Here is a 56,133-nt window from a genome sequence, read left to right as displayed (position 1 = left end):
GAGACCCTGGCGGCCGGCTCATGCAAGCTGTTGCGTGAGCTGCGCGGCTCCCACCCGCGCGGCCTCACCGCGCTGCTGAAGTTGCCCGGACTCGGCCCGCGCCGTGCCCAACGGCTGCACGACGAACTGGGCATCGGCTCGGTCGGCGGACTGCTGCGCGCCGCCCGCGCCGGACGCATCCGGACGCTCAAGGGTTTCGGCAAGGACACCGAGCACAAGTTGCTGGAGGCGGCCGAGCTGTCCCTCGGCACCACGCCGCGCTGGAAGATCGTCGCCGCCCTGCAGCAGGCCGAGGCGATGGCGGCCTACCTCGGGGCCGCGCAGGAGCCGGCGCAGGTGCTGCTGGCCGGCAGCCTGCGCCGCTGGCGCGAGACGGTCGGCGACATCGACGTGCTGGTCGCGACCGGCAAAGGCCTTGCACTGACCCGGCGCTTCCTTGCCTATCCGCTGGTGCAGCACGTGCTGGCGCAGGGCGCCACCCGCTCAAGCGTCGTGCTGCGCAGCGGACTGCAGGTGGACCTGCGCGTGGTGAGGCCCGCGAGCGTGGGCGCCGCGCTGGTCTACTTTACCGGCTCGAAGGCGCACAACCTCGCCCTGCGCGGCCTCGCGCGCAAGCGCGGTTTGAAGATCAACGAGTACGGTGTCTACCGCGGCGCCCGGCGCGTCGCCGGGCTCACCGAGGCCTCGGTGTACGCCTGCGTCGGCCTGCCGCTCATCCCGCCGGAGTTGCGCGAGGATGCCGGGGAGATCGAAGCCGCCGCCGCCGGCAGCTTGCCCGCGCTGATCGAACTGAAGGACCTGCGCGGGGATCTGCACAGCCACACCGACGCCAGCGACGGCCGCGCCGACCTGGAAACCATGGCGCGCGCCGCCGCCGCCGCCGGGCTGGCATACCTGGCGATCACCGACCACTCGCACGGCCTGGCCGTCACCGGCGGCCTGGACCGACGCCGGCTGCTGGCGCAGGCGGAGGCCATCGACCGCTTCAACCAGACCCATGCCGGCCCCGTACTGCTCAAGGGCATCGAGGTCGACATCCTGGAGGACGGCCGCCTGGATCTACCCGATGACCTGCTGGGCCGCCTGGACCTGGTCGTCGGTGCCGTGCACAGCCATTTCAACCTCTCGCGCGAGCGCCAGACCACGCGGCTGCTGCGCGCCATGGACCATCGCTGCTTCAGCATCCTGGCGCACCCGACCGGGCGCCTGATCGGGGAACGCACCGGCTACGCCGTGGACCTCGAGCGCGTCGTGCGCCACGCGCGGGAACGCGGCTGCTTCCTGGAGGCCAACGCGCATCCGGACCGGCTGGACCTGGACGACGTGCACTGCCGCCTGGCCAAGGCCGCCGGCGTGCCGCTGGCGATCGGCAGCGACGCGCACGATGCCGCCGGCTTCGCCGCGCTGCGCTTCGGTGTGGGCCAGGCGCGCCGCGGCTGGATCGAGGCGAAGGACGTCGTCAATACGCTGCCGCTGGCCGCCTTGAAGGCGCGCCTGGCGAGCACCATGCGCGGCTAGCGGCCTCGCGCGTCCGGCATATCCGGACGCTCGCCGCCGGCGTCAGGCTCGCCGCAATGCTCCAGGATGGGCTTGCGGGCCTCGGCGGCAAGCCACAGCGCTTCGGTCCACGCGTCGGTGGTCGTGCGGGGATGTATCGCGGCGGCGAACGTGACCACGATGGCGCCCGGATGCGGCAGCCATTCGTCGTCGCGCAGCACGGCGCGCGTCCCCCGCAAGGCAACGGGTATCACCGGCATGCCGGCCTCGGCTGCCGCGACGAAGGCTCCAAGGCGGAAGTGCACCAGGCCCGGCATGCTGCGGAAGGTGCCCTCCGGAAAGAAGAGCACGTCGCCCGTGCCGTGGCTGACCCGCTGCAGGGCTTGCGCGTGCGTGTGCGGGTCGGAGCGCGCCACGAACACCGCGCCGAGCCGGCGCAGCATCCAGCCCACCAGCGGCAGCGTCGCGAGCTCCTGCTTGGCGACGAACGCCACCGGCCTGGGAAGCGCGCAGACCAGCGCCAGCGCATCGGCGTAACTGGCATGGTTGCTGACGAAGATGCACGGTTCCTCGGGCAAGGCTTCCGCCATGCCGACCTGGAGCCGGATGCCAGTCGCCGTCGCTACCATCCCCAGCAGCCGGCGTGCGGCCCACCACCGCGCCGCCAAAGGCAGGGGCAAGGCGAGCCACACCAGCAAGGGGAGCGCGGCCAGACCCAACAGTAGCCATGCGTATCCCGCGTAGGCAAGCAAGCCGGCGTGGCGCTCCAACCGTCGCAAGCGGTCCCACTGGGAACGCGCCACCACGGCCAGCAGACGCCAGCGGTCCGGCGTATCCACGTGACCGCCTTCGAACGCGGCCCGGCACGCCGACCGCCGCAACTTGCCACTGGAGGTTTTCAATATCGCCCCCGGCGCGGCGAGGACGACCTCATCGGCGGGCGCGCCGGCACAAGCCTGCACGGCCGCGTTGACGGCGCGTTGCACGCCCTGGCGCTGCAACGCGTCCGTCACCCGCGTTTCGGCGACGACGACCAGGCGTTCCGTCCCTTGCCGCTGCGTGCCGAACGCGGCCACGCGGCCACGGCGTATGCCGGGCACCTCGCCAACCGCCTGCTCGATGACCTGCGGATGCAGGTGCTGCCCGGCGCGGATGACCAGGTCCTTGGCCCGGCCGGTGAGGTACAGCTCGCCCTGCCGCACGAAGCCCAGATCACCGGTGTCCAGCCAGGCGCCGTGGAACAGGTCGCGGGTCAGTTGCGGCTGGCGGTAGTAGCCGGCGGTCGCACAAGGACCCCGGAACTGGATGCGTCCTTGCCGTCCTTCAGGCAGTTCATGGCCGTAGTCATCGACGATGCGCACCTCGTGCCCGGGCAGGGGTACGCCGCAGGAGACGAACCGCAGCGACGGCATTGCGGGATCGTCGGTGGCGACCACCTCGCCATCGCGAAGGAAGCGATCCTGCTCAACGCGAAGGACGCCCATGCCCCGCCCGACCGGCGGAAAGGTCAGGCCCAGGCTGTTTTCCGCAAGCCCATAGACGGGAAGCAGGGCCCCGGGCGACAGCCCGGTGCGGGCAAAGCGTGCGGTGAAGCGCTCCAGGGTGTCGGGAAACACCGGCTCGGCGCCGCAGAAACAGAGGCGCAGGCGGTGGAGATCCAGCTCATCGAGCGCCTTGTCCTCGACCCGGTGCAGGCACAGCTCGTAGGCGAAGTTGGGGGCCGCCGACAGGGTGGCGCCGAAGCGGTCCATGCTGCGCAACCACTGCTCCGGATGCAGCAGGAACGCCTGCGGCGGCATCAGCACCAGGGGAATGCCGAAATACAGGCTGCCCAGCCAAGCGCCGATCAGGCCATGTCGTGGTAGAGCGGCAGCCAGCTGACGAAGACGTCCCTGGCCGAGGCACCTACCTGGCGGCCCATGAGGCGGATGTTGGCGAGCAGGTTGTCGTGGCTGAGCATCACGCCCTTGGGATCGGCCGTGCTGCCCGAGGTGTATTGCAGCATGGCGAGATGGTCTGCGCGCCGCGGCGCCGGCCCCGACAGCTCTCCGTGCCCGCGCAGCGAGCCGACCGTGAGCAACCGTTCGACGCCTCCGGCCAGTGCCCCGATCGTATGGCGATGCGCGAAAATAGCCGGCGCCACGAGCAGGTATCGCGCGCCGCAATTGCGCAGGATGCCCGTCTGGCGGCCCCAGTAGTCGGCAAGCTCACCGGGTCGCAGCGGTGGGTACAGCGGCACGGGTACGCCGCCGGCGAACATGACCGCGAAGAAGGCGACCAGCAAGTCCGGGTGGGTCGGAAACATCAGCGCCACCGGTTCGCCCTCGTGCAGGCCTTCCCGCTGCAGGCCGGCTGCGACCTCGCCGGCTGCGGCATAGAGCCCCGCATACGTCAGTTGCACGCCATCGGCGTCGCCGCCGGCGAAGCGAACGTGCATCCTGTCCGGATGCTGCCGCGCATGCCAGGCCAGCACCTCCGGCAGCGTCCGGGCGTCCTCGGGTGTCGCCAGCGCGACCGGGCTCGCCAATGCCTCGGCAGGGCCGACGTCCGTGACCGCCCGCGGCGAGGAGGCCGCCAGGACGCGCAGCAGTTCGGCTGGCGTGCGTGCCTCGACGGCGAGTGTTTCCGCAATGGAGACGTGCAACCGCTTCTCCAGCCGCATCAGCAGCTCCATCCGCGAAAGACTGTCCAGGCCGAGGTCGCGGTCCAGTTGTGCGCCCATCCATACGGCTGGTGTCTGCGTGTCCCTTGGGTGCAGCTCACGCAGCAGCCTGCCGATCTCCTCGAGCAGGATGTCGCTACCGGGTACAGATGAGTCGTTCATCGGCTGCCCATCCTCACGATGGCCACGGCAAGGTCGCAGGCCTTCCTTGCGTCAGGTCGGAGCGCATCCGGCTCCATGCCGCTCACCAGCGCTCGCGAGTCGGAGTGTTTTCCAGAGTGGCACCGTCGTTGGCGTCGATGTCCACCCGGCGCTTCTCAGCCCGGCTGTTCCTGATGACGAAGGAGTAGCGCAGCCCACTGCCGCCGGGCTTGCTCTCGATGCGCTCGTAGACGATCCGGCCGTCGAATGCCCTGAGCGCCAGCGTCCTGGCCTGCTCGGGCTGGATCCTGGCCTGCTTGAGGTACTTCTTTCCCTTCAGCTCCTCGTCAAGGGATTTCATGCGGTGGCTGGTCTGCGCCCCGGTCTGCGTCGCGCCCTGCACCGCTCCCCAGGCAAGGCCACCCCCTGGGCACAAGGCCAGCAGGATTCCGGCGGCGGCCCATGTCGACCTGGTAACCATTGCATCCTCGCTCGGCGCAAGCGGCCCATCCGAGTGGCGTCATCGCCAACTTGCGGTAACGCCAGGAACTCCACCACACATGCGGTTCCGGTCCCGTTGCCTGCTTTACTCCGTAGCGGAGATTGCGAATTGACACCGCTCAACTGGCGTCGCGATGCAGGCTGCCGCGCCGCCCTCGACGGTGATTGACCGAGGTCAACTCGTATCCTCGCTCGTCGGCGGACGCTCCTTTCCCGCAGGGAGAGGAGCCGGCCATGCAAGTCCACGACATATGCACGCACCAGGTCGTTTCGATCAGCCCCGCCGCGTCGGTGACCGAAGCGGCGGGAGTCATGCGCAAGCAGCACGTCGGCATGCTTGTGGTCGTCGAGCAGCCCAATGGCGAGCGCATTCCCGTCGGGGTACTGACCGACCGCGACATCGTCGTGGAGGTCGTCGCGCCCGGGGCGCCCTGCGCGCAGTTGCGGGTCGACGAAGTGATGAGCCGCGATCCGGCCGTCTGCTCGCACGACGAGCAGCTGCTCGACGCCGTGGCGCGCATGCGCCTGCGCGGCATCCGCCGCCTGCCGGTGCTCAACGACAAGGGCGGCCTGTGCGGGCTGCTGAGCCTGGACGACATCTACGGCGCGCTGGGCGTCTACCTGCAGGAGATGAGCCGCGCGCTGACCCGCAGTCAGGCGCGCGAAATGGAATCGCGCACGTGACTCCCGCCCCCGCGGATGGGGCGGTTCCGTTTGCGCCCGCGGACGTTGCGGCCATCGGGCCTTACCTGCCGCGCACGCATATCGCGTATTTCTCGATGGAGATCGCGCTGGAGCCGCGGATGCATACCTACGCCGGCGGACTGGGCGTGCTCGCGGGCGACACGGCACGGGCCGCCGCGGACCTGGAACTGCCGATGGTGTTCGTCACCCTGATGTCGCGGGATGGCTACCTGCGCCAGACGCTGGATGCCCAGGGCCCGCTCGATTCGGCCGACCCGTGGACACCCGAAGACTTCGTCCATCCCCTGCGCGCCAAGGTGGCCGTCCTGATCGAGTGCAGGGAGGTCTGGGTGCGGCCCTGGCTCTACCGCCTGCAGGGCCGCCTCGGTCAGGTAGCCCCCGTGTTGCTGCTGGATACCGAGCTGCCCGAGAACGACCCGGAAGACCGCGAGATCACCGGCGTGCTGTACGGCGGCGACTCCACCTATCGCCTGAAGCAGGAGATCGTGCTGGGCATCGCCGGCGTGCGGGTCCTGCACGCGCTCGGTTTCGAAATCAGCACCTATCACCTGAACGAGGGGCACGCGGCGCTGCTTGGACTGGAGCTGCTGCGCCGCTATTCGTTGCCGCCGGATACGGTGGGCGCCGGCGAGCTGGGCTTCGATGCCGGGCCGGTGCGGAGGTCATGCGTCTTCACCACGCATACGCCGGTGGAGGCGGGGCACGATCGCTTCCCGTATGCCCTGTACGAACGCCTGCTCCCGGGCTATCTCGCAAGCGCCCAGGTGCGCCTCCTGGCCGGCGCCGACATGCTCAACCTGACCCAGCTGGCGCTCAACCTGGCGGGCTTCGTCAACGGTGTGGCCGTGCGCCACGCGGAGGTGACAACGCACCTGTTCCCGGGCTACGACGTGCGCGCGGTGACCAACGGCGTCTATCTGCCGGACTGGGTGCACCCGGCATTCGCCGCCCTCTTCCACCGTTGCTCCAACTGCTGGGTGCACGATCCGGAGACCCTGGCACGGTTCGACCAGATGCCCGATGCCGACGTGTGGCAGGCCCATACGCAGGCGCGCGACGAGCTGATCGCATTTGTTGCAGACCGCACCGGAGTGAGGCTGGATGCACGGTTGCCGATCCTGGGCTTCGCCCGCCGCATGACGGCCTACAAGCGGCCCACGCTGCTGTTTGCGGATACGGCACGGCTGCTTGCGATCCAGGCGAAGTCGCCCTTCCAGGTCATCATGGCCGGCAAGGCGCATCCGCGCGATGAGGAAGGCAAGCAACTGGTGCGGCAATTGCTTGCGCTTGCCCGGGACCTGGCGCCCCGGCTCGGTCTGGTGTTCCTGCCCGACTACGACCTGGACGCCGCCCGGGCCCTGGTGGCCGGCTGCGATGTCTGGCTCAACACACCGCTGCCGCCGCTGGAGGCCTCGGGCACCAGCGGCATGAAGGCCGCCGCCAACGGCGTGCTCAACCTGAGCGTGCTCGACGGATGGTGGGTCGAGGGCTGCATCGATGGCGTCACCGGATGGTCGCTGGGCGCCGAGCAGGACGAAGCAGCCGCGAGCCGCAAACTCTACGATTGCCTGGAGCAGATCGTGCTGCCGCTGTACCACCGCAACCGCGCCGGCTGGATCGGCATGATGAAGCAATCGGTAAGCAAGCTCGCCAGCTACTTCAACGCGCACCGGATGATGCGCCGATACGCCGCGGAGGCGTACCTCCAGCATCGATGGTCGGCCATCCGGAGCGAATCCGGCCATCCGGCCGGGTAGTGGCCGCCTCCCGCCCGCCGGCTTGATCTGCATCAAATGCGGCATGCGGCAGGCGGGCATAAACGACGCATGGACACTCCGCGGCGCCTCTCCCTCTGGTACTTCCTCGTGCCGCTGGGCGTTCTGCTCGCGCTGCAGCTGTCGCTGCCCCGACCCCGGCAGGAAGCCGTTCCCTACAGCCAGTTTCGCGCAGCGTTGGCTGCCGGACAGATCCAGAGCGTGCGGGTCGGCCAGAATGAAATCAGCGGGACGTTCAAGCCCGCGAATCCGGGAGCGGCACCGCGCCCGTTCACCACGGTTCCGGTCGAGCCGGGGCTTGCCGACGCACTCGCCGCAGCCAAGGTGGAGTTCAGCGGGGAGCCGCCTTCCAGTCCCTCCTTCCAGGTGTTCGCCTGGCTGGCTGCCGGCCTGCTCCTTTCCCTCCTGTGGCTGGGGCTGATGCGCAGGGCGACCGATGGCGGCCCCGCGTCCGGCCTGATGAGCGTGGGCAAGAGCAAGGCCAAGATGTACGTGGAGCGGGACATCCACGTCACGTTTGCCGATGTGGCCGGGGAGGACGAAGCGAAGGACGAACTAAGGGAGGTCATCAGCTTCCTGCGCAACCCCAAGCAATACGGGCGGCTGGGGGCGCGCATGCCCAAGGGCATCCTGCTGGTGGGGCCACCAGGAACCGGCAAGACGCTGCTGGCCCGCGCGGTGGCCGGCGAGGCGGGCGTTCCGTTCTACTCGATAAGCGGGTCCGAATTCGTCGAGCTGTTCGTCGGCGTCGGCGCGGCGCGCGTGCGCGACCTTTTCGAGAACGCGCGTGCGCAGGCGCCGTGCATCATCTTCATCGACGAACTGGACGCGGTCGGCCGCGCGCGGGGTGCCTCCCTGCCGACCAGCGGGCATGACGAAAAGGAGCAGACGCTCAATCAGTTGCTCAAGGAAATGGACGGTTTCGACCCCAGCAGTGGCGTGGTGCTGCTCGCCGCGACCAACCGCCCGGAGATCCTGGACCCTGCCCTGCTGCGGGCAGGTCGTTTCGATCGCCAGATCCTGGTCGATCGCCCGGACAAGCAGGAGCGCGTTGCCATCCTGCGTGTTCACTTGGCCAAGCTGGTGCTCGGCAGGGACGTCAACGTCGAGGAAATCGCCGCCCTCACCACCGGCTTCAGCGGCGCGGACCTGGCCAACCTCGCCAACGAGGCCGCGCTGCTGGCCACGCGAAGGGGCGCCTCGGAGGTGGGGATGGACGACCTGGCCAACGCGCTGGAGCGCGTGGTCGCCGGCCTGGAGAAGCGCAGCCGGGTGCTCAGCGCACGGGAGCGCCGTATCGTCGCCTTCCACGAGGTCGGGCATGCGCTGGTCGCCCTCGAGCTGTCGGGCGACACCAAAGTGCAGAAGCTCTCCATCGTGCCGCGCGGCATCGGTGCGCTCGGCTACACGATCGAGCGTCCGACCGAAGACCGCTTCCTGATGCAGCGGCAGGAAATGATGCAGCGCCTGGCGATGCTGCTGGGCGGACGCGCCGCCGAGCTTATGGTCTTCGGTGAGGCCTCCACCGGCGCCGCGGACGACCTGGTCAAGGCGACGGCCCTCGCGCGCGGCATGGCGACGCATCACGGGATGATCGGCGAGCTCGGTACCGTCAGCTACGAAACCGACGTGGCGCCCCTGCTCGGTACCGCCGGCGACGCCTGGCAGCCGCGTCGCTATGCCGAGGTCACCGCGGCGGCCATCGACCGTTCCGTCCGCCAGTTGCTCGACCAGGCCCTGCTCTCGGCGACCGACGTGCTGCGGCGCCACCGGACTGGACTGGACGCGGCGGCGACGCAACTGCTCCTGCACGAAACGCTCAGCGGCGACGACCTGAAGGCGATCGTGCAGCAGGCCGATCGCCCGGCCCAGGTGCAGGCGCAAGCAACGGCCAGCCCCGCGCAGCGCCTGGCGGACCGCGCCTGAGGCAAAAAAAGGGCGTCCACGCGGGACGCCCCCAGACACCCGATTTCCGTATCAGCCGACCTTGATGCGCCGCTGCTGGCCGTTTTCCTTCTTGGGCAGGTGCAGCCTCAGCACGCCGTTCTCGTAGCGGGCCTGTGCCTTGGCGTCGTCCACGTCGGTGGGCAGGCTGAACGAGCGGAACACCTGCCCGTAGTAGCGCTCCGTGCGCACTTCGCGGCTGCCGTCTTTCTTCTCCGACTCACGTCGGGCCTCGGCGGTGATGGAGACCAGGCTGCCGTCGATCGTGACGTCGATGTCTTCCTTGCGCACGCCGGGTACGTCGGCTTCGATCTCGTAGGCACCGTCGTTCTCGGTTATATCGACGCGGATCTCGGGCGCCACTTCCAGGTCCCGCAACATCGGGCGCAGACCGAAACCGCGGAAGAAGTCGTCGAAATCGTTGGGGTCTGCGCGAGAAAGGGACCTTGCGGGGTTCCAGCGGGTGAGCATGTTCATGATGCAAGCCTCCATTGAGATGGGGGGAAGTCCCCGCGCTCGACATCCGGCAGGGACCGGCTCGGACGCTACGCCGCACGGCCGAACGAGGATTGATCGACATCAAGCCGCCGCATCGCATCCCTGCAGAACCCACTCCTTGACGTGCATCAAGGGCACCCGCCGATGGCGCCCTATGCTTCGGGCGAAACGGTTCGGCGTGCTTCGGATGGCCCCGCTTCCGCGGAGCCACGCGAATGCCAGACGATGCACTCCCCGCCAAACCGGCCATCGCCCCCGTCGCTTCACCGCGTCCGGCACGCCGCCGTCACGTCCTGGCATGGCTCGTAAGCATCGCGCTCGGCCTCGGGCTGGTCGCGCTGGTGAGCTGGCGGATGCTGCCGCCGCAGGTTGCGGTCGTGCAGCCGCATCGAGGCCAGGCGATCGAAGCGGTTTACGCCACCGGCACGGTGGAGTCCACCATCATGCTGCCGATCGCCGCGCGCATCACCGCGCGCCTGGTCGAACTGGACGTCGACGAAGGCGACCGCGTGAGCGCCGGCCAGCAACTGGCCCGGCTGGAGGACACCGACCTGGCCAGCAGCCTGGCGCAGCTGCGCTCGCAGGCGGCGTTCGCGCAGGCCTCGTACAAGCGCTATGCGGCCCTGCTCCCGCGCGGCGTCATCGCACGCGTGCAGTACGACCAGGCGCGCGCCGACTGGCTCTCGGCACGATCGGCCGCCGACCGCGCGGCGGCGGAACTGCGCTATGCCCGGCTGCTGGCGCCCACCGCCGGCACCGTGATCCGGCGCGACGGCGAGATCGGCCAGCTGATGACGCCGGGCCAGGCAGTGTTCTGGATGGCCGTCGATTCGCCACCGCGCGTGACCGCCGACGTGGACGAGGAAGACATCGCGCGGGTGACGCCGGGGCAGCCCGTGCTGATCCGCGCCGACGCCTTTCCCGGCCAGCTGTTCCAGGGGCGCGTGCAAAGCGTCACCCCCAAGGGCGACCCGACCGCCCGCAGCTACCGCGTGCGCATCGGGATCGACGGGCGTACGCCGCTGCGCGTGGGCATGACCGCCGAGGTCAACATCATCGTGCGCCGGCACGACCATGCCCTGCTGGTGCCCGACACCGCCCTCGACGGCGACCGGGTGTGGCTGGTACGTGCGGGCCGCCTGCAGTCGCGGCGCGTGACCACCGGGATCCGCGGCGAGCGGCAGGTGGAGATCGCCACCGGCCTGTCGCCCGACGACACGGTGGTCGTGGCGCCGGCGCAGGGCCTGCACGAGAACGCCAAGGTCCGCGTGGCTTCCGCCGGAGCGGCGCGATGATCCGCCTGCTCGTCACCATCGCCGCGCGGCACCTGCTGGCGCGCCGGCGCCAGAGCATCGTCTCGCTGCTTGGCGTGGTCCTGGGCGTGTCCTTCTTCCTGTCGATCTCGGCCATGATGCGCGGCTCCGAGCTGGACATCATCCGCCGGCTCGTCGACAACGCGCCGCACATCACCATCGGGGACGACTACCGCAACCCCACCCTGCAACCGGTGACGCAGGTTTTTCCCATGCCGTGGTGCAGTTGCACCACGTGGTGCCGCAGACCGAGACGCGCGGCATCCGCGGCTACCCCCAGATCCTGGACTTCCTGCGCCGGACCCCGGGCCTGCAGGCGTCGGCGCTGCTCAGCGGCCAGGCGCTGGCGAGCTTCGCCGGCAAGGACCGCGCGATCGGGCTCAACGGCATCGTCGCCAGCGAATACGCACGGGTGTCGACGATCCGGCGCTACATGGTGCGCGGGTCGCTGGACGGTCTGGAGGTCAATCCCAACGGCCTGGTCATCGGCGACGAGCTGGCCCGCCTGATGAGCCTGTCGATGGGCGACAACCTCAACCTGGCGAGCACGACCGGTCAGGTGCGCACCTTCAAGATCATCGGCCTGTTCCACACGGGGCGGTCGGATTTCGACGCGGGCCAGGCCTTCGTCGCACTCAAGCGGGTGCAGTCCATGCTGGATCGGCCCAACCGCATCAATACGATCATCATCAGACTGGCCGACCCCAATGCCGCACGTACCGAAGCGGCTCGTATCGAACAGCGCGTGCGCTACAAGACCGTGTCCTGGCAGGAGCGCTCCGAGGACCTGATGAGCGCCCTGGCGATCCGCCGCGTGATCATGTTCGCCGTGGTCGGCGCGGTGCTGGTGGTGGCCGCGTTCGGCATCTACAACGTGATCTCCACCGTGGTCCTGGAGAAGCAGCGCGATATCGCCATCCTGCGCGCGATGGGCTTCGAGGCGAGCGACATCGAGCGCATGTTTCTCGCGCAGGGTGCGCTGATCGGCGCACTGGGCAACGTCTTCGGAATCGGGCTCGGCTGTCTGTTGATGGTCGGGCTGATGCGCATCCATTTTCGCGTCCCCGGCAGCACGGACATCACCTACCTGGCGATCGACTGGAGTCTGTTCCAGTTCGCCCTGGCCGCGGGCGTGGCGATGCTTGCAGCGATGACCGCCGCCTACCTGCCGGCCCGGCGCGCGGCCAAGGTCGAGCCGGTCGACGTGCTGCGCGGGGGCACCTGATGGCCGAGGCGATCCGCCTGGAGCACGTGACCCGCCGGCTTCAGAGCGAGGTGCCGGTCACCCTGGTGGACGACGCGAGCCTGCACGTCGACGGCGGCGAATGCGTGGCGATCACCGGCCCCTCCGGCTCGGGCAAGTCGTCCCTGCTCTACCTGATGGGATTGCTCGACCTGCCGAGCGAGGGCCGGGTCTGGCTCGGCGGCGACGACACCGCCGACTACGGCGAAGCCGAGCGTTCCTGGGCGCGGCTGCGCGCGATCGGCTTCGTGTTCCAGTCGCATTTCCTGCTGCCGGAGTTCAGCGCCTGCGAGAACGTCATGCTGCCGATGCGACGGCTTGGCGCCTTCGACGACGCGGCGATCCGCGAACGGGCGCGCGCTTTGCTTGGCGGCCTCGGCCTGGAAGCACAGCGCGACAAGTGGCCGCGCCAGCTTTCCGGCGGCCAGAGCCAGCGCGTGGCGATCGCCCGCGCGCTGGCCAACGATCCGATGCTGGTGCTGGCGGACGAACCGACCGGCAACCTGGACAGCGTCACCAGCCGCAACGTGCAGCGTACCGTCCTGGCGCTGGCGCACGAGCAAGGGCGTGCGGTGGCGGTGGTGACGCACGATCCCGACTTCGCCGCCCAGGCGGACCGGCGCATCCGCATCGTTGACGGACGCATCCAGCCCTAGCCGGCCAGCCGTCCAGCGTCTCGCCCGTCCGCCGGTTTCCTGCGCGGTGCGCGCACGCGCCCACCCAGCCAGCACGTGAACCAGTCGCGAGCCAGCTTCGCGGCCGCATCGAGCGTGCCGGGCTCGTGGAACAGATGAGTCGCTCCCGGCACCACCGCCAGCTCGTTCTTGCCGGAGATGTGGCGTTGAGCGGTGCGGTTGATCGCCAGGACGTGACTGTCCTCGCCACCCACGATCAACAGCGTCGGTGCAGTCACACGCGTCAGCGTGCCGGCCCCGGCCAGGTCGGGCCGCCCGCTGCGCGAGACGACCGCGACGACGTCGCGCGGACGGTACGCGGCCACGGCCAGGGCCGCGCTGGCGCCGGTATTCGCACCGAACAGGCCCAGCGGTAGCTTGGCCAGCGCGGTGTCGCCCTTGATCTGGGCCACTATCGCAGCCAGCCGGTCGGTGAGCGCGGCGATGTCGAAGGCCGAAGCGCGCGATTGTTCTTCCTCCGGGGTCAGCAGGTCCACCAGCAGCGTCGCGATGCCCGCCTGCTGCAGTGCTTGCGCCACGCTGCGGTTGCGCGGACTGTGCCGGCTGCTGCCGCTGCCGTGGGCGAAGATCACCAGCCCGCGCGCACGTTGCGGCACTGCCAGGTCGCCCGCCAAGCGCACGTCCGGCAACTCGAACGTGAGCGGCTCGGGGGCCGGCAGCCCCGCGGCGGACTTCGATGGAACCGACAGCAGCCGCAACACCTCGACATCGTCGACCGGCCGGAAGTCGCGGTAGAACGCCCCAACGGCGCGGAAATACGCCGGCGCGTGGAGGCACACGATCTCGTCGGCCAGGTCGGCCAGATCCTCCAGCTTGTCCGGTGCCGCAACCGGCACGGCGGCCACCAGCAGGGCGGGACGTTGCTGGCGCACGGCTTCCAGCGCGGCGCGCATGGTGGCGCCGGTGGCCAGGCCGTCGTCGACCACGATGACCACGCGGCCGGCAGCATCGACCGGATGGCGCCCCGGACTGTAGGCGAGGCGGCGCTTGCGGATGACCGCGAGCTGCCGCGCGGCTTCCGCACGCACGTAGTTCATGCCCACCCCGTCGGGACAGCATCGAGCCAGCCGTTGGATGTGGCCTTGCTCGTCGACCGCGCCGATGGCTACCTCGCAGTTGACCGGAGATCCGAGCTTGCGCACCAGGACCACGTCCAGGTCGCCGTCCAGCGCATCGGCGAGGATCCGGCCGACCGGAACGCCTCCACGCGGAATGGCGAGCACGAGGGGACGCTGCCCGCGGTAGTCAGCCAACGCCTCGGCCAGCTGCCGGGCGGCGTCCGCACGATCGGCGTAGCGCCTGGTAACGGATTGCGGAAAATCGTTCATGATGGATACCCCGTAGCCGCGGATGCATGCGCGGCACCTCGCGATTCATGGTTCTCAGCCCAGCACGAAGCTGACGCGCATGCACACGCGCTAGGCCGTGATCCTGCCGTCGGGCCCGGTGACCACCTTGGTTTCGCTGAGCCAGGCTCCCGTGATCCCGTCCAGCGTGCGAGCGGCCTTCTCCAGGCCTTTCCGGACGGCGTCCTCCACGCTGTCGGGTGATTCGGAGATGATCTCGATGACCTTCACGACGCTCATGGCGGGCCTCCAGCGATTCGATGGCTCCCATGACGGACCGGCATGGGTGTGTCCACCGTAAGCTCCCCTGTGCTGCGGGATTTGATTCCGATCAACTGCCGGCCGTTCGGGTATGGCGACGGTCGAGTTGATCCTGGTCAACAGCGCCCGTAGCGGCCTGGGCATGCTGTGCGCACGCGCTTATGTGGGCACACCCATGACCGAACTGATCGTTACCGTGGCCGAACCGGAGCGCGAGGCGCCGCTGCTCGACTATGCCTTCTCGCTGGCCCGCCAATGGCACGCCTGGCTCACCGCGCTCTGCGTGATCCCGGTCGACGCGCTGGTGCTGGCGCTACCCGAGGCGACGGCCGTGCTCGCCGGCGAGGAGCGCGATGCCCGAGCCGAAGAAGACTGGTGGCGACAACGCTGCGCGACCGCCGCCGTCCCGGGCCGGTGGGAGGTCGTTCGCGGGGTCTACCACAAGGTCGTAGCCGAACGAGCCAGCCTTGCCGACCTCGTCATAGGCCGCCTGCCCGGCTGGCCGACCAGCCTGCAGGACGCCTCGCGCCGCCTGGCCGAGACGCTCGTCCATGGCGTCTGCCCGGTGATCCTCGTACCGGATGACTGGATCCCCCGGCCGGCGCTGGGCCACGTACTGCTGGGCTGGAACGGCAGCGCGCCCGCCGCTCGCGCAGCGCGCGCGGCGTTGCCGTTGCTGCGGATGGCCCGTCAGGTCACCGTCCTTGACGGTTCCGGCGACGCGCAGCCGGTTGCGCCGTTACGCGACTGGCTGGGCAGACAGGATGTGCAGGCCAGCTGGCAACCGTTCGGCGTGACCGGCGATGCCGGCGAGGCGATCCACAAGGAAGCCGCTCGATTGCAGGCGGATCTGCTGGTGCAGGGGGCGTGGGGGCGCCGCCCATGGAGCGAGCGTTTGCTGGGCGGCGTCACCCGTTACTCGCTCGGCCACAGTCGTACCCCGCTGCTGCTCGCGCCGTAAACGGGGCCTTGGCCGGCAAGGCCCCGCGGGCTCAGATCGCCAGCCACAGGAAGACGAACACGCTGTCGTTGTCGTGCGCATTGCGTCCGGCGTCATCGACGTTGCGCACGCGACCGGCAAACCGCGTGTAGTGCGTGTACTGCGCCCCCACGCGCAGATTCGCCCATGGCTGCAACCAGGAGTTGGCGCGGCCGAAGGGATTCCAGTCCACTTCCAGGCTTGCACCACGCGTGTCCGGTCGCCCCGAGGGCGCGTACAACAGTCCGTCGCGGCTGCCGTCGGCGGCGAACCAAGCCACGGTGGCGCCCCAGGTCTGGCGATACCAGTAGCTGGCATTGGCCTGCCACGCCGAAAGCGTGCCGTGGAGATGCTCGGCGCCGTCGGCCGCAAAGGTGGCGTCCAACCGCTGGCGCTCGTGCACGTACAGCACATTAGCGGTCACCATGTGATCGCCCCCGATGCGCTGGTAGCTCGCGTCGATGCCCAGGTCATGGAAGCGGTCCTGCGGACCCGCCATGGCAACCGTCTCTCCGGCGGCATTGGTGGTGGTCAGCCCGCGCTTCACGTCGAGCGCGAAACCGCCCAGCGTGAAGCTCCCCGCCGGCAGGTTCCAGGTATAGGCCAGCCGCGCGTAGGGCGTGATGCCACCGAGCCGCCCGCCATAGTCGGCGTTGACCTTGCGCAGGAAGGAGGGCGACAGCGAGCGGTAGACGCCCGCTTCCGCATACAGGGCACCGTCGATCTGCACATAGCCGTTCAAGCCGATCACCTGCCCGCCGAGCGCGCCGAAGAGGACGGGCTGGGCAGGCGCGCCCGGCGCGAGGTCGGCGGCCATGTAGGGGTATTGCCAGGCGGGCGCCGTGTTGAAGACGTCGGTCACCGTGGGGTTGTTGTTGAGCGAAATGCCCCAGATGCCGCCGTGATGCTGGCCGGTGAAGGTACGCGCATAGCGCAGGTCGATGTTGTCCCAGCCGAGCAGGCCGCCGTTCTCCGAATAGGTGGCCTGCGCGAACACGCCCAGGTGCTCGCTCAGGCGCCCGGCGAGGAACGCGGACACCTGCTGCAGCTCGAGGTTGTCGTTGCGCGAGAACCCCTTGGCCGGCACCTCCTCCTGGGCCTTGCTGGTGCGGGTGAAGGATTCCACCAGCATGGCGGACAGCGGCACGTCCGCCCCGTTCCCGCCCTGCAATGTGTAGCCGAGCAACTTGAACTGGCGCCCGAAGGCGGTCAGCTGCGGGCCGAATCCACCTACGTGGCAAGCCGTGCATGGCTGCCCCGTTTGCCTCGCGTAGGAAGGAACGGCGAGGACGTGCCACGGCAACAGCAGCAGGGCCAGCGGCAGGTTCTTCAGCAAGCGGCGGATCCACGGCTGGAAGGTACTGGGGGATCGCATGGCAAGACTCCCAAGGCTCAAGCGCCGGGGACGAACATCGCATCCGCGCGGTCGACGGGTGTTGACTTCGATCAAGCGAGCGGAGACTGCGCACCCGGCGGCGGTCGCGAACGCATGCTCAGGGGCTGCCGCAGGACAGGACGAGCTCCGCCAGCCGCGCACTGACGTCGATCACCGCGAACCGGCCGGGTACGGTGTTGGTCGTGACCATGCGGGACATGCCCGCGGCGTGCAGCCGCTCCCAGGCATCGCGGGTGAGCAGGCCGTGCACGACGATGCCGAACACCTCCGCTTGCGGCAGTACCCTGCGCACCTGGCCCAAGGCATCCAGCAGCGTGCATCCCGACGACGCCATGTCGTCGAGCAGGACCGGGGTGTGTCCACGCCAGGCATCCAGCGACGGCAGCTGCACGCTCACCTCGCGATCCCCGTGCCGTTCCTTGTGGGCCACGGCATAGGGAGCGTCGATGCGGCATGCCACCGCGCGCACCCATTGGGCGCTCTCGCCGTCAGGCCCGATCAGCAGGGGCCGCGGCACGTTTTCCGCGATCCACGTGGCGAGGTCGGGTGCCGCGTGCGCGACGCACGTACGGCAGGCGAAGACCTCGCCGAGGTCGCGTATCCGGTGCAGGTGCGGATCGACCGTGGCGATCCAGTCGAAGCTGGCGCCGAGCAGGTTGCCGAGGACGCGGGCCGAGATGGCTTCCCCCGGACGGAATCGCGCGTCCTGGCGCATATAGGCAAGGTAGGGCGCCACCAGGCCCACCCGCGAGGCGCCCAGGTCGCGAGCGGTCGCCGCCGCGAGCACCAGCGGGAACAACTTGGCATCCGGCCGATCGAGCGTGCACACCAGCGCCACCGCGCCCTGCGGCGGCGTCACCAGCCGCAGCAGCGATTCGCCGTCGGGAAACCGATGCAGGTCCAGTTCGCCGCGCCGCCATCCCGTGTGGCGGCAAAGCGCGTCGGCGAAGTCCCCGTTGCCCGGCATGGCATACAGCAGGCTCATGGCGCTGCCCCGACGTCGACGATGCCCGGATGGCGCGCCACGTACTCCAGCGCGTAGGCCAGTTCGCCCGGGCTCTGCGCATGCAGGGTGAACAGCGGCTGGCCACGCGCCACTGCGTCGCCCAGGCGCACGCCGACGGCCAGGCCGGCCAGGGGTGAGAGCGGAGCGCCGGCCAGCTTTGCCGCCTGCGCAAGGCGACGATTGTCGATGGCCTCCACCCTGCCCTCACGTGTAGCCACCACCGGATGCCGGTAGGGGGCGACACCCGGAGCGCGAAGCCCACCCTGGGCCTCGCAGATGGCCTGGAACTGGCGCCACGCGCGCCCGTCGTCCAGACACCCCCGCGCCACCGCCAGCGCCTGCGCACCCTCGGCACGGCCGCCGGCTTCGAGCACCGCGGCCGCGAGCGCCAGCGAACGCTCGCGCAGATCCAGCGGCTGCGCGGGCAGGTTCCGCAGCACGGCAAGCACGTCGTGCGCTTCCAGCGCAGGCCCCACGCCACGACCGACCGGCTGCAGTCCGTCGGTGCCCAGCACCGTCAGGCCCAGGCCGAAGCGGGCGGCCACCGCGAGCAGCATCCGCTCGAGCGTCCGTGCGTGTTCCATCCCGCGCACCTTGGCGGTGGGGCCCACCGGCATATCGATCACCACTCGGGTCGAGCCGGCGGCGATCTTCTTGGAGAGGATCGAAGCGACCAGTTGCCCGGGGCTGTCGATGTCGAGCGCGCGCTCGATACGTATCAGCATGTCGTCCACCGGGGCGAGGTTGATCGCCCCACCCCATACCAGACACCCGCCGGTGCGCTCGACGACCTTGCGCATGCGCCCGATGTCCAGTTGCACCGGCGCCAGCACCGCCATGGTGTCGGCCGTCCCGGCGGGCGAGGTGATCGCTCGCGACGAGGTCTTGGGCATGACCAGCCCGAGGCTGGTGGCGATGGCCACCACGATCGGGGTGGTCCGGTTCCCCGGAAGTCCGCCGATGCAGTGCTTGTCCGTCACGACCGGGTTCGGCCAGTGCAGTCTCGCACCGGTATCCACCATGGCTCCGGTCAGCGCAGCCACCTCGTCCAGCGTGAGGTGGTCGCCGCTGCAGGCGGTGACGAACGCCGCCATTTCGACGTTCGAGTAACGCTGCGCGGCGATGTCCGCGACGATCGCGTGCAGCTGGGCATCCGCCAGCGTCCCTCCGTACAGCTTCGCCCGGACGTTCGAGAGCGACTCGACGCTCGATGGATGGGACAAGGTCGCGTACTCGTGCTCGGCAGGCTGCAGGTTCAGCCAGGCCGACTCGCACAGTCCGATCTCGTCGGCAGCCAGCCAACGGCCCTGCACGATCGCCAGTGTCGTCATAAGGTGACGGTCACCGATGCTCACCTGCAGCCTCGAGTGCGGCCCGAAGCCTTCGCCATGGCAGGCCGGGGAGGCTTGCGGGAGGTAGACCACGTGCTCGCCTCCCGTGTCGATGCCGATGCGACGCGGAAGGAGCCGTTCGCCCGGAAAGGGCGAGTCTGGCAACGGCGCGATCACGGATCTCCTAGAGGTAGGCACGATCGAGCGTGGACTGGACGTTGAGCGTCTGGTTGATCCGGTCCGACAGCGCGGCGAGGGCCACCAGCACGTCGTCCGTACTCACGATGCCGACCAGCGTTCCGGCGGCGTCGACCAATGGAAGCCGTCGCACGCCATGCTGCTGCAGGGTTTCGACGATCTCGTCGATGGACGCCTCCGGATGGCAGCGCAGCAGCGGCGCGGACATCATGTATTCGAGCGCGGTGGTGGCCGGGTCGATGTGCGCTGCAATGCCCCGCATCACCAGATCGCGGTCGGTCACGATGCCGACGGGGAGCGCCCGGCCGCGTTCCTCGCGCGTCACCACCAGGCAACCGGCTTGATGCCTGCGCATGATGCCGGCGGCTTCGGTAACCGTCATGGATGCGTCGGCCTGGATCACGCGTCGGCTGCCGATGTCGATGGCACGCATGGCGCCTCCTCGTTGGCTGGTGCCGCAGGCAGGATCGACCGTTCCGGCTCCCTGCCAATTGACCAGGATCAAATGGCCCGTGTCCCGCAGACCTACCCTGCCGATGCAACGTCACTGCCCGGCCGGAGCGAGCCATGAACAAGACGTGGGTATTGGTGGCCGATAGCGAAAAAGCCCGCCTTTTCGAGTACGAATCCTGCAGCGCGCCCTGGGAAGAAACGGCCTGCTTCGTGAATACGGAGGCGAACCATGGGCCGACCTTCCAGCGGCCGCCGCGGGTCCATGAGAGCGTGGGGCCGACCCGTCACGCGATCGAGGCGCACACCGACCCGAAGGACAAGGCCGCCGCGCGTTTCGCCTCGACCCTCGCCGCCACGCTGCGCACCGGGCACGAGGAGCAGCGCTTCCAGACGCTCGTCATCGCGGCGGCGCCGCGTTTCCTGGGTACTCTCCACGGCCAGTTGGGCAAGGCAGTGCAGCAGTGCGTGGGGCGCGAGATCAGGCACAACCTCACCAACCTGGACAGCGCCGGCATCCGGGACTATCTGCTCAGGTGAGCGGGCCAGCCATGGGACCGGCCATGGGATCAATGCGACAGCAGGATCGGCCGGTCGATGTGGCTCAGCAGGGTCTGGGTCAGCTGGCTCCGCCCGAAGGCGCTCGTCCAGTGGTGACCGTAGGCGCCCATCACCAGCAGATCGGCACCCATCCGGTCGGCGATGTCGGCGATCGACACCTCGCGGTGCCGCGAAGGATCGAGCGACTCCCACCGGGCAGCCACGCCCTGTCTGGCCATCCATGCCTGTAGCGGCAACGGCGAGGGGGTGATGCCCGGCAGGCAGGCCTGCTCGCCGTCGAGCACGCAAACCTCCGCGGCCTTGGCCAGCAGCGGGAGCGCCGCGCGGATGGCCGTCGCGGCTTCGGCCGATCCGTTCCAGGCCACCAGGATCCGCGTACCCGCCGCCATCTTCCAGGCGGCAGGCACCAGCAGGAGCGGGCCTGCCGCCTGCACCAGGGCGCGGTCCGGCTCGGGCGACTGCGCGTTCCGTGCGCCGCCTGCGACAGAGACTTCCAGGCAGACCAGGTCGGCCAGCCGCGAGCGCTTGGCGACCGCTGCGGCCAGCTCGCCTCGAAGGATTTCCCATTCGCCTTCGATGCCCGCCTGTCTGCATTGACCCAGCCACCATTCCCGCCGCGCGCGCGCGCTGCGCTCCTCGGCCTCCAGCAGGGTCGTCTCGAACGAGAGCGCCACGGGCGGTTGCAGCGGGAGCACCTGGAAGCCGCAGGCGAAGGCGCCCAGGCGCCGGGCCACCGAAAACGCCGTTTCGAGGAAAGAGCCGCCCGCGTGCGGGCCGGCATCGACGAGCAGCTCGAGCATGGGGGTTTCTCCCGGGCGGTGGACGGAACAGAGCATCGCCCGCTTGGGTGCGGCGCCTGTTGACGAGGGTCAAATCGGCGCGTCGGTTGATTTGACGCGCTCTTAATCCACTTCGCGCGGACTTTGGATGTTTCTTGTTATAAAAAGGTGGTTTTGGCTGAAAGAGCCGGGGCGGACTCCCGTTTCCCGGCGGGAACCCGAACGCCACTCCCTAGCCCGATGGGGGCTTCCGTGTCAGCGCATGACACCGACAAACAAGGGATATCTTTCCGGCAGGCGCACCTGCTGGTCGTCGACGACGATATCGAAGTCGCCGCGCTCCTCAGGCGCTATCTCTCCGCGCAGGGTTTCCGGATGAGCATGGTCGGCAACGGCACCGACATGCTCCAACTGCTTGCGACCGACACGGTTGACCTGGTGCTCTTGGATCTGGGCCTGCCAGGCGAAGATGGCCTGGAGCTGACCCGACATCTGCACGAGCACTGGCACGGACCGGTGATCATCGTCACCGGGCGGGGCGATTCGGTCGACCGCATCGTGGGATTGGAAGTCGGCGCCGACGACTACGTGACCAAGCCCTTCGAGCTGCGCGAGCTGCTCGCGCGCATCCGCAGCGTTCTGCGCCGCTCCGCAGAACGTCCACGGCAGGCTGCATCGCGGCCGGCGGTTTACCGGTTCGCCGGTTATCGGTTCGAGCTCGACAGCAGGACCCTGACCGCGCCTTCGGGCGATTCGGTGCCGTTGACCAGCGGCGAGTACGGGCTGCTGCGGATCCTGGTGACCCACGCCAACCGGGTGCTTTCGCGCGACGAACTGATGAACCACCTCTACGGCAGGGACTCAGGCCCGTACGATCGCGCCGTCGACGTCCAAATCGGACGCCTGCGGCGCAAGATCGAATCGGACCCGGCCGCGCCCACGCTCATCAAGTCCGTGCGGGGGGCGGGCTACATCTTCAGCGACACGGTACGCCAGGAGTAGCGCCATGACTTTCCCGCGCCTCGTCGGCAATGAGGACCTGTTCCGCACGCTCTTCGAGATGGCGCCGGATGCGATGGTGGTGGTCGATCAGGCTGGCGACATCGTCCTGGCGAACCCGCAGGCCCACGGACTGTTCGGCTACGCGCCGGGGGAATTGGTCGGGCAGCGGGTGGAAAGCCTGCTTCCCGAGGGCGCGCGCGCGATCCACGCCACCCATCGCTCGCGCTACATGGCCCATCCTCGCGTCCGTCCGATGGGTGCCGGCTACGAACTGACGGGCGTGCGACGCAATGGCGACGCCTTTCCCATGGAAATCGCGTTGGGACCCGCGGGAGATGGTCTCTACGCCGCGTCGGTGCGGGACATCTCCGAAACGCAACGTGCCCGCCAGGCCCTGGAGCGCGCGCGTCGGGATGGCTACCTGGCCGAGCTGGGCAGGCGGGTGCTCGAATCCGGTCGCGACCCTTCCCTGCGCGTCGCGGTTTCCGCGTTGATCGCCGAGGCGCTGGCGGTCGATGGCGCGGCGATAGCGGTCGGGCTTCCGGGCGGCAGGACCTTGCCCATCCGTTCGGCCAGCGGCCTCACGCCCGCACTGGTCGACGCCCTGGCGGACGCCTTTGCCAAGGACCACCTGGCCGCGCACCTGATGCAGAGGCAGCGCACGGACGTGTGGATGCTGACGCGGGCTCCCAAGGACGAATTGCCTGCCTTGCGTGCGGCGCTCGCCGCGCACGGTTTGAGCGATGCGGCGATCCTGGCGCTGCTGGATCGGCACGAAGTGACCGGAGCGCTGCTTGTGCTCACCCACGAGCCTCGCAACCTGGACAGCGACCAGCTCCACTTCCTGCAACTGGCGGCCAACATGCTCGCCGCGGCCATCCAGCGCAGTCGAAGCGAAGAGCAGCTCGCGCATGCCCAGCGGCTGGATGCGCTGGGCCAGCTCACCGGCGGCATCGCTCACGACTTCAACAATCTGCTGACGATCGTCTCGGGCAATCTGCAGATGCTCGAAGCCGAGTACGGTGAGATTGCCGACGCCCGTGAACTGGTCGATGGCGCGTCCCGCGCGGTCGACCGCTGCATCAACCTGACGCGCAAGCTGCTTGGTTTCTCCCGGCGCCGTGCCTTGAGTCCGCGCGGTGTGCGGCCCCAGCAGATATTCGACGACGTCGGCGACATGTTGATGCGCACGTTCGACGCCCGCATCCACGTGAGCCTGGATTGTCCCGCGGACATTCCCGTCGTCTATGCCGACCCCGGCGAACTGGAAACCGCGCTGGTCAACCTGTCGATCAACGCGCGCGATGCCATGCCCGAGGGTGGCTCGCTCCGCATCAGTGCCCGCGAACGCCATCTGGTGGCCGACGAGGCAGGCGGTTTGCCGGCGGGCCGGTACGTGGTGTTCCTGGTCGAAGATTCCGGCGCCGGCATGGCACAGGACGTGCTCGACCATGCGCTGGAACCATTCTTCACCACCAAGGATCCCGGCAAGGGCAGCGGCCTGGGGCTGAGCATGGTCTACGGTTTCGCCAGGCAATCGGGCGGGCGCCTCACCATCGGCAGCCAACCCGGTCGCGGGACGCGGGTGGAGATCCTGCTACCGACGGCGCCCCCGCAGGAAGAGGCCGGCGAGTCACGCACGGCCGGTAGCGTCAGCCCGGGCCACGCGCGGGTGCTGGTGGTCGAGGACGAGCCGGGTGTGCGCAAGGTGGCCGTCCGTTTCCTGCACTCGCTCGGCTACGACACGCTGGAAGCCGCAGACGCCACACAGGCGTTGGCGCTGCTGCGCGGGGACAAGGGCATCCGGCTGCTTTTCTCGGACGTGGCCCTGGCCGACAACGCGAGCGGATTCGAGCTGGTGCGCGAAGCCCGGCGCCTGCGTCCGGGACTGCCCGCGCTGCTGACCTCCGGCTACGAACATGCGACGGAGGGTGCGGACGAAGCCTTGCCCGAGGGCGTCAGGCTGCTGCACAAGCCCTATCGAGTGGAGCAACTGGGCGAGGCCCTGGCCGGGGCCATGGAAGCCCGCCGGGGCTGACTTCGCCTCAATGGAGGGTGGCGCCCTGCCCGGCCATGCGCCGCAGACCCTCCGCATCGAGCACGCAGATGTCCCGGCGCCTCACCTCGATGCACTCGAGCCGGTCGAGCCTGGATAGTGCGCGAGTCACGGTCTCGTGCTTGAGGCCCAGGAAACTTGCGATGTCGGCGCGTCCCATGCGCAGCAGGAAATGGCGTGGGCTGAAGCCCAGCCGCAGGTGCCGCTCGGCCATGTCCAGCAGGAACGCAGCGACGCGCTGCTCCGCCGTAAGCGTACCCAACGCCAGCATCCAGGCGCGGTCGTTGCGGATCTCTTCGGCCAGCGCCGCGGTCAGGCGGCTTTGCAGTTCGGGCATCTGCAGGCACGCGTGCAGTACCGGCGGGTAAGGCAGCTCCCAGATCTCGCTGTCGTCCAGCGCTACCACGTCGCATGCGTAATGGGCCAGACCGATGGATTCGACGCCTACTAGCTCGCCCCGCATGCGGAAGCTGGTGACCCGCTCGCGTCCGTCCTCCGACAGATCGCAGGTCTTCAGGAAGCCCGCATGCACGAGATAGATGGCGTGGAACGGCTGTCCTGCGCGATAGGCATGCTGGCCCGATGCGAGCTTGCGGCGTGCGACCTGGACGTGCCTGGACAGTTGCTCCACGTCGATCGGGCCTGCCGAAGCCATCAGGCGCTGTCCCCCAGCGTAGGCAGGAACCGGGGTCTGGGCGACGATGGCATTCATGGCGGTCTCCGGGAAGTCGGCTTACGTTCCCAGACTAGCCAGCCATTGCCACCGCACCGCGACCGTCGCGCAACGCTGCGTAACGATCCGTAACAACCGTGCAACCGCCGGCACGGCACCGGTTCGTAACGGCCAGGTTGACTGCCGGTTGCAGCGCGTCCGTTTCGGGTGGCGGTGCCGACCGGACGATCGCAGCTGGCGGTCTCGCTCGATCCGCGTTTTCCGCGTCAATCGAACCGCAGCACGGCCGTGCGATCGACGACATAGAGCCGGTACGTGCTGGTGGTCACCACGGGACCGGTGCTCCCCAGGCGGGCTAGCAAACGTTCATGCGCCTGGGCTGACGCCGGGTCCGCTTGCGCGCTGAGGTTGGTGATGCCTTGCACGTAGAGGTCGAGAAAACTGTTTGTCTGGAAGGCCGCCCCTCCTGCGATGTACGGCGTAATCAGCGATCGCACCAGCGGAATCTGCCCGATGACGTGGGCGGTTACCGGCGCGTAACCGTCGGAGCCCTCGATGAGGAGCGAGTCGATGCCACGGGTCGCCTTCAATTGGGCCAGATCGTCCGCCAAGCGGGCGCCGATGCGTGACTCGTAGAGCCTCTGCTCGTTCAGTGCGTTGCCGTATGCGCTCGCCAACGACGCCATGCCAAGCGCGAGTGCACACGCGGCCACCCCGAACCATCGGGGCGAACGGCCCCACTTCTCGAAGGATGCATGCATGACCACGAGCGACATCACCAGCAACGCGCCGATCCCCATCAAGACGCGTGCGCTGATTTCAGGCGAAGCCAGCACCAGCATGGGCCCAAGCGCAAGCACCGAGGCGATCAGCGGAACCAGCAGGGCGATCACCGCCAGCACCACCACCGCGAAGCTGCCGATCTTGGAACGCTGTCCGGCTGCATAGCGCAAACCGACCGCGACCGGGGTCAGCCCCAACAGCAACAAGATCGGGGCGTACACGGTCCACCAGTGCGCATCGAGGCTTGCCCCGACAAAGCGGTAGAAATCCAGGTAGTTCAGATAGAACTGCTGCCATTGGCCGGCGTGGATAGGGGTAGCCGCTTTCTTTACCCAGCCGCTGATGTGGATGCCCACCGTCACCTCGTAGGCCGCCATCGTCACCAGCGTCTGCAGGAACCGCGACAGCGCCATGCGTGCGAGCGTGCGGGGTGGTGCGTCCTCGACCTGGGCGTGCACGATTTCCATGAACGCGAAGACCAGGTACACGTCGATGGCCGGCTGGTAGAAGTTGAGGCTCGCGAACAAAGCGAGCACTCCCAGCCACCAGCGCCGAACGGTGTCTTGGTCCAGCACCACCGGGACCAGCGCGAGCAGGATCGCCAGGCTCATGCTGAGCGCATCGAACTTGAAGGAAAGGTTGCCCAGGTAGAACGGCTGCGCTCCGAGCGGCAGGGTCGCCAGCGCAGCCATCCAGGGCGAACGTATCGCAAAGCGCCTGGCGATCAAGACGCCAGCCCAGGCAAGAACGGCCACCGCCCCGATTTGCGTCAACGGGGAGATATCGACCATGGCATGGTCGTACGCCTGCAAGGCGCGCATCAGAAACGTCGTCAGCGGGCGACCGTTGGAGTCCCAGCTCGCCCGCCCGAACAAAGCCCGCTTGATGTCGTCGTTGTAATACTCGTCGGCACGCAGGATGGGGAAAACGATGATGCCGTACAGCGCGAAGAGGATCAGGAACGTCCACCGCTCACCGTAGGCGACGTCACCGGGAACGACAGCTCGACTGCTCGATGGGCTCGTGTACGTCATGGTGAGCGCGCAAGGGAAGGACCAGGGTTGCCTGCGTCGGCGCGTTTGGGCATGCAGGCAGCGTGGATATTCAGGGATCCGCTTGTCCGGTCGCTGCCGCTGACGACCGTCGCATCCACCGATCGCCGCCAGGTACCGCCGAACTCATCGCGGCGGCTCCAGGACGAGCTCGCCAGCGCCCACGGTGGGAATGCTTCCATACCTCAGAGCCGTCGGGTTGCCGCGTTTGCGGCGGCGCGAGCGGGAACAGCAGAACGAGGCATTTGCTGTCACCTCCTGGCAAGGAGCGTCGAACCTAGGGTGCCGCTCTTTCGGGTTCCTTTCGGCGCGGCTCCGAGGGTTCGCGTCGAGCATAAAGGCGGGCGCATTGCCGCGCGCTTGTGCCCCGGCTTAGCGGGCCGGGCACAGAGCTCTGCAGAGAGACACCGGTGGAACAGGTCCAGGCATCCGCGGTTCGGTCCGGCGGCCGAAGGACCCTCAGCCGTCGCCGGAATGCGCAACCAGCACGGCCGCGCCGCTGAGCCTGCCGTGGCGCAGGTCGTCGAGCGCATCGTTCGCCGCCTCCAGCGGGTAGGGTTGCGTCGCGGCGTGTACCCCTGCGCTGGCGGCTTCGGCGAAGAAGGCGTGGGCATCGGCGCGAGTCAGGTTGGCGACCGAAACCAGCTCCCGTTCTTCCCACAGCAACCGGTAGGGAAACGCCGGGATATCCGACATGTGGATGCCGCCGCACACCACCCGGCCGCCCTTGCGCACAGCCTTGAGCGCGAGCGGCACGAGTTCGCCGGCGGGCGCGAAAATGAGCGCCGCGTCGAGCGGCTCCGGCGCGGGTGCATCGGCGTTGCCGGCCCACACCACGCCCAGCGAGCGGGCGAACGCTTGCGCCGCCAGGTCGTCCGTCCGGGTGAACGCCAATACCCGCCGGCCCTGGTGGCGAGCTACCTGGGTCATCAGGTGTGCAGCGGCGCCGAAGCCGTAGATGCCGATCGTTCGCGCCCGTCCCGTGCGGGACAGCGCTCGCCACCCGATCAGGCCCGCGCACAGGAGCGGGGCCGTCGCGATGGGGTCGGCATCCTCGCCCAACGGGATGCAGTAGTCGGCACGCGCGACCAGATGGCTCGCGTAGCCACCGGGTCGGGTGTAACCGGTGAAGCCAGGTGCGTCGCACAGATTCTCGCGACCGGCAAGGCAGTACTCGCACACGCCACAGGTCGAACCCAGCCAGGGCACCCCTACGCGCTGGCCCAGGCCGATCCGGTGGGCGCCCTTGCCAAGCACATCGACGCGGCCGACCACCTCGTGTCCGGGAATCATGGGCGGTGCCACTGCGGGCAGCTCCCCGTCCACTACGTGCAGGTCGGTACGGCACACGCCGCAGGTTTCGACGCGCAACCGCACTTCGCCCGGTCCGGGCTCGGGGTCGGCCTGATGCCGCAGCACCAATGGCTTGCCTACCGCCTCGAGCACCATGGCACGCATGGGGCAGGTCAATGGCGGAACAGCACGGGCAACCGCGCATTCCATAACACGTGTCGGGTGGCACCGCCCAACGCCCATTCGCTGAAGCGGCTGCGGCCGTAGGCGCCCATCACCAGCAGATCGGCATGGAAGCGATCGGCTTGTTCCAGCAATGCCTCGCCGACCCCATGCTCGTTGGTGAGCAGATCCTGCGAGCGGGCGCGGATTCCATGTCGCTTGAGATAGGCGTCGATGTCGAAGGGCGGCTTCCAGGTGACCTCCTGGAACGTCTCCTTGGGCGCGCCGCGCAGCAACAGCACCTCGTGCGCCCGCTGCAGCACCGGCAAGGCTGCGTGCACCGCACGGATGGCCTCGGACGACCCGTTCCATGCAACGGCCACATGCGAAAGCGACACCGCTTGCACCGGCTGGGGCGGTACCACGATGCACGGGAGGCCCACTGCCAGGATCAGCTCCGCCAGGTCGGAAGGCGATGCCCATGCATGTTCCGGATTGCGCTCGAGCACGAGCAGGTCGTGCCAGCACGCGATCTGCACGAGCGCAGCGGCCAGGTTGCCTTGTCCCACCACCCAGGCGGCGTGCTCGATGCCCATGCCGCTGGCCCAACTGACGAACGGCCGCTCGGCCGCCAGTGCGCCCGCTTCGAGCGTCCGGCATGTCTCCAGCACGGCCTCGATCAGCTCCGGCGAGCTGAAGCTCGGCGTGGCATACAGTGGCGATGGGTAGACGTACGCCCCCGTGACCGACGCCTGCAGCAGACTCGCCAATTGCGTGCCGTAACGGGCCGCGCGCGGCCAGTTTTCGAAATTGATGGTGTTGACCAGGATGTCGTACATGGCAGTGCCTCCAGGACGCGCGCCAGGACAGCGGCAGCGTCGCGGCGACACTAGGCGATCGGGCAGCGGCCAAGGTGATGCAGGTCAACTGGCGCGCGCGGCCGTCAAGCCACCAAGTGCTGACCTAGGTCAAATCCGGCTCTCGCCGCTGCGTCACGCTCCACGAGCGGACGTCATCCGCTCCGATGGAGTCCTACCGTGCGCGACATCGCGGTCCACAGCCCCGGGTACCGCACCTGGCATGGCAGCGTGCGCTACGCGGCGCAGCTTGCCGCCTCCATGCAGGCGGCGTTGACCGGCCTCTTCGTCGCCCCGCGAACCGCGCCGGCACCGGGGCCGCCGAGACTGGCTGCGGAAGTGGTCGCCTACGCACAGGATGACTTGCAGCAGGCGATGCTCGCCGGCCGCGACTTCGCCGCGTGGGCTAGCCAGCTGGGCGTGTCCGATACCTTCTGGCAGGTGGCCATCGGCCAGCCACCCGATGTCCTGGCGATGATCGGGGACTGGCACGACCTGGTGGTGCTGCAGGGCCATGCATCGCCCGGCCTTGCGTCCGAACGCCTGATCTGCGAAGTCCTGCTTTCCGGTACCGCATGCATCGTCGTGCCGGAAGCCAGCATCGCGCCTGGCGGTCCGGTGCACGCGATGGTCGCCTGGAACGGCACGGCGGCATCCACCCGCGCCCTGCATGCCGCATTGCCCTTGCTGCGCGCCGCCGAGGAGGTATCGGTGCTGCAGCAGGGCACCGAACACGGCGGTGGCGCCGGCTCCGGCGCTCTTGCGCACCTGCGCGCACACAACGTACCGGTTCGCGCCGTGGAGACGGTGGCGGGCTCGGACGAGGCCGCGAGCGAACAACTGCTCGACTATGCCGGCGATACCCGCGCGGACTTGATCGTCATGGGCGCCAGCGGCAGTCGCCGCTCCGCAGAGCGATGCCTGGGGCCGACCACGAGCAGCCTGTTGGCCCGCAGTCCCCTGCCCGTATTCCTTAGGTTCTGAGCCGAAAAAAAAGGGGCGCTTGCGCGCCCCGTGGCAGGTGGCATCTAGACGATGCGCACGCGGTTCTCCACCGTGCGCACGCCAGGCGCCGACCAGGCGGCCCGCTCGACTGCCTGGCGCTCTTCCCAGTCGTCGACGCGCCCATCGATGGCCACGGCTCCATTGGCGTGGATGTCGACCTTGATCCGGTCCGCTTCCACTTCCGCATGCCGCTTGAGCGCATCGACGATGTTCTTGCGCACGTCGCCCGCCTGCACGTGCGGCTCGACCATGATGTCGTTGGATACGCCCGTCACGCCGGAAAGCTTGCGCACATCCGCCTCGGCTGCCTGGCGCTGGTAGTTCCAGGGAACCTCGCCGGTCAGGGTGACCCAACCATCGGACACCTTGACGTGAATCCGGTCCGCGGGCGTCAGGTCGTCCCAGGCCATGATGTTGAGAACACGCTTGGCGATGTCGTCGTCGCTGAGCTTCTTGTCGCCGGGCAGCTGCACTCCGAGTTTCTGGGCGATCGCCTTCACTCCGTTGACGCGCCAGGTCGCGCGCTCGGCGGCAACCTTCTGGGCGTAGCTCGAAACGTGCCCCGTCAACGTCACCACGCCATCCTTGGCCATGACGGCAATGTTCGATGCATCGACGCTCGGTTCGAAGTCCAGTTCCTCCAGTACGTCGTCTCTCAGGCTCAGGTCGCTCATGGCACACCTCGATTTCTGTGGTGGGGAAACCCATCAGGCCATCGCGCACCGGGCTGCCATTTGAGGCAGATCAAATCTTCCGCTTGCGCGCCCGGTGATTGACTCCGGTCAACCCATGGAGCGCCGCGTCCGTGCCAAGGTGCATGCACCTTCCGGCGGATCCACCGCGATGACCCTTTCCTACGTTTGTCATGGCGCGGCCCGCGAAGTCACCGGTTCCTGCCACCTCGTCGAATGCGAGGGCCATCGGATACTGGTCGATTGCGGCATGTTCCAGGGCGACCGCGACACCGAAGCGGCCAATGCCGAGCCGTTCGGCTTCGACCCCTCATCCATCGATGCGTTGCTGCTCACCCATGCGCACCTTGACCACTGCGGCCGCATCCCCCGACTCGTGCGCCAGGGATTCCACGGGCGCATCCTCGCCACCTCGGCGACCCGCGAACTGGTCCGCGTGGTCCTGCTCGATGCCGCCAGCCTGCAGGCCGAGGATGCGGCCCATGCGCGCCGTACCGACCGCAACGATGTTGCCCTTGCGGCGCCGCTGTACGACCTGGACGATGCCTTGCATGCGCTGGATTTCTTCGAACCGGGCATCGGCTATGACCAGCCCATCCAGGTCGTCCCCGGCATCGTCGCGCGGTTCCTGGATGCGGGCCACATCCTGGGCTCGGCTTCCATCCTGCTCGACGTTCAGGTCGGCGAGGCGCACCGCTCGGTAGTGTTCTCCGGCGACCTGGGCAACCCCGGGCGGCCGCTGCTGCGCGACCCGATGCCCGCTCCCGCTGCCGACTACGTGGTGATGGAGTGCACCTACGGCGATCGGCCGCACCGTTCGCTGCCCGACTCCGTCCAGGAGCTGTTCCAGGCGATCCGCGAAACGGCCCGTCGCCACGGCAACGTGGTGATCCCGACCTTTGCGCTGGAGCGCGCGCAGGAACTCCTCTACTACATCCACCAGGGCTTGCGCGGGGGCGCCATCCCGGCGCACGTGAGGGTGTTCCTGGATTCACCCATGGCCATTTCGGCCACCGAAATCTTCCGGCGGCATCCGGAGTGCTTCGACCGGGCATTCCTGGACACATTGCACCACGGCGATCCGTTCGCCATGGAAGGGCTGCACTTCACCCGCAGCAGCAGCGAGTCGATGGCCATCAACAACATCGACGGCGGCGCGGTGATCCTGGCGGGCTCGGGTATGTGCAACGGAGGCCGCGTGCGCCACCACCTGAAACACAACCTCTGGCGGGAGCGCAGTTCGGTGGTGTTCGTCGGCTACGCGGCGGACGGCACGCTGGCCCGCCGCATCATCGACGGCGCGGCCAGCGTGCGTGTGTTCAACGAGGACATTCCGGTGCGCGCGCAGGTATGGACCATCAACGGCTTTTCCGCCCATGCCGACCGCCCTGCCCTGCTGGCCTGGCTGGGCGAGCTGCCGCGAGAGCAGGTCCTGCTGGTGCACGGCGAGTACGGGCGCGGCATGCATTCGTTCGCACAGATCCTCGCATCCCGCGGCCGGCCTCCCCTGATGCCGCAGAGGGGCGAACGCATAACGCTCCTGTAGTTTCGACTTGCGGCGGCGGTGCCTCCTTCAGGCCGCGAAGCCGACCGTCTGCGCCAGCAGCACGCGCTGACGGGCGCCCAGTCCCAGCGTCCTTACCAAGCTGCTCCGGTCAACCAGTCCGCGTACGACGGTGGCCAGCCCCGCGGCGGCGCAGAACAGATAGACGTTCTGCGCCATGGTCCCGGCGTCGACGCCGCAGTAGAACCGCCGCTCCAGCGGCTCGGTCACTTCCATCCGCGCAAGGTCGGCCACGTAAACCAGCTCCAGCGCGGCCGTGCCCACGAAATCCTGCAGGCCCGTCGACGCGCGCACGTCCCTCGACAGCACCGGATACAGGCAGTGGTCTTCCGGCCCGTAACGCCAGGCCCCTGCGGACGTCGCGACGTAGATGTCGATCTCGCGCCAGTTGCGTGCCGACGGCGCCGTCCGCCCACCGGTTTCGGGACGGTTGACGCCGCATGCGGCCCACAGCAGGTCGGACAGCAACTGCTCCGGCACGGCCCGGTCGTTATAGACGCGGGTACTGTGGCGCCGTGTGAGCGCACTAAGCAACGACATGCCGCCTTCCCTGTGGGGCGCGGGCAACGACGCATGGCTTCGGATCTGTATGTCCATGAGACACCTCGGAAGCATGGCATGCGCAGCCGAGGGCGCGGGATGCGCAGGCGGCGCGCAGAGGCCTAGTCATGAAGCAGGTGAACGGATGACGTTGGCGCCCGCGCCCGTTCCGCCGCTGCCGGCCTTGCCGCCAAAGACCCGGGTCGCTATGAACCGTTGGTCTGGTTGCTCTGGTCGGGCTGCTGTGCCTGGCCGGCCATGTCGACCACCAGCGTCACCCTGCGGTTTTCCCCGCCCTCGTCATGCGTCTTGCCAGGCATGTTCTGGCGGTTCCTGGCCTCGCCGTAGCTCACTGCGCGCACCTTGTCGGCCGGCAGGCCGCCACTGCTGACCAGGTAGTCACGCACCGCCTCCGCGCGCTTCCTGCCCAGGCGCTGGTTGTAGCCGGCGGATCCGGCCGGGTCGGCGAAGCCTTCCACCGTGACCAGAGCCTGGGGGTGGTATTGCTGGATCACCTTGGCGAAGTCATCCAGCAGCGCTTTGTCCTGGTCCTCAAGCGAGGCCTTGTCGAACGCGAAGTGCGCGATGGCGTCGACCCGGATGCGGCCGGCAGCCTGGCTGATCGCGGCATCGTAATGCGCGAACTTTTGCCGCATCTCCTGCTCCATCTGGTCGCTGCGCTGCTCCTGGTTCTGCAACCGCGACTCGATCTGACCGATCCTGGCGTCGTAGTCCGTCTGCTTGACGTACCCGCGGTCGGCGCAACCGGCCGCGGCGAGCACGGCCAGGCTTAGCGACAGCCAGATCCATGGGTGCATTGCGTTTTTCATACAGCCCTCCCGGGCGATGTGCCCTCCGGCGCCCGCGCCGCGAGGTGCGGGCAATGACCTCCTGCGGCAGGAACGCTAGTCCGGCAACCGGACCGCGATTTGACGCACATCAAGTGCGACAGCCGCCGTACCTGACGGCGTCAGTGCTGCAGCAGGACGGGAATCTGCGCATGCTGGAGTACGTAGCGAGTGGCCCCACCTATCACGCGCTCCCGCAGGCGCGAATGCGCGAACGCGCCCATCACGATCAGGTCGGCGCCGACCTGATCCGCCTTCTTCAGCAACGACGCGCCGGCCGTGCGTGCGGGGATGCCTACGCACACCGGGTCGGCTTCCACGCCGTGCCGGGACATGTACACGAAGGGTTCGAAGTGAGGCAGGTAGCACTCGCCCTCCGGGCTGTGCGGCCTGCCGCCATCGAGCAGCACGACCCGCCTGGCATCCTGCAGGAAGGGCAGCGCGGCATGGATGGCCCGCGTGGCTTCGGCGCTGCCGTCCCAGGCCACCAGCACGCGGGCGAGCTGGGCATCCCGACTCCAGCCGGGCGGCAGAATCAGGCTGGGCAACCGGCAGGACAGAAGTACTTCGCCGAGCAGTTCGGACAGGCTCTCCCCATTGACCACGTCGCGTTCCAGCACGGCCAGGCTGTGCCAGGCGCCCAGCTCGCGGAGCACGCGCGCGAGGCCGGTGTGCGCGACTACCCAGGATGCGTGCGGCACGCCCTTCGATCGTGCGAAGGATCTGAATTCATCGCCCTCCTTGAAATCCCGGACAGGCGTATCCAACAGCAGGCCGAGCACCGAGGGTTCGCTCTCGGGGCCATGCAGCATCCGCAGCGATTCATCGACAAAGCAGCCGGTCAACAGGCTCTGCCATCGCGAAGCCAGCGTCGCAGCCACCCGTACGGCCGGGTTCCAGGGTGACGTGCTGGTGGCGACGGCGACGATGTCGGAAGGCCGGTTGGCGGCGAGGGCCGACTCCCTGGCGACGACGCCCGGCTCCTGGGTGGGGGAATGGGAAACCACGTTCATGGCGCTCCTCACAAGGTCAGCGTATGGATGGCCTGCGTGGGATCGTTCGGGTCGAGCGAACGCTTGAATCCCAGGTAGGCAGCCAACTCCTGCATGGGCTGGTTGTCCGCTGCATCGACCGAATACATCTGCCGGAAACCGCGCTTGCGGGCCATGTCGATGAGGTGGCGCATCAGCACCACGGCCAATCCGCGGTGCCGCCAGTGGTCTGCCACCGTAACCGCGCATTCGCACTGCGCGCCGTCGTTCGATGCGCTGTATCGGCTCACGCCGACCTCGTGCAGGTGGCCATCCTCATGCGCCAGCGCCACGTAGGCCATCCGCTTGTCGTAGTCGACATCCATCAGCTGGTCGACCAGCTCAGGGCTCGCCTCGCGGAAGCTGCACAGGAAACGCAGGCGCTTGCTGTCCGGCGACATCGCGCGCAGGAATTCCTCCTCGCGTGCGCGGTCGTCGGGGCGCAGCGGACGGATCAGCACGACCGTACCGTCGCGCAGATGGTCGATCCAATGCGTTCCCTCGAGCAGGATCGGGGCGCGCAGCGGTGAAGCGTCGGTCGATAGGGTGGCCATGGAGGGAACCTCGGCGCGTTGGGTGGTACCCCTGTGGCCGCATTGGGACATGGCATGCGCCGCCCGGGATTGATCCTCATCAACTCCGCGCGTGGTTGTGGTCCAGGCGGGCGGAACGCCATAACGACCAGGCACGACGCGAGCCGCTGACCATGGCGGGTAGCAAGGCAAGCCAGCAGAGCAGCGCCAGCACCACCAGGGCGGTGGCCGCTGCGGTGGCAGGCCCGGGAGTGGCCAGGGCAAGCAACCCACGCACGGGCGGTATGCCCAGCACCACCACCAGCATCGCGGTCAGGCCGGCCACCATGACCAGCCACCAGCGGTTGCCCTGCCCTGGCGCCGCCGTGGCATGGCGCTGGCGGTGGACAAGCACCAGCAGGAGAAGGCAGGCAGCCAGCCCGACGAACATCACGGTACGCGCCGCCGCCGCGCTCCATCCCAACGACAGCACGATTCCGCAACCGCACACCAGGATGATCGCCAGCCCGCCGCCCTGGCCCAGCGCGTAGGCGAGCTTCGCCGGCGCGAACGGCGATGCCGACGAGGGGCGCGGCGGACGCTGCATGATGTCGGGCGCCTCCGGCTCCGCCTCGAACACCAGCGAGCACGCAGGATCGATGACCAGCTGCAGCAGGACGATGTGTGCAGGCAGCAGCAGCATCGGCCAGTGCAACAGCGCCGGCATCAGCGCCAGCGCGATCACCGGCGCGTGCACGGCGAACACGTAGGCCGTTGCATGGGAGATGTTGTCGTAGATCCGCCGCCCCTGGCGTAACGCCTTCACGATGCTGGCAAAGCTGTCGTCCTGCAGCACCAGGGCGGCCGCTTCGCGCGCCACGTCGGTGCCGCGCTGGCCCATCGCGATGCCGATGTCGGCTGCCTTCAATGCGGGCGCATCGTTGACCCCGTCGCCGGTCATCGCCACGACCTCGCCCTGCTGCTGGAACAGGCGCACCAGGCGGAGCTTCTGCTCGGGGCGCAGCCTCGCGCAGATGTCGACGCGATGGAGGCGCTCGCGCAGGAGGCCATCGTCGAGCGCGTCGATGCGATCGCCCGTCAGCACCTCGCGGCCCGGTGCCATGCCGATCCGGTCGCCGACGGCGCGTGCGGTCACCGGGTGGTCGCCGGTTAGCATGAGCACGCGTACGCCGGCCTGCCGGCATTCGGCCACGGCAGCGGATACGCCCTCCCGCGGGGGATCGCCGAAGCCGGCGAAGCCGAGCAGGCGGTAGGAAAAATCACGCTGGCTCTCAGGCCATTCCGGCCCCTGCCACTGCGCCCGGGCCACGCCCAGCACGCGCAGGCCTTTCGCGGCCAGCGCCTCCGCCTGCGCCACCGCCATGGCTGCGTCGGGCGGCGCCAGCCGGCACAGTGCGACGATCGCCTCGGGAGCACCCTTGGCCGCCAGCAAGTGAAGACCCAATGCGCCGGTGGCGAATGCGCGCGTCATTGCCAGCACCTCGTGCGAAAGCGCGTACTCGCGCACGGGCGCTGTTTCGGCGTCGCTCCCGAGGTCATCGGGATACCGGGCGGCGTAGACGTGAATGGCTTGTTCCATCGGGTCGAAGGACGATGCAGGTGTCGCCAAAAGCAGGCAACGCAGCAGCTCGCCGAATCCGGCCGGGAGCGCGGGCTCGGCTTCGCCCACCTCGCCGCCGTCCGGCCTGGCCAGCACCATGAGTCGCATGCGGTTCTGCGTCAGGGTGCCGGTCTTGTCCACCGCCAGCACCGTCACGGCGCCGAGTGCCTCCACCGCGGCCATGCGGCGGGTGAGTACCTGGTGGCGGGCCATGCGCCATGCGCCCATCGCGAAGAACACGGTGAGGATCACCGGGAGCTCTTCCGGGAGGATCGCCATGCTCAATGCGACGCCCGAGAGGATGCTGTCGAGCAGCCCGGCACCGTCCCATAGCCAGCGCAGCAAGGTGTAGCCGATCGCGAGCAACACTGCCGCCACGGCCAGCGCGCGCACGAGCCGGCCCGAGGCGCGTTGCATGCCCGACGGCGTCTCCTGGGTAGAAGCCAGGGCCAGCCCGATCCTGCCCATGGCGGTGGCCGGCCCGGTGGCCACCACATCGGCGAGCCCCCTCCCCTTGGTCACCACCGTGCCCGCGGACACGCGCGCGGCTTCTCCGCCGGGAAGCCGCGTGACGGCCGCGGCCTCGCCGGTCAGCAGGGACTCGTCCACCTCCAGCAAGCCCTCGCGAAGCACTGCGTCGGCGGGGATGCGGTCACCCTCGCTCAACACCAGCAGGTCGCCGCGCACCACTTCGGTGGCGGCGATGCGCTGATGGCGCCCCTCGCGGATCACCAGGGCGCGGGGCGCCGACAGGTCGCGCAGGGCTTCCAGCGCCCGCTGCGTCTTGCGTTCCTGGGCGAGCGTGATGCCGATCACGAACACCACCGAGCCGAGCAGGAAGCCGGCCTCGCCGCGATCACCGAGGGCCAGGTAGAGTCCGCCGGCGGTCAGCAGGAGCAGGAACATCGGCTCCAGCAGCACCTTGAGCGCGATGCGCAAGAGCGGCTGATGCTGGCTGCCGGGTAGCGCGTTCAAGCCCTCGCTGGCGAGCCGGCGCCGCGCTTGACCGTGGTCCAGCCCGGTCGCGCGACGGTCCGACGGCGGCGCAACCCCGTTCAATGGCAGACCAGAACAGGAAGCTCGCTGTGGACAAGTACTTTTTGCGTCTCGCTGCCCAGGAGCAGTCTGGTGAGGCCACGCCACCCGTGCGAACCCATGACGATCAGGTCGCAGCCCTTTTCCCGCGCCATCCGCAGGATGACATCGCACGGATGCTTGTCGATCAGGTAGTCGCTGTCGCAGTAGACCCCGGCCTGCTGGCACTTGTCGCGCACCTCTCCCAGATAGCGCTCCGCCCAGCGCACCGACTCCGCCGTATAGCTGGACTCGCTCTGGGGAATGATCTGGCTCATGTACGCCATGGACTGGAACGGCGCTATCACGTGCAGTGCATACACGCGTGCCATGAGCGCCTTGGCCAGTCCGATACCCGCGTCAACCGCCCGGGCAGACACTTCCGAACCGTCCGTCGGCAACAGGATGTGGTTGTACATACGCGTCTCCTTCAGCGGCAGGTGTAGCCGCCATCGATGACCAGTTCGCTGCCGGTGACGAACCTGGCCTCGTCGCTGGCGAGGTAGACCACGCCCCACGCGATGTCGTCGGGCTCGCCCATGTGCCCCAGCGGATGCAGCGCGCCGACCTGCCGCCGCTGCTCGTCGAGGTCGCCACCGTGGCCGGAAAGGAAGCCATGCACCATGGGCGTCCAGATGAAGCCCGGGTGCACCGAGTTGACCCGGATGCCGTCGCGCGCATACAGCAGCGCATCGGTCTTGCTCATCAGCCGCACGGCACCCTTGGATGCGTGATAAGGCGGCACGTCGGCGGCGCCGACCAGGCCGTAGATCGAGGACAGGTTGACGATGCTGCCGCCGCCCGCCCGGCGCATGTGGGGGATCGCGTGCTTCGTGCAGAAGAACACGCCCTTGACGTTGATCGCCTGCACGCGGTCCCACTCTTCTTCGGTCAACTCGTGGGTGGGCTTGTCCGGGCCGGCAATGCCGGCGTTGTTGACGAGGACGTCCAGACGGCCGAAAAGGCTGGCGACTTCGTCGATGGCATGGGCCACCCCGGTCTCCGACGCGACGTCGGCATGAAGGTAGCGCGCCTGGTAGCCGAGCCCGACCAGTTCTCCCGCCAGTTCACGGCCTGAATCGGTCATTCGATCGAGGATCGCCACCTTGGCGCCCTCAGCGGCCATGCGCCGTGCGCACGCGGCACCTATCCCCACCGCGCCGCCAGTCACGATGGCGACTTTGTCCTGGAGCCTGTTCATGGCGTTCTCCGCGCTGGTCGATCGGACGCGGCCAGACTAGGCGGCTGGTCGCCAGGCGACTTGACCCTGGTCAATCCCGCGGCTGCCCAACGCAGGCCGAGCGCGATCCAAACCGACCGGCGCCGATCCGGATCGCTCGTCACGCCGCAGGTCCGCGGCCTGTGTTGATCCTGATCAAAGGACGCTCCCAGTTACCGAACGAGGATGAAAGCCTCGTCGGGAGAAGCGCCATGTACGAGATGATCATCAATGTCGGACAAATGCGGGAGGACACCGCCGCCGTCCAGCTCGGCCTCGCGATTGCGCAACAGCAGCAGGCCTTCGTGGCGGGCGTCCACATCGTCCCGCAGATCCCTTCGGTGACGGCGATCCCCGATGCACTGGCGGTCCTGGAAGCCGAGGAGCAGACGGCGCGCGACTGCGCACCCTGGTGGAGCGAGCTCCGCCGGCGGTGGAACGTGGAAGGCAGTTGGGAGGTCTTTCGCGGGCCGTACGTCCCAGTGCTCGCGGCGCGCTCGCGCATGGCCGACCTGCTCGTCGGCAGCGCGCCCGGCCGGCATGACCTGCCGGTCGGCTGGGACAACATCACCCGCACCCTCTTCGCCGGGGGCGCTCCGGTGCTGCTGGTGCCGGAGACCTATGAGGTGCGAAGCGCTCCCGAACGGGTGCTGGTGGCATGGAACGGGTCGGGAGAATCCACCAAAGCCATTCGCGCCGCCTTGCCCTTGCTGCGCAAGGCGGAGGAAATCCACCTGCTGGACGGATGGCACGAAACCCTGCCGGGTTTCGGTCCACCCACACTTGCCGTAGGCGAGTGGCTGGCACGCCAGGGCGTGACGGTACGGCAGCGCCGCTCGTTCGACCCCGGAGACGACACCGGCGCGCACTTGCTGCGCGAAGCCGATGCCATGCAGGCGGATCTGCTGGTCATGGGCGCCTGGGGTCGCCCGCGGATCAGCGAACTGGTACTCGGCGGCGCGACGCACCACGTGCTTTCGCACACGCATCTGCCGTTGCTGCTCGCGCACTGACACCACTCCCCTACGCACCCGGAAAAGCTTCATCCAAGCGGAGCCAGACCCATGTTTACCGACGTCCCGGCGCAAGTCCCCGAACAGACCACGTCCACGCCCCTTTCCGATGACCTGCTCCGGCGCATGGATGCGTACTGGCGCGCGGCGAACTACCTGACCGTCGGCCAGATCTACCTGCAGGACAATCCGCTGCTGAAGGTTCCGCTCGAACGCAGCCACATCAAGCCGCGCCTGCTGGGTCACTGGGGCACGACCACGGGCCTCAACTTCATCTACGTGCACCTGAACCGGCTGATCAAGGCACACGACCTGGACATGATCTATGTGATCGGCCCAGGGCACGGCGGCCCGGGTCTGGTCGCGCAAGCCTATCTGGAGGGTACCTACACCGAGGTGTACTCCCATATCGAGCGCGACGTGAACGGCATGCGCCGATTGTTCCGCCAGTTCTCCTGGCCCTACGGCATACCCAGCCACGTTGCGCCGGAAACGCCCGGCTCGATCCACGAGGGCGGCGAGCTGGGCTATTCGCTGGCCCATGCCTACGGCGCGGCGTTCGACAACCCGGACCTGGTGGTCGCCTGCATCGTGGGCGACGGTGAGGCGGAAACCGGCGCGCTCGCCACCAGTTGGCACTCCAACAAGTTCCTGGACCCAGCGCGGGACGGAGCAGTGCTTCCGATCCTGCACCTCAATGGCTACAAGATCGCCAACCCCACGTTGCTCGCCAGGATCACCGTGGAGGAACTGGCCGACCTTTTTCGCGGCTACGGGTACGAGCCCCTATTCGTCCAAGGGGATGATCCCGCGCTGGTGCATCGGCAGCTTGCCGCCACGCTGGACGCCGCGCTGGCACGCATCCACGACATCCAGCGCAGCGCCCGCCACGCGGCTGATGGCCAGGCACCCGCGCGGCCGCGCTGGCCCATGATCGTGTTCCGCACGCCCAAAGGCTGGACCGGGCCGAAAGTGGTCGACGGCCTGCCCGTGGAGGGTACCTGGCGAGCCCACCAGGTACCGCTCAAGGACTTCGACAACCCCGCTCACGTCAGGCTGCTCGAAGACTGGCTGATGAGTTACCGCCCGCATGAATTGTTCGACGCGGACGGCCGGCTGCGTCCGGAGCTGGCCGAGCTCGCACCTACCGGACACCGGCGCATGAGCGCCAACCCGCACGCCAACGGCGGCATGCTGCTACAGCCGCTGAACCTGCCCCACTTCCGCGATCATGCGGTAGAGCTGGCCGCACCCGGTGGTGTGGAGGGCGAGTCCACCCGCGTGCTCGGCCGCTACCTGCGCGAGGTCATGAGAATCAATGCCGGGGCAGGAAACTTCCGACTGTTCGGTCCCGATGAAACGGCTTCGAACCGGCTGCAGGATGTGTTCGAGGTGACCGCCAAGGCATGGATGGCCGCCATCGAACCGGTCGACGAACACCTGGCGCCGCAGGGCCGCGTGATGGAGGTGCTGAGCGAGCACCTTTGCCAGGGCTGGCTCGAGGGCTATCTGTTGACCGGGCGGCACGGCCTGTTCTCGTGCTACGAGGCCTTCATCCACATCATCGATTCGATGTTCAACCAGCACGCGAAGTGGCTGAAGACTGCGAAGGCCATTCCGTGGCGCGCGCCGATCGCTTCGCTCAACTACCTGCTGAGCTCCCATGTGTGGCGCCAGGACCACAACGGCTTCTCGCATCAGGACCCCGGCTTCCTCGACCACGTCGCCAACAAGAAAGCCGACGTGGTGCGCATCTACCTGCCGCCGGACGCCAACTGCCTGCTTTCGGTGGCCGACCACTGCCTGCGCAGCCGCAACTACGTCAACGTCATCGTCGCCGGCAAGCAGCCGGCCTGGCAGTGGCTGGACATCGACGCGGCCTCGCGGCATTGCAGTGCCGGTGCGGGAATATGGGAATGGGCGAGCACCGACCAGGGCCGCGAACCCGATGTGGTGATGGCCTGTGCGGGCGACGTGCCGACGCTGGAAACGCTCGCCGCGGTGACGCTGCTGCGCGAGTACGCCCCGGATCTTCGCGTTCGCGTCGTCAACGTGGTCGACCTGATGGTGCTGCAGCCGCCCGGCGAGCATCCGCACGCGCTGAGCGATCTGGATTTCGATGAACTGTTCACCGACTGCAAGCCGGTGATATTCGCGTTTCACGGTTACCCCGGTCTGATACACCGTCTGACCTACCGGCGCCACAACCACGACAACTTCCACGTGCGCGGCTACAAGGAAGAAGGCACCACGACCACGCCGTTCGACATGACGGTCATGAACAATCTCGACCGTTTCCAGCTTGCGCTGGACGCCATTCTTCGCGTGCCGCGCCTGCATCAGCTCAGGTCCAGTGCAATCGACCGCTACTGGACGACGATGGAACGCCATCGCCTGTACATCAGCGAACACGGCGAGGACATGCCGGAAGTTGCGCAGTGGCGCTGGACGGCAGGAGGGTGAGGGCCGGTGGGCAGGTCGGGTTTCCACGTGCTGGCGATCAACAGCGGTTCCTCATCGCTGAAGTTCGGCCTGTTCGGCGTCCGCGACGGCAAGGTGACGCCGCGAGCCACAGGCGATGCGCAGGCGATCGGCAGCTCCGCCGGACTGCTGCGCGTGCGCGACGGGCACGGTGGCGACGTGCTGCACGAAGAGACCGTACCGATGGCCGACGGCGTCCAGGCCTTTTCGCGCATTGCCCGCCTGCTCGCCGGCATGGACGTGCCTGCTGCGGACGCCATCGGCCACCGGATCGTGCACGGCGGTGCGCAGCTGCGCGCGCATGCGCGAATCGACGCCACGGTGATGGCGCAACTGGAGGCCGCCGGTACGTTCGCGCCACTGCACGTCCCGGCGGCGCTCGCCGTGGTGAGGGTGGCGCAGGCGCGGTTCCCCGCATTGCCGCAGATAGCCTGCCTGGATACCGCCTTCCACGCTCACCTGCCGGAGCAGGCGTACACCCTGCCGCTGGACCGCTCGCTGCAGGCGGCGGGGGTGCGACGCTACGGTTTCCACGGCCTGTCCTGCGCATCGATCCTGGCGCAATGGCCGCGGGCGCCTGCGCGGCTGGTGATCGCCCATCTGGGCAGCGGCGCCAGTATCACGGCGGTGCGCGGGGGCCGATCCGTCGATACCAGCATGGGCATGACCCCGAGCGGTGGCGTGATGATGGCCACGCGCAGCGGCGACCTCGACCCGGGCGTGCTGGCCTGGCTCGCCCGCGAAAAGGGCATGGATGCGCGTGCGCTCGAGCGCCTGGTCGATCACCGCTCCGGCCTGCTCGGTGTGTCGGGCATCAGCGGCGACCTGCGCCAGCTACGCAAGGTCGAGCGCACCGAGCCGTCCGCGCGGCTCGCGATCGCCATGTTCGTGCTCTCCGTGCGCAAGCAGATCGCGGCGATGGCCGCCGTGCTGGAAGGCATCGACGCGCTCGTTTTCACCGGGGGCATCGGCGAGCACGACGCACAGGCGCGCGCCGACATCTGCGTTGGACTGGCGTGGGCGGGCATCCGGCTGGACCCCGCGCGCAACCGGAGCGGCGGCCCCCGGATCGGCATGGATGGCGCCACCTGCGAGGTGCGGGTGATGCCCTCCGAGGAAGAGCGGCAGATCTGCCGTTGCGTGCACGACGTGCTGCGCGATGGGGAGGCTCAGCGAGAGGACGACACCTCATTGCCGCCACACCCGCCCAGCAGGCGCGAACCCTGCAGCCAGCCCGGATCGGGGTAGTAGGCGAACACTACCGAGTGATCGGCGATGGCGTCGATCAGCTTGTGCGCAACGCCCGTCCGTACGGCCGGGCAGCCCCAGCTGCGCCCCAGCCTGCCCTGGCTGCGGGCGAACGCCTCGCTTACGTAGCTGGCGCCGTGGATCACGATCGCGCGGCTTTCGGCCTGATCGTTGAAATGCCCGTCGATGCCCTTCAGTCGCAACGAATAACCGTTGTGGCCGGTATACGTGCCGTCGGTCACGAAGGTGCCCAGGCTCGACATCAGGCTGCCGGGCTGGTTGGAGAACCGGTTGGCCAGGTTGTCGCCGCTGTTGCGCCCGTGCGCGACCCACTCGTGGAACAACAGGCGAGGCTTCGACCCCAGTTCGAACACCCACAGCCGCTGCGTGGTGGATGGCATCGAATAGTCGATCACGCTGAGAGTCTGCGCAGGCATGCTCCGCTGCACGCAGGTGAGCGCCTGGGTGGCCAGGGCCAGGACCTTCGGGTTGGCTGCCGGGGCCGCCCTGCTCAGGGTCTCGGCGAGCTGGGCGGAGGTGACCCCGCTCGCGGCAGCGGCTGGCGGGAGCAATACAAGGGCAAGGAGGTATCGAAACGGCGAGGACATCGGCTGACGCGGGGACCAAAGATGTCCAAGATGCCCTAAGTGCCCTTAATTAATCGCTATTTCGACGGGGACGTCTCCAGCGCCTCCAGCAACGTGCCATAAGGTACCGGCTGGCCGCCCCGGGCCGGCAGGTCGGTGACCAGCACCGTGGCGCCGACACTGATGCGCTGGCGCAACCGCGCGCCGAACGCGTCCGGCACCTTGAGCGAACGGGCCAGCTCGCGCGGCGCGGGCGCCGGCCCCTTGCCGAGAATCCGGTAGGCCGACCACAGTCCGCTGCCCTGCTCCTCCGTGCCCGCAAGGAGTCCGGTCCGGCGCACGTACAGCAGCATGCCGCCGGTGGAGAAACCCGCTGGCACGCTCATCGGACTGCTCGCGATCAGCCGGCCCGATTGCAGGACATACAGCGCATGATCATGGACGCTCGCCACCACGCTCACCGGCCCACCATCATCCACCGGCCAGGGTACTTGCGGCCCGGTCGCCTGATCGGCGCCCTCCGTTCCGAGCGGGGCGATCGCCGCCGGGTGATTGATCTGCGGAGGCGCTACGTGTTGATCGGCCACCACCACGATGGTGCCGCGGGCACTTGCCTGGAACAGCCGCTCGGCGAACGTCTGCGGCAAGCGGATGCAACCGTGGGAGGCCGGATGGCCTGGCAGTACACCTGCATGCAGCGCTAGGCCATCCCAGGTAAGCCGCTGCATGAAAGGCATGGGCGCGTCATCGTAGAGGTTCGATCGATGCTCGCGTTCCTTTTGAAGGATCGTGTAGACGCCGGTCGGTGTTTCATAGCCGATACGCCCGGAACTGATGCGGCTGGCGCCAATGGCCACCCCATTGCGGTAAACATAGATGCGCTGTTCGTCGAGGCTGACCACGATCACCATCGGGCCGTTCGGTGCCAGCTCGGGCCGCCAGAACGCACTGCCCCTGGGTACGCTTGGCGTCGATTGCGCCATGAACGCGAGCAGGCTCAAGAGCAGCACGAGCCAGGCGGCGCACACCGTCAAGCCGCGCCCGCACCTTGGAACACTGCCGATAGGGTTCACGAGCGATCTCCTTTGGGGGGACTGGACTCCAGAGCGATGTGCTGCTCAAAGGCGGAGACGCCGGATCGCGAACAGGTGACTTCAGTTGGTAGGCAACCCGTTCCTCTAAGTGCGATGAACCAGGCGGTGGAGCAGCGATCCGGCGATTAGCGCAGGTACGAACCACAACGCCTCCGGGGAACGAATTCCCAGCCCTGCCAATGCAGGGCCCGGACAATAACCGGCGATGCCCCAGCCTACGCCGAAGATCGCGGCGCCGCCGAGCAGCCGGCGGTCCACGTGCTTCAGGTTCGAAAGCTGGAAGCTGGCAGCGAGCACCGGGCTGCCGCGACGAAGCACGAAGCGGAACAGCAGCATCGTCGTGGCGACCGCGCCGCCGAGCACGAACATCAGCGTTGGATCGAATTGGCCGAAGATGTCGAGGAACCCGAGCACCCGACGGGGGTCGGTCATGCCCGACATCGCGAGCCCGATGCCGAACATGGCCCCGGACGCGAGCGCGGCGATTGAAAGTCTTTTCATGGTCAACTCCAGAGATGGCGCACGGCGAAGGTGGTCGCGACCGCGGTGGCCATGAACGTGCAGACGGCGATGAGCGAACGCACCGACAGCCGGCCGATGCCGCAGACGCCGTGTCCGCTAGTGCAGCCGTTGCCCATGCGCGTGCCGAAACCCACCAGCAGGCCGGCGACGACCAGACCCGCGCGCGGGAAGTCCGCCCGCGGCTGCGGTGCACGAGGTACGAACGCCATGTAGATTCCTGCGGCCGCGATCAGTCCCAGCAGGAACGCTCCGCGCCAGGCGACGTCGCGGCTATGCGGAAAGAGCACGCCATTGAGGATGCCGCTGATGCCGGCGACGCGCCCGTTGAGCCAGAGCAACAGCGTCGCCGCCAGACCGATCAGCACGCCGCCAGCCAACGCCAGTAGCCAGGTCGAACTCACTTCGCACCTCCTATCTGGTCAAGCGGCAGGCGCAGGTAGCGAATGCCGTTGGGGTCCGGCGGCGGCAGCTCGCCGGCGCGGATATTGACCTGCAGCGCGGGCAGGATGAGCCTGGGTGCGGCGAGGGTGGCATCCCGCGCGGTGCGCATCGTCACGAACGTGTCTTCGTCGGCATCGCGTCCGACGTGCACGTTGTGCTCGCGCTGTTCGTCGAGCGGGCTCTGCGAGCATGCGGCGCGCTCGGCTGGCGGATAGTCGTGGCAAAGGAACAGCCGAGTCTGTGGCGGCAGTTCGAACAGCCGGCGGATCGAGCGGTAAAGCTTGCGCGCGTCGCCGCCCGGAAAATCCGCACGCGCGGTTCCGGTGTCAGGCGCGAACACGGTGTCGCCGACGAAGGCCGCGTCGCCGATCACGTAGGTCAGGCTGTCGTCGGTATGGCCCGGTGTGGCGATCACGCGCGCTTCGAGCGCACCAAACGCGAACGTGTCGCCATCGGCAAACAAGCGATCGAACTGGCTGCCGTCCGCGGGAAAGTCGGGCTCCAGGCCGAACAGGATCTTGAACCGCTCCTGCACTTGGGTGATGCCGCCTCCGATCGCGACCTTGCCGCCGGTCTTGCCCTTTAGGTAGGCCGCGGCCGTGAGGTGGTCCGCATGCGCGTGCGTCTCGAGGATCCAGTCGACGATGAGGCGATGCTGGTGCACAAAGGCGAGCACGCGGTCGGCCGGAGCGGCGGACGTGCGCGCGGTAGAGGGGTCGAAACCGAGGACCGGGTCGACGATGGCGGCATGGCCGCCATCCCCGTCGTAGACGACATGGGTGAACGTGGACGTAGCTTGGTCGTAGAAGCTTTCGACGTTCGGATGCATGGTGACGACCCTCGGTTGACAATTTAGATAAATCTAAATTACTTTCGTGCCCCAGCCCTTGTCAAGCGACAGCTAAAGTATGGCTACCATGGCTCGTTCAGCGAAAAAGTCCAGCGCCCGCATGCTCCCCTCGCCCGAGGAAATGTCGCGTCATGCCGATGAAGCGGCGGCGCTGCTCAAGGCGCTCTCCCACCCGGCACGGCTGCTGGTGTTGTGCCAGCTGGTGGATGGCGAAGCGTCGGTAGGCGAGCTGCTGCCGATCACCGGCCTGAGCATGTCGGCGCTGTCGCAGCACCTCGCCGTGCTGCGCGACATGGCGCTGGTGGAAACGCGGCGCGAGGCGCAGACGATCTTCTACTCGCTCGCCGAAGGACCGGCCGCGAGCGTGCTCGACGCCCTGTACGCCGCCTACTGCGGCAGCCAGGAGGTGAGCCGATGACCCTGTTGCAGATACTGCTAGGTGCGCTGGCGGGCGGCGCGGTCGGTTTCACGCTCGGGCTGGTGGGCGGTGGCGGCTCGATCCTCGCCGTTCCGCTGATGGTGTATCTGGTCGGTGTGCACGACCCGCACATCGCGATCGGCACCAGCGCGTTCGCGGTCGCCGCCAACGCCCTCATCGGCCTCGCGACGCATGCCCGCAAGCGCAACGTGAAGTGGCGCTGCGCCGCCACCTTCGCCACGGCTGGCGTCGTAGGCGCCTGGTTCGGCGCCATGCTCGGCAAGGCGATGGACGGGCAGAAGCTGCTGGCGCTGTTCGCGCTGCTGATGCTCATCGTCGCCGGCCTGATGTTCCGCTCCCGCGGCCGCGAAGGCGATCCCGCGGTCGTGCTCAATCGCGGCAACGCGCCCAAGCTGCTGGGCTCAGGAGCGGCCACTGGCCTGCTCTCGGGCTTCTTCGGCATCGGCGGCGGTTTTCTCGTGGTGCCCGGGCTCATCGCGTCGACCGGCATGCCGATCTTGTTTGCGGTCGGTTCGTCGCTCGTCGCGGTCACCGCGTTCGGGTTGACGACGGCCCTGAGCTACGCGACGAGCGGGCTGATCAGCTGGGAGCTGGCCGCGGTGTTCATCGGAGGCGGCGCGATCGGCAGCCTGTTCGGCACGCGACTCGCGACACGCCTGGCCGACCGCAAGGGGGCGCTAAACATGGTGCTCGCCGGACTGATCGTCGTCGTCGCGGTCTACATGCTGTACCGCACAGCGGGCGAACTCGGCCTGATCTGAAACATCACTTCCGCGGTTGATCGGCAGTGCGCAGGTTGATCGGATGTGCGCACCCAAAGTGGGCGATGTCCGCCTGGGGTCGTGGATTCACAGACATTCGTGACAGAACGCGCGTCACGTACGTTCGGACGATTCGCTCGGCAGATCTTGCTGCCACGCCAGATTGAGCGTTGCGGTGGCGGGTCTGAACGATCGGGTGACAGGGCTTTCGATAGGGCTTCACCCGCGCGGCACTTTGTCACGTGCCTTGGACGGGGTTTGCTACGATGATTTGAGCCCAAGAGCCGGCCTCCCGGCTTGGAGGCGCGAGTTGGGACGTTCGGGTGCACATCGCCGCGTGGTTGCCTGGCTGGCCTTCACCGCCGTCTGGCTGACACTTTTCTCGCCGGTCATTTCCCGCGTATTGCCCTCTCTAAGCGGCGCCGCCATGTCGGGCATGGCGTGCTCCGGGCTCACGGAACACGCTACCGGGCAACCCACGCCACACCCGCACCTCCCCGCTCCCGACAAGTGTGGCTATTGCACGCTTCTCGGGCACAGCCCAGCTCTTGGCACCGCGGCCTGGGTCCCAGCGCTGCTTCCCCACAGCACCAACCTGCCCGCCAGCGTCCCGAACGAATCGCACATTGGGCGCCATTCCCCGCTTGCCCCAACACCCCGCGGGCCGCCCGAGTCGACCAACGCCTGAGCCAACGACGCGGCAGCAGGTCGCGTCGGGCCGGGTTGCCAGCCCTCGGTAACGCCACGCCCATGGCGAGAACGGACGCCGGAGTGGGCAGGCATTCCAGTCATGCCGCAACGGGCACGCGTCCGGTCTGTCTAACCGACATGACCGTCGCGACGCTCCGATCTCATCTTCCAATGGGGCCATCCCTTGAACACTTTCATCGCTTCTCCCTCGCCTCGCGGCACCGCTGCTCGCCGACGCATGGCCGTTTCATTGGCATCGATGCTCGCGCTTGTCCCGGGCATCGCAAGCGCCTGCTCCACGTGCGGCTGTTCGCTCAACTCCGACTGGTCCAGCCAGGGCTACGCGACCACGTCAGGGTTGCACCTGAGCATCCGCCAGGACTACTTCAACCAGTCGCAGCTGCGAAGCGGAAGCGATGCGGCCCCCCGGGATGCCTTCACTTATCCGACCGAGCAGGAGGTGCAGCGCGTCACGATCAACCGGAACACGCTGCTTGGTGCGGACTACAACTTCTCGCGCTACTGGGGGCTCAGCGTGCAGCTGCCCTACATGGATCGCTACCACCAGACTACGGCCGAGGGCGACACCGCGCTTTCCACCTCCGATACGCGGGGCATCGGCGACCTGCGGGTGGTCGCTCGCTACCAGGGACTGAGCCCCGATGCGGGCTTGGGCCTGCAGTTCGGTATCAAGTTGCCCACCGGAAGCTTCAAGCAGACCTTCATCGAAGGCCCCCAGACCGGCGCGCTGCTGGATCGCGGCCTGCAGTTGGGAACCGGCACGACCGACGCGCTGCTGGGTGTCTACAAATTCGGCTACCTGAGCGCGCAAGTCAGCTACTTCGGGCAGGCCATGGCGCAGATTGCACTCGATGCACGCGACCACTTTCGGCCCGGCAACTCGATCAACGTGAACTTCGGCGTGCGCTATCTGGGCATGGGTCGCGTGACGCCGCAGATGCAGCTCAACCTTCATAGCGAACAACGGGAAAGCGGAGCACTGGCCGACCGCAAAAACAGTGGCGCGACGTTCGCTTACCTGAGTCCGGGCATCAGCATGAAGCTCTCGCGTCGCCTGGATGCATTCGCCTTCGTGCAGTTCCCCGTGTGGCAGCACGTCATTGGCCTGCAACTGGAGCCACGCCGCCTCTGGTCTCTAGGACTGCTCTATCGCCCGTAGCGACGCCCCGTCCGGGAGAAGTCGGCTACGGGTTGGAAGCGGCCTACCGCTAGGTCTTACGGGTCGGCGCTTTTCCCGTCCAGTTGCACGTCGCCGCAAGCTGCCCTGATGAAAGGGAGCCAACTGCGGCGTCAAGCGAACCACTCTTTTCTCAGATGATCAGCGCCACGGCCGACTCGGCAGTTGGCCAGTCCGATATTTCCAGTATTATGGAAATATGGAAACAGAGACTGCCCTTAAGTCGCTTACCGCGCTTAGTCATGATTCTCGCTTGGCCGCCTTTCGCATCCTCGTACAGGCGGGCCCCGAGGGCCTGCCCGTGGGCGAGCTTCGCGAGCGTCTCGATATCCCCGCCGCCACATTGACCGCACATCTGAACATCCTTCGCGCCGCGGCTTTGGTCCATGACCAGCGCGAAGGCAGGGTGATCCGCGTGCGCGCCAGCTACCCGCAGATGAATGGCCTGATCGAGTACCTCACCGAGAACTGCTGCAACGGAGTCGCCAGCTGCGCGCCGAATCAGCCCTGTACCCCCCAAAGGAAGACGTCCCGATGAACCGCTTCCACGTGCATCTGAATGTGGCCGACCTCGAAGCCAGCATCCGCTTTTACACCCACCTGTTCGCCGCGCCGCCGACTGTCCAGAAAGCGGACTACGCCAAGTGGATGCTTGACGACCCCCGCGTGAACTTCGCGATCTCCAATACAGGCCGCGCGCCCGGCGTCGATCACTTGGGCATACAGGCGGCCGATGCCGGTGCGCTGGGTGATCTGGGGCGACGCCTGGACGCCGCCGGCGGCTCCGTGGTGCCCGAAGAGGCCACCGTCTGCTGCTATGCCAGGTCCGACAAATACTGGACCGAAGACCCGCAAGGCACTCGCTGGGAAACCTTCCATACCTTCGGCGACGCCACGACCTACTACGCGGGCGACCATGCGTGCGCGAGCGACGGGGCCGCATGCACGCCCGACGTACGGCAAGTAAACCCGAGGGTGCAGAAAGGCAGCGCCTGCTGTGCTCCCGAATCGGTTTGCTGCTGATGAACCTGCGCCCCGCGTTGCCATCGGAGCATCGGCAAATCCGGACGCTGCTGTCCGATAACCAACTCCCCGTCGACGACCTGGCCACCGCCGCCGTCGAGTTCATCGTCGCGGTCGAGGGCGAGCATGTGCTTGGCGTGGTAGGGCTCGATTGTTTTGGCGACACCGGGCTGCTCCGCTCGTTGGCCGTCGCTCGAGATCAGTGTGGCTCAGGCCTCGGCGGCGCCCTGGTGCACGGCGCGGAGTCCCTCGCCCGCGAGCGGGGTTTGCACCAGCTGGTGCTGCTCACTCTAACGGCAGCAGCACCCTTCTTTGCCCGCCGCGGTTATGCCCTGACGGCCAGAGAGTCGGTGCCCGCCGCCGTGCGCGATAGCGCCGAATTCCGCTCGATCTGCCTGGCATCGGCCGCCTGCATGACGAAAGCGCTGGACAGCCACGACGTGAGGAAGCGCGTCCTGTTCCTGTGCACGGGCAATTCGGCGCGCAGCGTTCTGGCCGAAGCCACGCTGCGTGCCTGGGCCGGCCAACGCTTCGAGGTGTTCAGCGCCGGGAGCCAGCCCACCGGCAAGATCAACCCCTACGCCCTGGATCAGCTGGCCGCCGAGGGCATTGCGACCGCAGCCCTGCACAGCAAGTCCTGGGATGAGTTCGCTGCAGACGGTAAAGCGCCTATGGACTTGGTCGTGACCGTCTGTGACTCGGCAGCGGCTGAAGTTTGCCCAGTCGTGCTCGGCGACTTCGTGCGTACCCACTGGGGCCTGCCCGATCCGGCGGCAGTGGATGGCTCCGAGGAGGACAAGCGCGAGGCCTTCCGCCAGGCCCATCGAACGATCAAGGCGCGATTGCGGGCGCTCCTGGCTCTGCCGGCGGAGATGTGGGACGACCGCATCCCGCTCAAGCAGGCGCTGGATCGGATCGGATACCTGCAACCCGAAGACGGGGTGGCCGCCCATGGCTGACGCCGCACCCCGCATGGGCCTGTTCGAGCGCTACCTCACCGCGTGGGTGGTTCTGTGCATGATCGCCGGTACGGCATTGGGACATGCCTTCCCGGCTGCCTTCACCCGGCTGGGTGCCATGGAAGTGGCGAGGATCAACTTGCCGGTCGCGCTGCTGATCTGGGTGATGATCATCCCCATGCTGCTCAAGGTCGACTTCGGCTCCATGCGCCAGATCGGCCAGCACTGGCGCGGCATCGGCGTGACCCTGTTCATCAACTGGGCGATCAAGCCGTTCTCGATGGCGCTGCTCGGATGGATCTTCCTCAAGCACGTATTCGTCGGGTGGCTTCCGGCCGAGCAGGTCGGTTCCTACATGGCCGGATTGATCCTGCTGGCCGGCGCGCCCTGCACGGCGATGGTCTTCGTCTGGAGCCACCTCTGCCGGGGCAACGCCAACTTCACCCTCAGCCAGGTCGCGCTCAACGACGCCATCATGGTGGTCGCCTTCGCCCCGCTGGTCGCGTTGCTGCTGGGTTTGTCGTCGATCACCGTGCCCTGGGCCACGCTGGCGCTCTCGGTGTGCCTGTACATCCTGGTGCCAGTGGCTGTCGCGGTCGTCCTGCGCCGCTGGTTTCTCGCCCATGGCGGTAGATCGCGGCTGGATGCGGTGTTGGCCAGGCTCTCGCCCCTCTCGCTCGTCGCACTGCTCGCGATGCTCGTCCTCCTGTTCGGTTTCCAGGGGCGGCAGATCATCGGGCAGCCGCTGGTCATTGCCACCTTGGCCGTGCCGATCCTGATCCAGGTCTATTTCAATGCGGGCCTGGCCTACCTGCTCAACCGACGGCTGGGCGTAGCCCACGAGGTTGCCGGCCCTTCGGCCCTGATTGGCGCCAGCAACTTCTTCGAGCTGGCCGTCGCGACGGCCGTGGGGCTGTTCGGCATCCGATCAGGCGCCGCACTCGCGACCGTGGTCGGCGTTCTGATCGAGGTGCCGGTGATGCTATCGGTCGTGGCGATCGTCAATGCCAGCCGCGCGTGGTACTCCGGGGGCGAACGGCCGGCGTTTGAGGAAAGGTGAGGTGAGGTGCGGCGGATGTCTGCCTTGGATGGCGGTGAAGAATGCACCCGCTCCCGGCCCGGGAGCGGCGCCCCTCCCAAGCCCCCGAACGGGCCCTCAGTGTTCCGCCTGTTCGATGCCTGCCGGGCGCTGGCGGAACATCAGAATGCACAGCACGATCAGGCCCAGCAATACGAGCGAGGCGACGTAGCGGCTGAGTGCGAAACCGCCATGGCTGACCGGCTTGTCCAGCAAGTCGCCCACGACCGCGCCCAACGGGCGCGTGAGGACGAACGCCGCCCAGAACAACGCGGTGCGGGAGGTTCGGGTGAACAGGTAGATCGCTCCGATGAGCAAGAGGAGAGCACCGAATATCGCAGCGCTCCCTAGATAGCCCAGACCCATGCTGTCGGCCGTCCAGTCGCCCAGGGCGGTACCCAGCGTCTGCGAGAACATGATCGTCACCCAGTAGAATATCTCGCTCCTGGTGGAGGTGACGGTCACCACGTTTACCGAACCGAGCGCCCTGTACCAGGTGAACAGCGAAGCGAGCAGCAACAGCAACAGGATGGTGGCGCCTCCCGCATAGCCGATGCCCAGGGATCGGTCGGCAAAGTCAGCCATCGTGGTGCCGACCGTGGTGGTGGCGATCACCGTGAGCCAATACAGGAAGGGATGGAACCTGTTGGCGCGGATCTGTGCCGCGACGGCCGCGCCGAAGATGACCGCGAAAATCCCCGTGCTGACCAGATAGCCCAGGCCCATCGACATCGATAGCGCGTCGCCACCGGTTTCGCCCAAAGTCGTGGCGAAGATCTTGATGATCCAGAAGCCCAGGGTGACCTCGGGTACCTTGCTCAAAACCGTCTGTCGTTGCATGCCATAGACCTGTCGATGCCCCGAGGGAACATAGCCTTGCGGACTTAGAGTGCTCTTAGCACTGCTGGATCGTTTCGACTTAGGCCGTACCGTCGGACCTTGAGTTTGGACCTGGGGCCAAACACGGCAGCCAGCGCCCTTCCCTTCGGGCCTCCGGCGGCGATATCTACCGAAGGTCGGGTATCGCCGGTACCGGCTCCGCACAGTTACTTGAGGGCTTTCTCCTCCTCCTTCAGAAACGCCGCGCTCAGCGTGGCATGCTGTTGGGCGAACGGCAGCAGCGTCGGATAAAACTGCACGAAGGTCGTGTCCACCGCACCGTGCGCGGCGTGGCACGAATAGCACGACGCGGCTTCGGGGATCTTCTTGGCGGAAGAGCCACCGTCGAAGCCGAAGAAGGCCCACCCGCCCTTGAAGCGCGCGGAGTCCTTTACATGCACTTCCACACCGTGCACGCCGCCACTCTGGTAGTGGCCGTGCTGGTTGATCGAACCCCTGCTCGCGGAGCCGCGCACTTCCAGCACGATCTGCGTCTTGTCCGGCCAGGTGCCGGTCCGGACGAACTCGCGGTAGCTTTCCGGATCGACGAACGTGTTGTCGAACATCGGCTCGCCTTCCGGCGCCTTCTCGCTATAGCTCATTCCCAGGCCGGAACTCAGAAACACCCACTCGCGGTAATCTGCTGGCAGCACCAGCTCACCGTCCTGGGTGTACGCAGGTTGGTGGGCATGGTTGACGGCGGTGTCGCTGGCGAACGCCAAAACAGGCGGTGCGAGCGCAATGGAAAGCACCAGGTAACGGGGTCGGATCGGCACGCAGGGTCTCCCGAATGAAGTGTGGGAGCAGTTTGGTGCCGAGCCGGACAGCCAAGAGGACGTGGTACCGACGATTCCGGCCAAACGTCAGCTGGAAAATCGCTCGCGGTACTCGTTGGGCGTCACGCCGTAGCGCGTCCGGAAGGCGCGACGGAACGCGTCAGCGCTGTTGAAGCCCACGCCAGCGGCGACGCGCTCTACCGACGCGCGGCTTACGGTCAGGCGCAGGCAGGCCTGCTCCAATCGCAGACGCTCCACGAAACGCGCCGGGGTCACGCTGAAGGTCTCGGCGAACACACGGCGAAAGTGGCGTGTGCTCATTGCGACCTGTTCGGCCATCCGCTCGATGCTCAGCTGGCCGTCGAGGTGCGCGATCAGCCAGTCCACCAGCGCACTCATGCGGAGATTGCCCTGCGCCTGTGCGGCCAGCGGTACGGAGAACTGCGCCTGGTTGCCCGGCCGTCTGACATACATCACCAGGTGGCGTGCCACGCTGAGTGCGGCAGGTGCGCCGAGGTCCTCCTCCACCAGCGCCAGTGCCAGATCCATGCCGGCGGTCAATCCACCGGATGTCGCGAAATGCCCGTCGCGAAGGAACAACCGGTCCGGCTCCAGCCGCAGGTCGGGATGGCGACGGGCGAGGTCGTCCGCGAACTGCCAGTGCGTGGTCACCGTCCGACCTTCCAGCAGACCGGTCGCCGCGAGGATATACACGCCGGTGCAGACCGCTACGACGCGGCGCGTGAGCGGGATTCTCTCGTGCAGCCAGGTCAGCAATCGCGCGTCGCAGTTCATGCCGTGACGCGCCCCCGCTCCACCGGGAATCAGC

General features: G+C 67.9%; 53 protein-coding genes and 2 pseudogenes (2 of these 55 only partly in view). 25 read left to right on the top strand and 30 right to left on the bottom strand.

Going from position 1 to position 56,133, the window contains the following annotated elements; all coding sequences use genetic code 11:
• On the top strand, positions 1–1,518 hold the 3' portion of the coding sequence (gene polX / locus VGU65_RS06995; RefSeq protein WP_327474066.1) for a DNA polymerase/3'-5' exonuclease PolX. Its footprint begins 261 nt before the window's first position; the window shows 1,518 of its 1,779 coding nt (coding positions 262–1,779); its start codon lies beyond the left edge, outside the window; it ends in the stop codon at positions 1,516–1,518.
• On the opposite strand, the pseudogene VGU65_RS06990 reads toward polX, so the two are convergent.
• Positions 1,515–4,223, bottom strand: a pseudogene (locus VGU65_RS06990) (AMP-binding protein); the annotation flags it as partial. The gene polX and the pseudogene VGU65_RS06990 sit on opposite strands and share 4 nt — an antisense overlap.
• Before the next feature lie 180 nt (positions 4,224–4,403).
• Positions 4,404–4,661: a PepSY domain-containing protein gene (locus VGU65_RS06980; protein WP_327474062.1), complete on the bottom strand. Its 258-nt coding sequence runs from the start codon at positions 4,659–4,661 to the stop codon at positions 4,404–4,406.
• A gap of 374 nt (positions 4,662–5,035) precedes the next feature.
• On the opposite strand from VGU65_RS06980, the gene VGU65_RS06975 reads away from it, so the two are divergent.
• The 3 genes from VGU65_RS06975 (at position 5,036) to ftsH (ending at position 9,207) form a co-directional block, all read left to right on the top strand.
• Entirely contained in the window at positions 5,036–5,485 is a 450-nt protein-coding gene (locus tag VGU65_RS06975) for a CBS domain-containing protein (protein ID WP_327474060.1), read from the top strand.
• Complete coding sequence (gene glgP, locus VGU65_RS06970) at positions 5,482–7,263, top strand: alpha-glucan family phosphorylase (RefSeq protein ID WP_327474058.1); 1,782 nt, start codon at positions 5,482–5,484, stop codon at positions 7,261–7,263. Before VGU65_RS06975 ends, glgP begins: the two co-directional genes overlap by 4 nt.
• Positions 7,264–7,332: 69 nt before the next feature.
• The gene (ftsH, locus tag VGU65_RS06965; protein ID WP_327474057.1) at positions 7,333–9,207 is read left to right on the top strand and encodes an ATP-dependent zinc metalloprotease FtsH; all 1,875 of its coding nucleotides are present in this window, start codon (positions 7,333–7,335) and stop codon (positions 9,205–9,207) included.
• Between the two features lie 51 nt (positions 9,208–9,258).
• Here ftsH and VGU65_RS06960 read toward each other — a convergent pair whose 3' ends face one another.
• On the bottom strand, positions 9,259–9,702 hold the full coding sequence (locus VGU65_RS06960) for an Hsp20/alpha crystallin family protein (RefSeq protein ID WP_327474056.1): 444 nt from the start codon (positions 9,700–9,702) through the stop codon (positions 9,259–9,261).
• 236 nt (positions 9,703–9,938) lie between these two features.
• On the opposite strand from VGU65_RS06960, the gene VGU65_RS06955 reads away from it, so the two are divergent.
• From VGU65_RS06955 to VGU65_RS06945, 3 genes are all read left to right on the top strand, one after another.
• Positions 9,939–11,018 (top strand): efflux RND transporter periplasmic adaptor subunit, encoded by a 1,080-nt coding sequence (locus VGU65_RS06955; RefSeq protein WP_327474055.1) that lies wholly within the window; start codon positions 9,939–9,941, stop codon positions 11,016–11,018.
• Positions 11,019–11,253: 235 nt separating this feature from the next.
• The gene (locus VGU65_RS06950; protein WP_327474054.1) at positions 11,254–12,261 is read left to right on the top strand and encodes an ABC transporter permease; all 1,008 of its coding nucleotides are present in this window, start codon (positions 11,254–11,256) and stop codon (positions 12,259–12,261) included.
• The gene (locus tag VGU65_RS06945) at positions 12,261–12,935 is read left to right on the top strand and encodes an ABC transporter ATP-binding protein (RefSeq protein ID WP_327474053.1); all 675 of its coding nucleotides are present in this window, start codon (positions 12,261–12,263) and stop codon (positions 12,933–12,935) included. The genes VGU65_RS06950 and VGU65_RS06945 overlap by 1 nt, the downstream gene beginning before the upstream one ends.
• Here the strand turns inward: VGU65_RS06945 and VGU65_RS06940 are convergent.
• Both VGU65_RS06940 and VGU65_RS06935 read right to left on the bottom strand, forming a co-directional pair.
• Entirely contained in the window at positions 12,932–14,302 is a 1,371-nt protein-coding gene (locus VGU65_RS06940) for an alpha/beta family hydrolase (protein ID WP_327474052.1), read from the bottom strand. The genes VGU65_RS06945 and VGU65_RS06940 overlap by 4 nt on opposite strands.
• 90 nt (positions 14,303–14,392) lie before the next feature.
• Positions 14,393–14,560: a dodecin family protein gene (locus tag VGU65_RS06935; RefSeq protein ID WP_327474051.1), complete on the bottom strand. Its 168-nt coding sequence runs from the start codon at positions 14,558–14,560 to the stop codon at positions 14,393–14,395.
• Between the two features lie 112 nt (positions 14,561–14,672).
• Here VGU65_RS06935 and VGU65_RS06930 point away from each other — a divergent pair, with 112 nt between their 5' ends.
• Entirely contained in the window at positions 14,673–15,542 is an 870-nt protein-coding gene (locus VGU65_RS06930; protein WP_327474050.1) for a universal stress protein, read from the top strand.
• A gap of 31 nt (positions 15,543–15,573) precedes the next feature.
• Here the strand turns inward: VGU65_RS06930 and VGU65_RS06925 are convergent, their stop codons facing one another.
• The 4 genes from VGU65_RS06925 to VGU65_RS06910 form a co-directional block, all read right to left on the bottom strand.
• The gene (locus VGU65_RS06925) at positions 15,574–16,935 is read right to left on the bottom strand and encodes a cytochrome C (protein ID WP_327474049.1); all 1,362 of its coding nucleotides are present in this window, start codon (positions 16,933–16,935) and stop codon (positions 15,574–15,576) included.
• Between the two features lie 118 nt (positions 16,936–17,053).
• Positions 17,054–17,941 carry a ribose-phosphate diphosphokinase gene (locus VGU65_RS06920; RefSeq protein WP_327474048.1) on the bottom strand — a complete coding sequence of 296 codons (888 nt, stop codon included), beginning with the start codon at positions 17,939–17,941 and terminating at the stop codon, positions 17,054–17,056.
• Positions 17,938–19,470 (bottom strand): thymidine phosphorylase family protein, encoded by a 1,533-nt coding sequence (locus tag VGU65_RS06915; protein WP_327474047.1) that lies wholly within the window; start codon positions 19,468–19,470, stop codon positions 17,938–17,940. The genes VGU65_RS06920 and VGU65_RS06915 overlap by 4 nt, the downstream gene beginning before the upstream one ends.
• A gap of 7 nt (positions 19,471–19,477) precedes the next feature.
• On the bottom strand, positions 19,478–19,996 hold the full coding sequence (locus VGU65_RS06910; protein ID WP_327474045.1) for a CBS domain-containing protein: 519 nt from the start codon (positions 19,994–19,996) through the stop codon (positions 19,478–19,480).
• A 62-nt stretch (positions 19,997–20,058) separates the two neighbouring features.
• Here VGU65_RS06910 and VGU65_RS06905 point away from each other — a divergent pair, with 62 nt between their 5' ends.
• Positions 20,059–20,481: a host attachment protein gene (locus tag VGU65_RS06905; RefSeq protein WP_327474044.1), complete on the top strand. Its 423-nt coding sequence runs from the start codon at positions 20,059–20,061 to the stop codon at positions 20,479–20,481.
• Between the two features lie 29 nt (positions 20,482–20,510).
• Here VGU65_RS06905 and VGU65_RS06900 read toward each other — a convergent pair whose 3' ends face one another.
• Positions 20,511–21,302 (bottom strand): putative universal stress family protein, encoded by a 792-nt coding sequence (locus VGU65_RS06900; protein WP_327474043.1) that lies wholly within the window; start codon positions 21,300–21,302, stop codon positions 20,511–20,513.
• Positions 21,303–21,533: 231 nt separating this feature from the next.
• Between VGU65_RS06900 and VGU65_RS06895 the strand changes: the two genes are divergently transcribed.
• Positions 21,534–22,283 (top strand): response regulator, encoded by a 750-nt coding sequence (locus VGU65_RS06895; protein WP_327474042.1) that lies wholly within the window; start codon positions 21,534–21,536, stop codon positions 22,281–22,283.
• Positions 22,284–22,287: 4 nt separating this feature from the next.
• Entirely contained in the window at positions 22,288–24,321 is a 2,034-nt protein-coding gene (locus tag VGU65_RS06890) for a PAS domain S-box protein (RefSeq protein ID WP_327474040.1), read from the top strand.
• A 7-nt stretch (positions 24,322–24,328) separates the two neighbouring features.
• On the opposite strand, the gene VGU65_RS06885 is transcribed toward VGU65_RS06890, so the two are convergent.
• The 4 genes from VGU65_RS06885 to VGU65_RS06870 form a co-directional block, all read right to left on the bottom strand.
• The gene (locus VGU65_RS06885) at positions 24,329–25,051 is read right to left on the bottom strand and encodes a Crp/Fnr family transcriptional regulator (RefSeq protein ID WP_327474039.1); all 723 of its coding nucleotides are present in this window, start codon (positions 25,049–25,051) and stop codon (positions 24,329–24,331) included.
• 227 nt (positions 25,052–25,278) lie between these two features.
• On the bottom strand, positions 25,279–26,829 hold the full coding sequence (locus VGU65_RS06880) for a glucosyltransferase domain-containing protein (protein WP_327474038.1): 1,551 nt from the start codon (positions 26,827–26,829) through the stop codon (positions 25,279–25,281).
• Positions 26,830–27,306: 477 nt separating this feature from the next.
• The gene (locus VGU65_RS06875; RefSeq protein WP_327474037.1) at positions 27,307–28,296 is read right to left on the bottom strand and encodes a zinc-dependent alcohol dehydrogenase family protein; all 990 of its coding nucleotides are present in this window, start codon (positions 28,294–28,296) and stop codon (positions 27,307–27,309) included.
• Positions 28,297–28,313: 17 nt separating this feature from the next.
• Positions 28,314–29,141, bottom strand: coding sequence for a universal stress protein (locus VGU65_RS06870; protein ID WP_327474036.1), 828 nt, complete (start codon positions 29,139–29,141; stop codon positions 28,314–28,316).
• Positions 29,142–29,339: 198 nt separating this feature from the next.
• Here VGU65_RS06870 and VGU65_RS06865 point away from each other — a divergent pair, with 198 nt between their 5' ends.
• Positions 29,340–30,143, top strand: a complete 804-nt coding sequence (locus tag VGU65_RS06865; RefSeq protein WP_327474035.1) for a universal stress protein — start codon at positions 29,340–29,342, stop codon at positions 30,141–30,143.
• Between the two features lie 44 nt (positions 30,144–30,187).
• On the opposite strand, the gene VGU65_RS06860 is transcribed toward VGU65_RS06865, so the two are convergent.
• Positions 30,188–30,838: a BON domain-containing protein gene (locus VGU65_RS06860; RefSeq protein WP_327474034.1), complete on the bottom strand. Its 651-nt coding sequence runs from the start codon at positions 30,836–30,838 to the stop codon at positions 30,188–30,190.
• Positions 30,839–31,007: 169 nt separating this feature from the next.
• Between VGU65_RS06860 and VGU65_RS06855 the strand changes: the two genes are divergently transcribed.
• On the top strand, positions 31,008–32,402 hold the full coding sequence (locus VGU65_RS06855; RefSeq protein WP_327474033.1) for an MBL fold metallo-hydrolase: 1,395 nt from the start codon (positions 31,008–31,010) through the stop codon (positions 32,400–32,402).
• A 27-nt stretch (positions 32,403–32,429) separates the two neighbouring features.
• Here the strand turns inward: VGU65_RS06855 and VGU65_RS06850 are convergent, their stop codons facing one another.
• From VGU65_RS06850 to VGU65_RS06820, 7 genes are all read right to left on the bottom strand, one after another.
• A complete protein-coding gene (locus VGU65_RS06850; RefSeq protein WP_327474032.1) occupies positions 32,430–33,017 on the bottom strand; it encodes a nitroreductase family protein in 588 nt (195 codons plus the stop codon).
• Positions 33,018–33,166: 149 nt separating this feature from the next.
• Positions 33,167–33,790, bottom strand: a complete 624-nt coding sequence (locus tag VGU65_RS06845) for an OmpA family protein (protein WP_327474031.1) — start codon at positions 33,788–33,790, stop codon at positions 33,167–33,169.
• Positions 33,791–33,930: 140 nt separating this feature from the next.
• Positions 33,931–34,821 (bottom strand): universal stress protein, encoded by an 891-nt coding sequence (locus tag VGU65_RS06840; protein ID WP_327474030.1) that lies wholly within the window; start codon positions 34,819–34,821, stop codon positions 33,931–33,933.
• Between the two features lie 8 nt (positions 34,822–34,829).
• Positions 34,830–35,393, bottom strand: coding sequence for a GNAT family N-acetyltransferase (locus tag VGU65_RS06835; RefSeq protein ID WP_327474028.1), 564 nt, complete (start codon positions 35,391–35,393; stop codon positions 34,830–34,832).
• Between the two features lie 79 nt (positions 35,394–35,472).
• Positions 35,473–38,031, bottom strand: a complete 2,559-nt coding sequence (locus tag VGU65_RS06830; protein ID WP_327474026.1) for a cation-translocating P-type ATPase — start codon at positions 38,029–38,031, stop codon at positions 35,473–35,475.
• Positions 38,028–38,465 (bottom strand): universal stress protein, encoded by a 438-nt coding sequence (locus tag VGU65_RS06825; protein ID WP_327474025.1) that lies wholly within the window; start codon positions 38,463–38,465, stop codon positions 38,028–38,030. The genes VGU65_RS06830 and VGU65_RS06825 overlap by 4 nt, the downstream gene beginning before the upstream one ends.
• Positions 38,466–38,476: 11 nt before the next feature.
• Complete coding sequence (locus VGU65_RS06820) at positions 38,477–39,247, bottom strand: SDR family NAD(P)-dependent oxidoreductase (protein ID WP_327474023.1); 771 nt, start codon at positions 39,245–39,247, stop codon at positions 38,477–38,479.
• Positions 39,248–39,477: 230 nt separating this feature from the next.
• Between VGU65_RS06820 and VGU65_RS06815 the strand changes: the two genes are divergently transcribed.
• From VGU65_RS06815 to VGU65_RS06805, 3 genes are read left to right on the top strand one after another with little or no spacing between them, the layout of a single operon-like run.
• The gene (locus VGU65_RS06815; RefSeq protein ID WP_327474022.1) at positions 39,478–40,278 is read left to right on the top strand and encodes a universal stress protein; all 801 of its coding nucleotides are present in this window, start codon (positions 39,478–39,480) and stop codon (positions 40,276–40,278) included.
• A 51-nt stretch (positions 40,279–40,329) separates the two neighbouring features.
• Positions 40,330–42,741, top strand: a complete 2,412-nt coding sequence (locus tag VGU65_RS06810; protein ID WP_327474021.1) for a phosphoketolase family protein — start codon at positions 40,330–40,332, stop codon at positions 42,739–42,741.
• Positions 42,742–42,747: 6 nt separating this feature from the next.
• Positions 42,748–44,007, top strand: a complete 1,260-nt coding sequence (locus VGU65_RS06805) for an acetate/propionate family kinase (RefSeq protein WP_327474020.1) — start codon at positions 42,748–42,750, stop codon at positions 44,005–44,007.
• On the opposite strand, the gene VGU65_RS06800 is transcribed toward VGU65_RS06805, so the two are convergent.
• From VGU65_RS06800 to VGU65_RS06780, 5 genes are all read right to left on the bottom strand, one after another.
• Positions 43,929–44,615: a murein L,D-transpeptidase catalytic domain family protein gene (locus VGU65_RS06800; protein WP_327474019.1), complete on the bottom strand. Its 687-nt coding sequence runs from the start codon at positions 44,613–44,615 to the stop codon at positions 43,929–43,931. The two genes, VGU65_RS06805 and VGU65_RS06800, sit on opposite strands and share 79 nt — an antisense overlap.
• A 56-nt stretch (positions 44,616–44,671) precedes the next feature.
• Positions 44,672–45,667, bottom strand: coding sequence for a L,D-transpeptidase family protein (locus tag VGU65_RS06795; RefSeq protein ID WP_327474018.1), 996 nt, complete (start codon positions 45,665–45,667; stop codon positions 44,672–44,674).
• 105 nt (positions 45,668–45,772) lie between these two features.
• Positions 45,773–46,189 (bottom strand): DUF6691 family protein, encoded by a 417-nt coding sequence (locus VGU65_RS06790; protein ID WP_327474017.1) that lies wholly within the window; start codon positions 46,187–46,189, stop codon positions 45,773–45,775.
• Positions 46,190–46,191: 2 nt separating this feature from the next.
• The gene (locus VGU65_RS06785) at positions 46,192–46,611 is read right to left on the bottom strand and encodes a YeeE/YedE family protein (RefSeq protein ID WP_327474016.1); all 420 of its coding nucleotides are present in this window, start codon (positions 46,609–46,611) and stop codon (positions 46,192–46,194) included.
• Positions 46,608–47,480, bottom strand: a complete 873-nt coding sequence (locus tag VGU65_RS06780; protein ID WP_327474015.1) for an MBL fold metallo-hydrolase — start codon at positions 47,478–47,480, stop codon at positions 46,608–46,610. The genes VGU65_RS06785 and VGU65_RS06780 overlap by 4 nt, the downstream gene beginning before the upstream one ends.
• 88 nt (positions 47,481–47,568) lie before the next feature.
• Here VGU65_RS06780 and VGU65_RS06775 point away from each other — a divergent pair, with 88 nt between their 5' ends.
• The 9 genes and pseudogenes from VGU65_RS06775 (at position 47,569) to arsB (ending at position 53,631) form a co-directional block, all read left to right on the top strand.
• A complete protein-coding gene (locus VGU65_RS06775) occupies positions 47,569–47,919 on the top strand; it encodes a metalloregulator ArsR/SmtB family transcription factor (protein WP_327474014.1) in 351 nt (116 codons plus the stop codon).
• 2 nt (positions 47,920–47,921) lie between these two features.
• Complete coding sequence (locus VGU65_RS06770) at positions 47,922–48,701, top strand: TSUP family transporter (protein ID WP_327474114.1); 780 nt, start codon at positions 47,922–47,924, stop codon at positions 48,699–48,701.
• 175 nt (positions 48,702–48,876) lie between these two features.
• Entirely contained in the window at positions 48,877–49,389 is a 513-nt protein-coding gene (locus VGU65_RS15625) for a DUF2946 domain-containing protein (protein WP_414655801.1), read from the top strand.
• A 261-nt stretch (positions 49,390–49,650) separates the two neighbouring features.
• Positions 49,651–50,571, top strand: coding sequence for a hypothetical protein (locus tag VGU65_RS06765; protein ID WP_327474013.1), 921 nt, complete (start codon positions 49,651–49,653; stop codon positions 50,569–50,571).
• Between the two features lie 217 nt (positions 50,572–50,788).
• Positions 50,789–51,127 carry an ArsR/SmtB family transcription factor gene (locus VGU65_RS06760; protein ID WP_327474012.1) on the top strand — a complete coding sequence of 113 codons (339 nt, stop codon included), beginning with the start codon at positions 50,789–50,791 and terminating at the stop codon, positions 51,125–51,127.
• Positions 51,124–51,612: an ArsI/CadI family heavy metal resistance metalloenzyme gene (locus VGU65_RS06755; protein ID WP_327474011.1), complete on the top strand. Its 489-nt coding sequence runs from the start codon at positions 51,124–51,126 to the stop codon at positions 51,610–51,612. The genes VGU65_RS06760 and VGU65_RS06755 overlap by 4 nt, the downstream gene beginning before the upstream one ends.
• Positions 51,531–52,022, top strand: a pseudogene (gene arsN2, locus VGU65_RS06750) (arsenic resistance N-acetyltransferase ArsN2); the annotation flags it as partial. The gene VGU65_RS06755 and the pseudogene arsN2, both read left to right, overlap by 82 nt.
• A gap of 30 nt (positions 52,023–52,052) precedes the next feature.
• Complete coding sequence (locus VGU65_RS06745; protein ID WP_327474112.1) at positions 52,053–52,571, top strand: arsenate reductase ArsC; 519 nt, start codon at positions 52,053–52,055, stop codon at positions 52,569–52,571.
• A gap of 13 nt (positions 52,572–52,584) precedes the next feature.
• Positions 52,585–53,631: an ACR3 family arsenite efflux transporter gene (gene arsB, locus VGU65_RS06740; protein WP_327474110.1), complete on the top strand. Its 1,047-nt coding sequence runs from the start codon at positions 52,585–52,587 to the stop codon at positions 53,629–53,631.
• A gap of 96 nt (positions 53,632–53,727) precedes the next feature.
• Here the strand turns inward: arsB and VGU65_RS06735 are convergent, their stop codons facing one another.
• The 3 genes from VGU65_RS06735 to VGU65_RS06725 form a co-directional block, all read right to left on the bottom strand.
• Positions 53,728–54,489, bottom strand: a complete 762-nt coding sequence (locus VGU65_RS06735) for a COG4705 family protein (RefSeq protein WP_327474010.1) — start codon at positions 54,487–54,489, stop codon at positions 53,728–53,730.
• Between the two features lie 206 nt (positions 54,490–54,695).
• Positions 54,696–55,280, bottom strand: coding sequence for a cytochrome P460 family protein (locus VGU65_RS06730; protein ID WP_327474009.1), 585 nt, complete (start codon positions 55,278–55,280; stop codon positions 54,696–54,698).
• 111 nt (positions 55,281–55,391) lie between these two features.
• Positions 55,392–56,133 carry the 3' portion of a GlxA family transcriptional regulator gene (locus VGU65_RS06725; protein ID WP_327474008.1) on the bottom strand. The gene runs 233 nt beyond the window's last position, so the window shows 742 of its 975 coding nt (coding positions 234–975); the start codon falls outside the window, past its right edge; its stop codon occupies positions 55,392–55,394.

The sequence above is a fragment of the Frateuria sp. genome, assembly GCF_035943815.1.
Lineage (GTDB): Bacteria > Pseudomonadota > Gammaproteobacteria > Xanthomonadales > Rhodanobacteraceae > Frateuria_A.
The sequence above is the reverse complement of the archived record's forward strand: the minus strand, read 5'-3'. Positions and strand labels throughout refer to the sequence as shown.

Bases quoted from the DNA above. Each gene is read 5' to 3' on its own strand.
- VGU65_RS06905 (WP_327474044.1), top strand. From the start codon at position 20,059: ATGAACAAGACGTGGGTATTGGTGGCCGATAGCGAAAAAGCCCGCCTT.
- VGU65_RS06760 (WP_327474012.1), top strand. From the start codon at position 50,789: ATGGAAACAGAGACTGCCCTTAAGTCGCTTACCGCGCTTAGTCATGAT.
- VGU65_RS06735 (WP_327474010.1), bottom strand. From the start codon at position 54,489: ATGCAACGACAGACGGTTTTGAGCAAGGTACCCGAGGTCACCCTGGGC.
- VGU65_RS06780 (WP_327474015.1), bottom strand. From the start codon at position 47,480: ATGCATCCGAACGTCGAAAGCTTCTACGACCAAGCTACGTCCACGTTC.
- VGU65_RS06925 (WP_327474049.1), bottom strand. From the start codon at position 16,935: ATGCGATCCCCCAGTACCTTCCAGCCGTGGATCCGCCGCTTGCTGAAG.
- VGU65_RS06975 (WP_327474060.1), top strand. From the start codon at position 5,036: ATGCAAGTCCACGACATATGCACGCACCAGGTCGTTTCGATCAGCCCC.
- VGU65_RS06825 (WP_327474025.1), bottom strand. From the start codon at position 38,465: ATGTACAACCACATCCTGTTGCCGACGGACGGTTCGGAAGTGTCTGCC.
- arsB (WP_327474110.1), top strand. From the start codon at position 52,585: ATGGGCCTGTTCGAGCGCTACCTCACCGCGTGGGTGGTTCTGTGCATG.
- VGU65_RS06880 (WP_327474038.1), bottom strand. From the start codon at position 26,829: ATGACGTACACGAGCCCATCGAGCAGTCGAGCTGTCGTTCCCGGTGAC.
- VGU65_RS06775 (WP_327474014.1), top strand. From the start codon at position 47,569: ATGGCTCGTTCAGCGAAAAAGTCCAGCGCCCGCATGCTCCCCTCGCCC.
- VGU65_RS06840 (WP_327474030.1), bottom strand. From the start codon at position 34,821: ATGAACGTGGTTTCCCATTCCCCCACCCAGGAGCCGGGCGTCGTCGCC.
- VGU65_RS06870 (WP_327474036.1), bottom strand. From the start codon at position 29,141: ATGTACGACATCCTGGTCAACACCATCAATTTCGAAAACTGGCCGCGC.
- VGU65_RS06765 (WP_327474013.1), top strand. From the start codon at position 49,651: ATGCTCGCGCTTGTCCCGGGCATCGCAAGCGCCTGCTCCACGTGCGGC.
- VGU65_RS06755 (WP_327474011.1), top strand. From the start codon at position 51,124: ATGAACCGCTTCCACGTGCATCTGAATGTGGCCGACCTCGAAGCCAGC.
- VGU65_RS06935 (WP_327474051.1), bottom strand. From the start codon at position 14,560: ATGAGCGTCGTGAAGGTCATCGAGATCATCTCCGAATCACCCGACAGC.
- VGU65_RS06980 (WP_327474062.1), bottom strand. From the start codon at position 4,661: ATGAAATCCCTTGACGAGGAGCTGAAGGGAAAGAAGTACCTCAAGCAG.
- VGU65_RS06820 (WP_327474023.1), bottom strand. From the start codon at position 39,247: ATGAACAGGCTCCAGGACAAAGTCGCCATCGTGACTGGCGGCGCGGTG.
- VGU65_RS06920 (WP_327474048.1), bottom strand. From the start codon at position 17,941: ATGAGCCTGCTGTATGCCATGCCGGGCAACGGGGACTTCGCCGACGCG.
- VGU65_RS06810 (WP_327474021.1), top strand. From the start codon at position 40,330: ATGTTTACCGACGTCCCGGCGCAAGTCCCCGAACAGACCACGTCCACG.
- VGU65_RS06885 (WP_327474039.1), bottom strand. From the start codon at position 25,051: ATGAATGCCATCGTCGCCCAGACCCCGGTTCCTGCCTACGCTGGGGGA.
- ftsH (WP_327474057.1), top strand. From the start codon at position 7,333: ATGGACACTCCGCGGCGCCTCTCCCTCTGGTACTTCCTCGTGCCGCTG.
- VGU65_RS06845 (WP_327474031.1), bottom strand. From the start codon at position 33,790: ATGAAAAACGCAATGCACCCATGGATCTGGCTGTCGCTAAGCCTGGCC.
- VGU65_RS06800 (WP_327474019.1), bottom strand. From the start codon at position 44,615: ATGTCCTCGCCGTTTCGATACCTCCTTGCCCTTGTATTGCTCCCGCCA.
- VGU65_RS06835 (WP_327474028.1), bottom strand. From the start codon at position 35,393: ATGGCCACCCTATCGACCGACGCTTCACCGCTGCGCGCCCCGATCCTG.
- VGU65_RS06960 (WP_327474056.1), bottom strand. From the start codon at position 9,702: ATGAACATGCTCACCCGCTGGAACCCCGCAAGGTCCCTTTCTCGCGCA.
- VGU65_RS06850 (WP_327474032.1), bottom strand. From the start codon at position 33,017: ATGGACATACAGATCCGAAGCCATGCGTCGTTGCCCGCGCCCCACAGG.
- VGU65_RS06890 (WP_327474040.1), top strand. From the start codon at position 22,288: ATGACTTTCCCGCGCCTCGTCGGCAATGAGGACCTGTTCCGCACGCTC.
- VGU65_RS06855 (WP_327474033.1), top strand. From the start codon at position 31,008: ATGACCCTTTCCTACGTTTGTCATGGCGCGGCCCGCGAAGTCACCGGT.
- VGU65_RS06900 (WP_327474043.1), bottom strand. From the start codon at position 21,302: ATGCTCGAGCTGCTCGTCGATGCCGGCCCGCACGCGGGCGGCTCTTTC.
- VGU65_RS06875 (WP_327474037.1), bottom strand. From the start codon at position 28,296: ATGGTGCTCGAGGCGGTAGGCAAGCCATTGGTGCTGCGGCATCAGGCC.
- VGU65_RS06945 (WP_327474053.1), top strand. From the start codon at position 12,261: ATGGCCGAGGCGATCCGCCTGGAGCACGTGACCCGCCGGCTTCAGAGC.
- VGU65_RS06940 (WP_327474052.1), bottom strand. From the start codon at position 14,302: ATGAACGATTTTCCGCAATCCGTTACCAGGCGCTACGCCGATCGTGCG.
- VGU65_RS06790 (WP_327474017.1), bottom strand. From the start codon at position 46,189: ATGAAAAGACTTTCAATCGCCGCGCTCGCGTCCGGGGCCATGTTCGGC.
- VGU65_RS06815 (WP_327474022.1), top strand. From the start codon at position 39,478: ATGTACGAGATGATCATCAATGTCGGACAAATGCGGGAGGACACCGCC.
- VGU65_RS06930 (WP_327474050.1), top strand. From the start codon at position 14,673: ATGGCGACGGTCGAGTTGATCCTGGTCAACAGCGCCCGTAGCGGCCTG.
- VGU65_RS06955 (WP_327474055.1), top strand. From the start codon at position 9,939: ATGCCAGACGATGCACTCCCCGCCAAACCGGCCATCGCCCCCGTCGCT.
- VGU65_RS06860 (WP_327474034.1), bottom strand. From the start codon at position 30,838: ATGAGCGACCTGAGCCTGAGAGACGACGTACTGGAGGAACTGGACTTC.